Genomic DNA, 56,150 nt, shown 5'->3' on the forward strand with positions numbered 1-56,150 from the left:
GAGGTCACGGCACCGACGCTCGTCCTGCACGGCACCGAGGACCCGTTCTTCCCCTACGGCCACGGCGTGGCGCTGGCGAAGGAGATCCCGGGCGCGCGGCTGGTCGCGCTGGAGGCCGCCGGGCACGAGGTGCCCCCGAAACACACCTGGGACGTCGTCGTGCCCGCCCTTCTCGAGCAGACCGCCGGTGACCGGTCATGAGCCGCCTGCGGTCGGCGATCTGGCTGCCGCTGTTCGACGACCTCGCTGATCCGCGTGCCGCAGCAGCACTGGCCGCCGACGCCGAGAAGGCGGGGTGGGACGGCTGCTTCGTCTGGGACCACGTGCACTGGCGTGCACCGATCCAGCAGGTCGGCGACTCGTGGATCACGCTGGCGGCGATAGCGTCGGTCACCGAGCGGGTGCGGCTCGGCCCGATGGTGTCGACGCTCGCCCGGCGTCGACCGGTGAAGGTGGCACGGGAGACCGCCGCACTCGACGTGCTCAGCGACGGCCGGCTCACCCTGGGTGTCGGCATCGGCAGCGACCGGTACGCCGGTGAGCTGTCCAGGACCGGCGAGCAGGTCGACGACCGGGAACGCGGGCTGATGCTCGACGAGTCCTTGCAGATCCTGAGCGCCGCGTGGTCGGGCGAGCCGGTCCGGCACCGCGGTGAGCACTACCTCGTCGACGACATCACGTTCCTCCCGCGGCCGGTGCAGCGGCCCGGGGTGCCGGTGTGGGCCGCCGGGTACCCCGGCCGGATCAAGCCGATCCGCCGCGCCGCCCGGCTCGACGGCTACTTCCCCGTCAACCTGGAGCACCCGGACCAGCTCGCCGAGGCCGTCGCCACCATCAGCGAACTGCGAGGCGGCGAGATGGCCTCTTACGACGTCGCCGTCGCGCTGCCGGTCGGCGCCGACCCGGCCCCTTACGCGAAGGCGGGCGCAACGTGGTGGATGCCGGAGATCGACCCCGGCACACCGCTCGACGTCATTCGTGGGGTGATCAGCGACGGCCCCGCCGGGTGAACCTCGGTCGGGGCGGCGAACGGCCCTCTCGGATCCCCCATCTGCGCGATCACGTAACGCCCTGGGGTAGCGACTGCGAGTGACTGAGCGCGGGCGGTTCCGCAGCTCGCTCCGTTGCACGGTCGACGTTCGAGGCTGGAGCCTCTGATGGATCTCGGGTGGTCGCGAGCGACGCGGATCGGGCTCGGCGTGTTCGTCGCACTCGCAATGGTGGCCGGTTTCCTGGTGATGACGGTCGTCGGCCGCAGCAGCGTCGCTGCGGCCGCAGCCCCGATGTACCTGGAAGCGGTCAATCAACCGGGGAACAACCCGTTCGTGCCGGTCGCCGCAAAGGCATCGGCGCCCGCACCCGGAGGCGCCCAGCCGACCGAAGAATCGGCAGACCCAGCAGAGCCGGCGGAATCGGACGACTCGGCGGGATCGGACGAGCTCGGCAAGTGCGACCCCGAGCAGCTCATCGCCTACCTGACAACGCACCAGGATGCCGCGCAGGCCTGGATCGACGCGCTCAACTCGGACCCGAACCTGACGTGGAGCGGCGGCGACGAGGTCACCCTCGAAGACATCCCCGACTACATCGCGCAGCTCACAACGGTGACACTCCCGGAGGATCGGCGGGTCACCAACTACCAGTTCGAGAACGGCACAGCCGTTGCCGTGCAGTCGGTGCTGCAGGCGAACACGGCCGTGCTCGTCGACGCGGCAGGTGTACCGAGGGTGCGCTGTGCGTGCGGCAACCCGTTGACGCCGATGAAGCAGATCACCGCGCCGCCGACGTACCTCGGAACGCCGTGGTCGGGGTTCACCCCGGTCGTCGTGATCGTCGTGGTCGAACGCGATCCGCAGTGTGACGACGACGAGTACTACGACGGCGACCGCTGCCGGCCCTACGTCGAATGCCCGCCTCCGCAGTACCTCGGCATGGACGGCCGCTGCTACTACGAGGTCGACGACTGCCCGGACGGGTGGCTGCGCGACGACGACGGCCACTGCTACGACCCCTACCCGGACTACTGCCCCGGCGGCTACGCGAAGCGGCCGGGCGTTGACTGTGTCGAACCGCCGGTATGCCCGGACGGTTCGCCGCGGGACCGCGGGGACCCGTGCGAACCACCGGACGTCTGCCCGGACGGCTCGATGAAGCACTCCGGCGAGGAGTGCCCGAAGCCGCCCGTGTGTCCGGAAGGGTCGGATGCGTCCACCGGGGACCGCGGGGAATGCCCGAAGCCGCCTGTCTGCCCGGACGGATCGGAGCAGGAACGGGGCAAGCCGTGCACCCCCGATCCGTCCTGTGACGAGCAGTTCCGGCCGGGCTGCCCCCCGAAGGACACCTGTCCCGACGGCTCGGTCCGCAAGCAGGGGGAGGAATGTTCCGAACCTCCGTCGCCTCCGTCGTGCCAGGACGGGTCGCCGCGGTCGGACAGCGAGGATTGCGCGGTCGTGCAGCCGCCGCAGTTGCCGCAGCCGAAGACGTGCGAGGACGGGTCCGCTGTGCCGGAGAGCGGCGAATGCGCGGTGGTGCCGTCGCCGCTGCCGAAGACGTGCCTGGACGGATCCCAGGCACCTGAGGGCGGGGACTGTCCGGGGGTGCAGCCGCCGCTGCAGAAGACGTGCCTCGACGGGTCCGCGGCTCCCGAGGGTGCCGAATGTCCGGTGGCGCCGCCGCAGCAGCAGCCCAAGACGTGCCCGGACGGATCTGCGGCGCCGGCGAGCGGCGACTGCCCGGTGAAGGCGCTGCCTTCGCGCAAGCCGTGTCCGGACGGGTCCGCGGCTCCGGAAAGTGGGAAGTGTCCGGTGAAGAAGACGCCGACGTCGACGGCGTGTCCGGACGGCTCCGTCGCGCCTGCGGGCGAAACGTGCCCGGTGAAGACGAAGACTCCTCCGCCGCGGACGTCGTGCCCGCCGGGCATGTTCCTCAGCGACGGGCTGTGCTTCACCTGTCTCGGGCCGTCCCCCGACCGGGTTCCGCCCGAGGGATGCGCCCCGACGGCCAGCGGCCGGCGCGGGTCGCGGACCTCGTCAGGTCGACGGCGGGGCGCCTGAGGCACCGGTTGCTGCCTCTTATGACAGGTCCGACGACGCGGCGGGGTCTCTCCGTCCTCACCTGCCAGCCTTCTCGCACCTTCGATTCGTTCTGTTCTGTTCTGTTTCGTTGCGCGACACAACACAACAGACGTAACGGAACGTTTTGCCGGGAGTCTGACATCCGATAACGTTCGCTTCTCGGAAGTCAGAATGGAGGTGCCGGATGGCTCCGGAGCCCGGTACACACACCGGCAGCCGCGAGGTCGCCGCGACGAAACGAACGGCGCTCACCCACCACGAGCCGCGCGCGGTGGCGGAGGTGGTCGCGCTCCAGGAGCAGGCCCGCTCCTACGCCCACAACTCGCGGGCGCAGTCGACCTGGCGGGCCTACGACAGCGACATGGCCGACTTCCGCCGCTGGTGCGCCGCGCAGCAGCCCCCGCACGCCGCGCTACCGGCAACCGCGGAGACCGTCGCGCTCTACCTGACCGCGCTCGCACCCGTCCGCGCGCCGTCGACCTTGCGGCGCCGGATGGCGGCGATCAGCGTCGCCCACCAGCTCAGCGGCCTGGAGTCACCCACCGCCCACCCCGCCGTGCGGGCGGTCTGGGCCGGTATCCGCCGCACGCACCCCGTCGCACCGCGCAAGGTCCGCGCCGCGCGCACCCCCGACATCGCCGCGCTGATCGCCCCGCTCGTCGCCGACGGTCCTGACGGCTCCACTCTTGCCGATGTGCGGGACCGGGCGCTGCTGCTGCTGGGCTTCGCCGGTGCGCTGCGCCGCAGCGAGCTCGTCGCGCTCGACCTCGCCGACGTCACCGAGGACGACGACGGGCTCCGGCTGGTGATCCGCAAGTCCAAGACCGATCAGGACGGCGAAGGCACACTGATCGGCCTGCCCTACGGCAGCCACCCGGCCACCTGCCCGGTCCGCGCCTGGCGGGCCTGGATCGCACGTTCCGGGCTCGCCGACGGCCCCGCGTTCCGCGCCGTCGACCGCCACGGTCGGCTCGCCACCCGCCGCCTGTCCGACCGCGCCGTCGCCGACATGATCAAACGCCGGGCCGCCGCCGCCGGACTGCAGGGCCGGTTCGGCGGTCACTCGCTGCGCGCGGGATTCGCCACCGAGAGCTACTCCCGCGGCGTCCCCGAACTCGCGGTCATGCGCCACGGTCGGTGGCGCTCCGCCACGGTCATGCGCGGGTACGTCGCGGAGGGGGCGTTGTGGAACGACAACGCCGCCGCTCGCATCGGCCTCTGAGCGCCCTTAGATGGTTGATCCCCGGGTTGTCGCCGCGCCGGGCGAGGTCAGGAAAGCCACTTTCCGGCCCTCCGCAAGCCCGAGTGAACTGCGCGAACGGCACTTTCGAACGATAGGTTGGCCCGAAAGTGCCGTTCGCGCGCTTCCCGGCGCTCGCCGAGCTGGGTGTGCTCGTGAGTTGAGTGTGCTCAGGGCTGCTTCGACTGCCGTCAGTACACTCTCGATCGGACAGCGCCTGGATCCCGGGGTGCCGGTCCACCGCGGTGGCTGCAGCGATTCACCTGACAGCAACTTTCCTGGCACGCCGCCCACCGCCCCTCCCGATCAGCCGCAATTGAGGTCTACCCGCCACCCACTCGGGGCGGGTCGACCAGCGCGATACCGATGGCCACCACGCCCAACGCTTCCCGCTCGGGCGGGTAGATCTGGCGGATGTTGGCAAGCTGTTCGGCACGGGTGGCCAGCGGGTTGACCGAGGCCACAGACTCGTGGTCGAACATCTCCTCGAAGTCGGCATAGCGGGCGACCTTGGTGACGCGGGTGAGGACCTCGTCGCCCTGACAGCGGAACCGGATCAGCGAGCCTTCCTTGATCTTCTTGCGACTGAAGTCGTTGACTCGGATCTCCGTGGTCTTGCGCCCTTGGGCGATCAGGTCGAAGTATCGCCTGTAGATGCGCATCTCGTGAGCGCGCACGGGCGGGGTGACGGGTCGGTCGGTCATCAAGCTTCCCGGTCCCTTGACGGTGAACGAGCGGAAGAAGTGCTTCGGGGACTCGACATCCGGCGACGGTCGACCATCATTCAGAGAACGGCAAGAGCGGCACGCCGAAGGTCTCGTGATCGATCATGCGCGGCTCCGTCGCCGCCCGCATCAGCCCCAGTCCGGTGCCGCGGCTCGATGACCGGAATCAGACGTCGCGGGTCCGGAACACCGTGAAAGCGACGACGAGGACGAGCACGGTCACTGCCCATAGCCAGGTGAGACCGCCCAGCGGGGGTAGCGCGCCGGCGACCCCCCGGGTGGACAGGATCTGCATGCCGGCCGCGCTGGGCCAGAACATCAGCAACGGCTGCCCGATGGAGGGTGGCAGGCTCGGGAGGATCGCCGTGGGCACGAGGAGGGTGGCGGTGAACATGATCGCGATCCCGGCGGCGGTTCCCCGGACGATGGTGCCCACGCCGAGGCCGAGCAGCGCGGTCGCGGTCATCACGAGGCCCACTCCGAGCACCGCCCGCAGCACGTCGGGCTGGTCGAGCGACGCCTGCGGGACGCCGTGCGCCGCGAAGACCGCCTGTCCCGTGAGGAACATGCCGAAGCCGACGGGGACGCCGACCGCGAGGCTGACGGCTGCGAGGACGGTGGCCTTGGCCATGAGCAACCGGCGGCGGTTCGGCACGGCGGCGAGGCTGCTGCGGATCATGCCGGAGGCGTACTCGGAGGTCATGACGATCACCCCCAGCACGACCGTGGCGAGCATCGCGAAGATCAGACCGGTGAAGAGGCTCTCGTGCACAGGGTCGAAGGTCGAACGGCTCTCGGCCGTGCTCGAGCGGTAGGTCTGGGCGGCGTCGGAGCTGATGAGCGCCCCGATGCCCACACCGGCCACCACCGTGCCCACGAGAGCCCACCAGAAGGAGCGGAGGCTCGACAGCTTCTGCCACTCGGATCGCAGTGTATGGAGGAAGGTCGCAGGTCTCACGAGAAGGCTCCGTCCAGGACCCGGAACTCGACGCTGTCGTGGGTCGAGTTCATGAACGCCTCCTCCAGGGAGGCCTCACGAGTGGTCAGCCCGAAGAGGACGACACCGGCGGCCGCGGCGACGCGGCCGACGGCTTCGCAGTCCATGCCGGCCACGTCGAGCTCACCGCTCGGTGCGTGACCGACGGTGGCGCCGGCGTCGGTGAGGAGCCCGGTGAGGGTCTCGGCGTCCGGGGTGCGCACCCGCACCGTGCTGTGGGAGTTGGCGCTGACGAAGCCGGCGACGCTCGTTTGGGCGATCAGCTCGCCGCGGCCGATCACCAGCAGGTCGTCGGCGGTCAGCGCCATTTCGCTCATCAGGTGGCTGGAGATCAGCACCGTGCGCCCTTCGGCGACGAGGTCGCGCATGAGAGTGCGGATCCAGAGGACGCCCTCGGGATCGAGGCCGTTGACAGGTTCGTCGAACACGAGGATCCCCGGATCGCCCAGTAGCGCGGCCGCAATGCCGAGCCGTTGGAACATGCCGAGGGAGAACCTGTTGACCCGTCGCCCGCCCACGTCGTCGAGCCCGACCGTGCCGAGCACGTCGTCCACTCTGCTCCGGGGAATCCCGTTGCTGCGGGCAAGGCAGAGCAGGTGCTGGTACGCGGTGCGACCACCGTGCACCGCGCGGGCATCGAGCAGGGTCCCGACCTCCCGCATCGGAGCCGGAAGGTCGCGAAAGCGGCGACCGTTGACGGTGATCGTTCCACCGGTCGGCCGGACGAGCCCGACGATCATGCTCATCGTCGTGGTCTTGCCTGCGCCGTTCGGGCCGAGGAAGCCGGTCACCCGCCCTGGCCCGATGTCGAACGTCAGGTCGTTCACGGCGCTCGCCGGACCGTAACGCTTGGTGAGGCCACGAGCCGCGATCATCCGATCTCCTTCCGCAGGTTGCCGGCTGCGGCAAGGCTGCGGGTCGCATCGCCGAGGGACGCAGGGCCGAACCACCGGGACAACGCCCGGCCGAGCCGGTCGGCGTCGTGGTTCGCGGCATCATCCGCCCAGGCGACGTACCCGTCGGGGCGCACGAGCAGACCGTCGAGGGACGCACTGCTGGCGGCTCGGACGATCGTGACGCGGTCGGCCCAGGCGGCGGCGTCGGTGGCGAGCCGGCCGTCCGGGGTGGGATCGAGCAGCAGTGGCTGCCCGCCGTGCATCAGTACTGCCAGTCGGGTGGAGCCGCGGTCGGTCGTCAGGGGCAGGTCCGGGGCGAAGCACCCGACCAGCGGGTGCGCGGATGTGTCGTCGAGGTCGTACCGCAGGTCCAGGGCCCAGAGCCGATCGACCACGTAGCGCAGTGCCTGCTCGTGGGCCAGCACGTCGGTCAGCAGGTCCCGCAGGGCGGTCATCTGCTCGCCGGGCGCCAGCAGGAGGCTCTGCGCCCGGGAGAACGACAGCGTGCGCTCGGCCACCGGATGCCGCTCTGCGTGATAAGTGTCCAACAGGCCGGGTGGCGCCCATCCGCGGACCTCCGCAGCGAGCTTCCACCCGAGGTTGGCAGCGTCCTGCAAGCCGGTGGTCATCCCGGGGCCGCCTGCCGGGAACTGGATGTGGGCGGCGTCCCCGGCAAGCAGCGCGCGACCGGCGCGATAGCGGTCGGCCTGGCGGGCCGCGTCGGTGAAGCGCGACAGCCAGCGCGGTTCCCGCATGGCCAGCTCGGCGCCGTGTACCCGGCGCACGCTCGCGTGCAGCTCCTCGAGGGTCATCGGACCGTCGCGGTCGACCTGCCCGCCCCATTCGGCGGAAACCACTCGATGCACCTCGCCGTCCAGCGGGACGACGGTCAACAGGCCCGTCGCCGTGCGCCGCATCCCTATCGGAACGTCGTCGCTGCCGGAGATCTCGACGTCACCGAGGCGGCACACCACCGTCGCCGCAGATCCGGAAAACCCGATGCCGGACCGCGCCCGGACTCGGCTCCGGGCACCGTCGCACCCGACCAGGTAGCGGGCACGCAGCTGATACGGGCCATCCGGGCCGAGGACGTCGATGGTGACGTCCTCGGCGCCCTCGGAGAACCCGACCAGCTCGTGTCCGCGCTGCACCAGCCCGCCCAGCTCGCGGGCCCGGTCCTCCAGCACCCTCTCGACCTCAGCCTGACGTACGGGCAGCGGCGCCGGGAAGTGCCCCGCGGGCGCCGACCCCACCAGGCCGGCGACATCCAGGCCGATGCCGCTGAGATGCGCCCACCGGCCGTAGTCCGCCTCGGGCACGGGAACGCTGTCGAACCGCTCCAGCAAACCGCGGTAGTCCAGTGTCCGCGCCGCGCGCCCGAACAGGCCCAATGCCTTCGACCGGCCCGTCGGCGCAGGCAGCTGCTCCAGCACGACGACATCCACACCGTGAAGCCGCAGCTCGCACGCCACCATGAGCCCCGTCGGTCCGGCGCCGACCACCACCACATCCGGGCTCATCGCTGATCCCCATCAGCGGCGGGGCGCAGGCCGGCGGCGACCTGTTCCAGCGCTCGCCTCAGCATCGGCAGAGCGGGTCCGTCGAACCCGGAACGCTCCTGGTGCTCAGCGGCGATCCGCACGGTTGTCACCACGAGACCGGCAACCAGGTGCGGAAAGATGTCCTGCTCGGCATCCGCGCCGATCCGTTGCGCGATCCCCTCGGCGAGGACGCGTTCGACGACCGGGAAGACCTTGAGCTGCTCGGTCGCCAACGCCGGTGTGGGCCTCACGTTGGCGAGTTGTCGGAGGTCGTCCCCGGTGAAGCCCTCGATCACAGCAGAGATCACCGCGTCCCACAGCGGCTCCCGCGGTGGCCGGGCCAGCAGCGCGGCCTTCACCCGGGCGGCGCGGTGGTGCGCGGTCGCGAGCAGTGCTTCGTCCTTGGTGGCGAAGTAGTTGCTGAACGTCCGCGTTGAGACGCCGGCCTCGGCGGCGATGTCCTCCACCCGCACCTGCTCCCAGCCGCGCTCGACGGCCAGCCGCAGCGCGGCCAGGCGCAGCGCCTCGCGGGTCGTCTGCTTCTTGCGCTCGCGCAGGGTGATCTCGTCGCTCATGGCATCCACCATGCCCGAACTTGCAGACCCCTGCAAGAATGCCGATGTCTGCAAAAAAGCGTCGCTGCTAGAAGCTGGTGCCGTGGCTGGCGGCGCTTCCCGAATCACCACCCACGCCGTGGCTGCTGTGGTGGGAGGTGCCCCGATGGGTGGTGTGGGGCGAACCGTCGCTGCGTTCTGGAGTCCACTTGGGCTGACGCTCGAACCTGGCGCGCTGTTCGGCCAACCTGCGCTCGATCTCCTCGCGAACCGGCCGGTACGCGGCCTCCGCCTCGTCGAAGCGTGCCAGGAATGCCCGCTGCGCGGTGTGCGACCGCCGCGTGAGGCGCCGCCGCCGACCCGGCAGCGGGAACGGGCGCGGCACGTGCCGATGGCTCCAGGTGCGGCGACGCAGGTCGACGTGCCCGTAGACGGGCCACCCGCCGTGGTCGAGGTAGAGCTCGCGCAACGCGGCCGACAGCGCGTCGAGGTACTCCTCGGCGGCGCGCTGCCACTCCTCGGCCTCCGCCTCGGTGGCCGGGACCGTCCCCCAGCCCGACGACCGGCACTCGTAGACCGAGACCTCATCGGGCACAGGGCGGTCCGGGAGCGGCACGAACCGCGGCGCGCACAGCTCGGCCACACCGAGCCGCAGCTCGCGGTGATCCATCCGACCAAACATCCGACGACCTCCTGACCTGTTCTCCCGCGGCACACCGGAGGTTCCGTGATCGATCAGGCACCCGACGTGGGATCGTCGGCGCATGCACGCCGACGAGGACCGGTCCCCCACCGATCGACCCGACGGGCAGGCCCTGCCGTGCGGCTTCCCCGGCGGTTGCCCCAACACTGTGGCCTACACCGGCACCGGCCGCCGACCGAAATACTGCGGCCAGCTCGTCGGCGGGGTCGTGCACATCCGCAGCAACGCGCACCGCGCGAGCAAAGGCCAGCTCACCGTCCTCCACGCACCACCGACCGTTGACGAGCCGACGGCTACCGAGTCTGCTTCCCGACCGGTCTCCACGGCCCGCACCACGCTGGAGGCCCTGCACCGTGAGCTGCTGACCACGGCCACCACCCACCAGAACGCCCTCACCGGCCTCGTCGGACGGATCGAGGCCGCGGTGGCGGCGGTCTCCGACGCCGACGCCGTCGCCACCGAGATCGCCGCCGTGCACCGCGACGCCCGACGCCGCATCGACGACGCCGAGGCCGCCACCGACGCGGCCAACAACCGCGCCCGCGCCGCGGAGACCGCGACCGGCGCAGCGCAGGCCGAACGCGACTCCGCGATTGCCCGGGCCGAGCAGGCGCAACGCGACACCGAAGCCGCCCACGAGCTCACCCGCGCCGCCACCGCGGCCCGCGACGACGCCGTCGCCGCCACCGAACGCCTCACCGGCGATCTCACCGCGCTGACCACCGCCTACGAGACGACGACCACCCGGCTCGACACCGCCCTCGACGAGCGCGACGAGCTGCAACGCCGCCTCACCGCGGCGCAGGGCGACCTCGAACGCATCGACGCCCAGCTCGCGACCGCAACCGACCAGGTGGCCACGCTCACCGACACCCAGCAGCAGCTCCGTGCGCAGCTCGCCGGCCACCGCGACGAGATCGTCGTCGAGCGCCACCGCGCCGAGCTCGCCGAGCAGCAACGCGGCCACGCCGAGCAGGCCGCCGAAGCCGCCCGTCAAGAGCTGGCGCGCCAGCTGCAGCGCGACGAGACCGAACGGCAACGCTTGACCGCGGAACGCGACACCGCCCGCGCGGAAGCCATCGCAGCCGCCACCGCCACCGAGCAGAGCCGACGCGAGGCCGGTGCGGAGATCGCCGAACTCCGCGCCCAACTCGACGGCGCCCGCACGTCGCTGGCCGACCACGTCGCACACGCCGAACAACGCCTCGCCGACCAGCGCGCGGCCTACGAAGCCCACATCCGTTCGCTGCTGACGACCCGCCCCGTCGACCCCCAGCCCGACCCCCAGCCCGGCTCTCAGCCAACTCCCAGCACGACCTCGCCCGCGCAGTGACGCACAGCGACCGCCCTGGCACCATGTTGACCATGCACGAAAGCGCTGTCGACGATGCCGTCGCACGCGTTCAGAAGTGGTGCGCCGAGCGCGTACCCGAGCGCGTCCGCGACCACGTCCGGATCGAATGCGAGCCGGAAACCAACCAGATCACCATCGTCGAGCGGCGGCGCGCACCCGACGCCACCACCGACTGGACCCGCCAGCCCATCGTGCAGCTGCACCACACGCCGCAGACCACGCTCTGGGCGCTGTACTGGCACGACGACGAGGGCCGCTTCCACGCCTACGAGCTGCTCGAACCCACCGACAGCGTCGAACGGCTGCTCACCGAGATCGAGGACGACCCCGCGGGAGTCTTCTGGGGCTGAGTCTCACCCCAGGTACGCCGCCGCGACCGACTTCGGCACGACCATCCGCCATGCATCGAGCACCAGCTCGCGCATCTCGTCCTCGTCGATCGCGGCCATCCGCACGTGCACCCACCTGAAGCGCTCGTCGGACCGCGACGGCATCTCGAACTTCTCCGGGGCGCTCGCGACCAGGGCCGCGCGTTCCTCCTTCGGGAACGCGAAACCCATCACCGTCTCGTCGCGCGAGAACGCCACGTACACGATCTGCCCCACCCGGAACTTCACGCAATCGCGCACCAGTACCTCGTACGACCGCGGCAAGGGCTTCACCACAGCACGGACCTGATCCACCGTGACCATGCAGGCACGATAGCCGCCAGGACCGACAAGATGGACCCGTGACAGATGAGACCGGGCAGCAGCTCACCCCTGTCGGAGCGGTCGCGCAGCGGTTCAAGCTGGCCGTCTCGACGCTGCACTACTGGGAACGCCGCGGCCTCATCCGCCCCGCCGCCCGCACGGGCGGCCGCCGCTGGTACGACGCCGACGGCGTGCACCGCGTCGCCGCGATCGCCACGCTCCGCTCGGCCGGCATGCTCAGCCTCGACGACATCGCCCACGTGCTCGACCGGCCCGCCGACGACCCCGGCTGGCGCGGCGCCGTCGAGGCCCGCGTCGACGCCTTCCGCACCCAGGTCAAGGAGCTGGAAAGCGCGCAGGGCTACCTGGAGCACCTCCTGACGTGCCCCAGTCACGACCCTGCGCACCGCTGCCCGTACCTGCAGCAGGAGTTCGAGCGGCGCTACCCGACGACGGAAGATGTTGACCTCAACCCGGATTGAGGCGCCACGCTCGAGCGGGTGCAGAAATGGTGGCCGCTCGTCGCGGTGTCGCTCGGAACGTTCATGCTCATCCTCGACGTCAACATCGTCGTCGTCGCGCTACCCGCAATCGGCGGCGAGCTCGACGCCTCGACCGTCCAGCTGCAATGGGTGGTCGACCTCTACGCCCTCGTCCCCGCGGCGCTGCTGCTCGCAGCCGGCAGCCTCGCCGACCGCTACGGCCACCGCGGCCCCTACCTCGCCGGGTCCGCCGTCTTCGGCCTCGCCTCACTCGCCTGCACACTCGCCCCGAACGCCGACGTGCTCGTCGCCGCCCGCGGGGTGCAGGCCCTCGGCAGCACGGCGATGCTGGCCACCGCCGCGGCCCTGATCAGCCTCATCTACAGCGGGCCCGCCCGCGCCACGGCGTTCGGGGTGTGGGCGGCCGCCGCCAGCCTCGGGTCCGCCCTCGGCCCGGTCATCGGCGGCGTGCTCACCCAGCTGCTGGGCTGGCGCTGGATCTTCGCCGTCAACGTGCCCGTCGTCGCCCTGATCGTGATCGTCACCGCACTCGCCGTACCGCGAGTCGCAGGACGCGGCACAGGCCGCTTCGACGTCATCGGCGTCGCCGCGTTCTGCGTGGCAGCCACCGGGATCGTGTTCGGCCTCAACCACAGCGTCGAGGACGGCTGGACCGCACCGCTCACCTGGACGTCCTTCCTGGTCGCCGCCCTCGCGCTCGCCGGGTTCGCCGCACACGAGCTGCGCACCGACCATCCCGTCCTCGACCTGCGCCTGCTGCGGGCACCGGCATTCACCGCGCTGCTCATCGCCGGTGCCGCCATCAACGCCGCCGCGTTCGGCATGCTCCCGTTCGCGTCCGTCTGGATGCAGTCGGTGCTGCTCGCCGGCCCGCTCGAAGCCGCGTTCATGCTCATGCCGCTCGCCGCCGCCAGCCTCCTCGCCTCCCTCGCGCTGCCCCGCGTCGCACACCGGCTGGGCGCCCGCCCGATGATCGGCGGCGGGCTGCTCCTCATCGCCGTCGGCGCAGCGCTCGCCCTGCTGGTCGAGCCCGGATCGTCGGGATGGGCGCTCACCCCCGCCCTCACGCTCCTCGGGCTCGGCACCGGCGCCGTGCTCCCGAGCCTCGCCGGCACCACGCTCGCCGCGGCACCCGCGGACCGCGTCGGGATGGCCGGCGCCGCCCTGAACACGTCCAGGTCGCTCGGCTACGCGGTCGGGTTCGCGGTGTTCGCCGTCGTCGTCGCCGCACACGTGCACGGCGGCATCGCCGCGGCCGCACCGACGTCGGCAGGGGAGGTCGTCGCGGGCCTGCACGCCGGGTTCGGGGTGGCCGCCGGCATCGCCGCAGCCGGCACGCTCACCATCGCGATCTGCCTGCGCCCGGCCCGACGCCCGGTCACAGTCTGAACGTCAACGGGACGGGCGGACCGGTAGGCGGCAGCAGTCGACGGCGCAGGGCACACCGTTCACCCCGCACCCGGCCGACGGCACGGACCCGAGCCGGCGGGCGGGCGTCCCGTCCGTCAGCTCGGCGACCAGCTCCACCACCATGTCCGCGAACCGCGGATCCGGCCCCGCCGTCGCCGCCCGCGCGAACCCCATACCCAGCTCGGCGGCCCGCTCCCGCGCCTCGGTGTCGAGATCCCAGATCACCTCGACGTGGTCGGACACGAACCCCACCGGCGAGAGCACCACCGCCGGCACACCGCGTTCGTGCAGGGCGTCGAGGTGGTCCAGGATGTCCGGCTCCAGCCACGGCACCTGCGGCGGACCCGACCGCGACTGCCACACCACGTCGTAGTCGTCGACGCCCAGCTCGGCCGCCACCAACCGCGCCGCCTCCGCGATCTGCGACGAGTACCGCCGCTCCTCACCGGGCGGGCCGGAGCTCACATCGGCCGACACCGGCACCGAGTGCGCCGTGAACACCAGCCGCGCCCCGGCAGGCAGCGTCGCCTGTGCCGCGCGGACCGCGTCGGCGTTCGCCGCGACGAACGCCGGGTGATCGAAGAAGTGCCGCAGCTTCACCAGCTCCGGAGCGTCCTCACCCACCGCCTTGCGGGCCCGCGCGACGTCTTCGTGGTACTGCAAGCACGCCGAATACCCGCCGTACGCGCTGGTGGCGAACACCGCCGCCCGCGCCACCCCGGCCCGGGCCATCTCCGCGACCGTGTCCTCGACCATCGGGTGCCAGTTCCGGTTGCCGAAGTACACGGGGAGGTCCGTCCGTGCCTCCACGGCGGCGATCAGCTCGCGGTTGCGCGCGTTGATCGGGCTGACCCCGCCGAAGTGCTGGTAGTGCTCCTCCACCGCGTCCAACCGCTCGGGCGGCACCCCCCGCCCACGGGTCACGTTCTCCAGGAACGGACGGACATCGGCCGGGCCCTCCGGGCCACCGAAGGACAGCACCAGCAACGCGTCGACGTGCACCCCTCGATTACACACCCGCCCCATCCGCACCGACGATCGGCACCAGCGCCGCACCGATCGCCGCCTCCTGCACCGCAGGCGAGTAGCTCTCCGGGTCGAGCGCGGCAAGCGTGTTCATCCCCTCCACCAGCGCGATCAGCGCCGCCGCCGACTGCCGGCACCGCGCGGGCGTCCACCCCGGCCGGCACGCCGACACCAGTCGCTGAACCCGGGCGAGCAGCGAACGGTTGTTGCCGACGTGCTGGCGCGCCAGCTCGGCGTCCGAGAGCGCCTCCGCGATGAAGCTCAGCCAGACGCTCGCCTCCTCCCGCGAGCCCGCATCCAGCGACGCCGCGCTCAGCAGCACCGCACGCAGCACCGCGTCCGGATCGGCGCCCGGCACCTCGATCGCGTCGAGCCGCACCGCGGTGCGCCGGTGCAGCAGCTCCCGCGCGTGCGCGAGCAACGCCTGCTTGTCCGGGAACGTATGCAGCACCAGACCCGTCGTGCAGCCCGCCCGCTCCGCCACCGCACGCAACGTCAACCCGCGCACGCCCCGCTCCGCGAGCACCGACCACGTCGCGGCCGAGAGCCGCTCCTGCTGCCCTGCAAGATCCTTGGTGCGCGGCACGGCGGAACGGTAGCAGCTGTTACGGTAACGCTTGCTACGGAACGAGGAGCGCCGATGACCACCACCGTCCAGATCGCCGCCGAACCATGGGACACCCCCGACGGCAACCACCTGCGCACCGCACAACGCGTCGAGCTGGACGCCCGCTACGGCCGCGACGACCACGAACCCGGCGCCGCACCCTCCGCCGAGGACATCGCCCGCTTCCTCGTCGCCCGCACCGCCGACGGCACTGCCATCGGCTGCGGCGCCCTCCGCCTCCTCGACGACCAGCGCGCCGAAGTCAAACGCATGTACGTCGCCCCCAACGCCCGCGGCACCGGCGTCGCCACCGCCATCCTCACCGCACTCGAGAACGACGCCCGCACCCTCGGCCTCACCGAGCTCGTCCTCGAAACCGGCGACGCCCAACCCGACGCCATCCGCTTCTACGAACGCGAGGGCTACACCCGCATCCCCAACTTCGGCGCCTACATCGGCTCGACGATCTCCGTCTGCTACGCCAAACCACTCACGTAACCGCAACTTCCCCACCGTTTTGGGTGGATGCGCGCCCACAGCGCGCGCAAGTGCCCAAAACGGTGGGGAAGTTGGCGGCTCTACTCGTGCTACTCGGCGGGCTGGACCGGGGCGACGCCGATCGCGTGGAAGCCCCCGTCGGCCCACACCATCGACCCCGTCGTCGCCGGCAACCAGTCCGACAACATCGCGCACACCGTCTTCGCCACCGGCGTCGGGTCGTTCACGTCCCACCCCAGCGGAGCCCGCCCGTCCCACGCGTCCTCGAACGCCGCGAACCCCGGGATCGACTTCGCCGCCATCGTCCGCACCGGACCCGCGGCGCACACGTTCACCCGGATCCCCTTCGGCCCCAGATCACGCGCCAGGTACCGGGTGATCGACTCCAACGTCGACTTCGCCACACCCATCCAGTCGTACGCCGGCCACGCCTGCCGGTTGTCGAAGTCCATCCCGACGACCGACGACCCCGGCCCCAGCAACGGCAGCAACGCCACCGCCAACGACTTGAACGAGTACGCGCTCGCGTGGATCGTCGTCGCGACGTCCTCCCACGGCGCGTTCAGGAACGCCCCATCACCCAAGCATGACGCCGGCGCGAACCCGATCGAGTGCAGCACCCCGTCCAGCCGCGGCTCGTCACCCAGCAACGGCGACACCCGCTCCACCAGGCTGTCCAGCTGCTCCTGGCTCGTCACATCCAGCTCGACCACCGGCGCCTCCTGCGGCAACCGCTGCGCGATCCGCTCCACCAGCCGCATCCGGCCGTAACCGGTCAGCACCACCTGCGCACCCTGCTCCTGCGCAACCTTCGCGACGTGGAAACCGAGCGACGCGTCGGTGATGACTCCGGTGATCAGCAAGCGCTTGCCGTCGAGAAGACCCATGCGCGTCAGGCTAGGGCACGCACCCCGCCAGTGATCCGCGACGTGCGCAGCCCCACCGCGGGGCTCTGCCGCCGCAGCGTCAGTGCCCCATCCCCAGCCCACCGTCAACGGGGATCACCGCACCCGTCACGTACGCGGCACCCTCCGAACCCAGCCACGTCACCGCCGCCGCGATCTCCTCAGGGCTCGCGTACCGCCCCAACGGCACCTGCGCGACGATCTCCTTGCGCCGCTCGTCCGTCAACGCACGCGTCATGTCCGTGTCGACGAACCCCGGCGCCACCACGTTAGCCGTGATCCCACGCGACCCCAGCTCCCGCGCGATCGACCGGGCCAGCCCCACCAGCCCCGCCTTCGACGCCGCGTAGTTCACCTGCCCCGCCGACCCCAGCAGCCCCACCACGGACGACACGAACACCATCCGGCCACCCCTGGCCCGCAACATCCCCCGCGACGCCCGCTTCGCAACCCGGTACGCCGCGGTCAGGTTCGCGTCGACGACCTTCGTGAACGACTCCTCGCTCATCCGCATGAGCAGCCCGTCGTCGGTGATCCCCGCGTTCGACACGAGCACCTGCACCGGGCCGTGCTTGTCCTCCACCTCCGAGAACGCCGCGTCCACCGCGTCGACGTCGGTCACGTCGCACCGCACCGGCAACAGCTCGCCCGGCAGGTCGTCGACCGGCCCGCGATGCGTCACCGCCACCTGGTCGCCCTGAGCCGCGAACGCCTTCGCGATCGCCAGCCCGATCCCCCGGTTGCCACCCGTCACCAGAACACTGCGCGCACCGTCAGCCACCCCGGCACCCTATGCGGACCCGCCGAACCGCCGCGACCCGACTCACACCGGCGGAACCACCGTGAACAGCTCGTAGCTGTTCCCGTCCGGATCACCGACGTAGACCCCGCGCCCACCGCCGAGCGAGTTGGTGCGCCGATCCCACCCGCTCATCGGCGCCGACCCGAACGGGACCTCCGGATCCGCCCGCACCCGACCCAGCACCGCGTCGAACGTGTCGTCGTCGACGAGGAACCCGAAATGCCCGGCCGACGCACCGCGACGGTCGTCGAAGTCGAACGTCAGATCCGCGTTCACCGCCACCGGCACGAACGGGCCCGCCGGCGCACCCACCTCGTGCCCCAACAACCGGGCGAAGAACGCCGCCGCCGCGTGCTTGTCCGAGCACCGGACGATCGTGTGGTTCAGCAAGATCGACATGCCAGTTCCCTCCAATGTGTGCGATACGCACACATTAATGCATGCGATCCGCACACATCAAGGGAAGCGACGGCCCAACAACGTCCCCGCAGCCACGCCGAGCACCAGCAACAACACGCCGCCACCCAGCCACGGCCGACTCACGTCGACCTTCCGCAACTCGTAGCCGATCTGCTCACCGAGCTGGTCGTACACGCCGCGCAGCTCCTCCTCCGTCGCCGCGGTGAAGAACTCACCACCCGACAGCTCCGCGATCCGCCGCAACGACGCATCGTCCACCGCAACCGGCGTCCGCTGCCCCGGGTTGATCTCGATCACCCCGTACTCCGTGCCGAACGAGATCGTCGACACCGGGATCTGCGCGTCCTTCGCCGCCCGCGCCGCAGTGAACGACCCCCGCGGCTCCTCCTCCGGCACCGGACCACTCGGCACCGTCTGCTTCCCGTCGCTCATCAACACGATCCGAGCAGGCGGCGGCCCCTCCGCCGACGCACCCGCGATCGCCTGCGAGAACGTCTCCACCGACTGCATCGCCGCGAAGATCGCCTCACCCGTCGCCGTCGACTCCGACAACTTCAGGTTGTCCACCGCACGCTTCACCGGCTCCCGATCAGCCGTCGGCGACACCAGCACCGCCGCCGTACCCGAGAACGACACCAACCCCAGGTTCACCCCCGGCGTCAACTGGTCGGCGAACGCCTTCGCCGCAGCCTGCGCCGCAGCCAACCGGCTCGGCTCGACGTCCGTCGCCTGCATCGACAACGACACATCGATCACCAGCACCACCGTCGCCCGGTTCCGCGGCACCCGCGCCTCGGCCTCCGGACCCGCCAACGCCACCGTCAACACCGCCAACGCCAGGATCAACGCCGCCGCCGGCACGTGCCGGTACCAGCCAGGACGCTTCGGCGCGATCCGCTCGAGCAGCTCCAGGTTCGTGAACGTCACCGCATCACGGCGCCGACGCCACAGCAGCACCAGGTAGCCGACCACCAGGGCCGCCACCACCAGCAGCAACGCCAGCCACCACGGATTAGAGAACGTCAACGCGACCCACCGGACCACATCCGCTTGCGCGCCAACGCGAACCGCACCACGTCCGCAACCCAGTCCGAATCGGTCCGCAACGTCAAGTGCGCCGCGCCGCACCGCCGCAACGTCGTCGCCACCAGATCCCGGTGCGCCGCGGCCGCCGCCGCGAACTCCCTGCGCAGCAACGGCGTCGTCACCACCTCACGCTGACGCCCCGTCTCCGGATCCGCGAGCACCACCGTCCCGACATCCGGCAGCTCCAGCTCACGCGGATCCAGCACCTCGACGGCCAGCAGCTCGTGCCGCGCCGACAACGCACGCAGCGGCCGCTCCCACTCCGTATCACCCAGGAAGTCCGAGATCACCACGGCCAACCCGCGCCGCCTCGGCGGCCGCCGCAGCTGCTCCACCGCCGCCGCCAGATCACCCCGCGTCCCCTCCGGCGCCCGCGGTGTCTCCGCGACCTTCCGCAACATCCCCCGCGCGTACGCCAAACCGCCCCGCGCCGGGATCCGCACCGTCCGCTCACCCGTCGCCACCAACGCACCGATCCGGTTCCCACCACCGCGGGTCAGGTGCGTCACCGCCGCCAACGCCGCGATCGCCAGGTCACGCTTCTCGCACGACGCCGTCCCGAAATCCAGGCTCGGCGAAAGGTCCAGCACCACCCACGTCTCCAGCTCGCGGTCGGCGACCGTCTGCCGGACGTGCGCCTCCGTCGTGCGCGCCGTCACCGCCCAGTCCATCCGACGCACGTCGTCACCGGGCTGGTAGAGCCGCGCCTCACCCGGCTCACTACCCGGCCCCGGCACCAGACCCAGGTGGTTGCCCTGCAACAGCCCGTCAAGCCGGCCCCGCACCACCAGCTCCAACGACCGCAGCGCCGCCTCCATCCGCCCGTCGCGGAACGACGGCGGCGACGTCGCGGGCCGCCGCCGGGCCGGCGGCGCTGTCGGTGGCGCCTGTCCAGGGACCTGACCCTCCTGGACGTCGGGCGATGTCACGCCGGCGCGCCCGCCGAGCTGAACGGCTGCGGACCCGCCTGCGGCCGCGCGCTCACCTGCGGCAACGGCACCGTCGCAAGCACCCGCGAGATGATGTGATCCATCGGCACCGCATCCGCGACCGCGTCGTAGGAGAGCACCAACCGGTGCCGCAGCACGTCGGGCGCCACATCCAGCACGTCCTGCGGCAGCACGTAATCGCGGCCCCTGACCAGCGCCAACGCCCGCGCCGCCGCCACGATCCCCAACGTCGCACGTGGCGACGCCCCGTACGACACCCAGCCTGCGATGTCGGCGAGACCGTGCTCAGCCGGTGTACGGGTCGCCACGACAAGCCGCACCACGTAGTCGACCAGCGCGTGGTGCACGAACACCCGCGACGCCACGCCCTGGAGCCGGACGAGCTCCTCCGGGTCGATCACCTGCTGCGCGACGGGCGGCTCCGCGCCCATCCGGTAGACGATCTCCCGTTCCTCCTCGACGTTCGGGTACTCCACGATGATCTTGAAGAGGAACCGGTCGCGCTGCGCCTCCGGCAGCGGGTACACACCCTCGTTCTCGATCGGGTTCTGCGTCGCGAGCACCAGGAACGGCTCCGGCATCGGGAACGTCTTCCCACCGATCGACAGGTGCCGCTCCGCCATCACCTCGAGCATCGCCGACTGCACCTTCGCCGGCGCCCGGTTGATCTCGTCGGCGAGCACGAAGTTCGCCACCACCGGACCCAGCTCGACGTCGAACTCCTCACGCCCCTGCCGGTAGATCCGCGTACCCAGGATGTCGGCCGGCACCAGGTCGGGCGTGAACTGCAACCGGGCGAACGACCCGCCCACCACTTTCGCCACCGTCTCGACAGCGAGGGTCTTCGCCACCCCGGGCACACCCTCCAGCAGCAGGTGACCCTTCGCCAGCAGCCCGACGAGCATCCGCTCGACAAGACGATCCTGGCCGACGATCACCCGCTTGATCTCGAACACGACGCGCTCGAGGCGCTCACCCTCACGGGCCGGACTGGGGACGGACTCCTGCGAGCTCACCCCGCCATCTCACCCGCTACCCCGTGAGACGGAAGTGAGCTACCGCTCCGGACGGCGGCTACTCCCCCGTCCGGGCCTCCGCCGCCGGCGGAGGTCAATCTGTGATTGGCCAAAAGAAGGCGTCAATGATTCATTGACCAGTGAAGGAGTGTAACTTCCCCACCGTTTTGCCTACTTACAGACCTCGGAGCCCGTGCAGGTTGGCAAAACGGTGGGGAAGTTCGTGGGTTCCACCCCGAAGTTCCCCACCGTTTTGGGTGGATGCGCGCTGTCAGAGCGCGCATGTGCACAAAACGGTAGGGAACTTCGGGTCAGAGCACGCGGGTGGCCTGCGGCAGCAGGCCCTTGGTGCGCAGCGGCGTCACGCGCACGCTCGCGCCGGTGTACGGCGCCTCGATCATCTTCCCGCCACCGATGAACATCGCGACGTGGTGGATGGGGGCGCCGCCGTTCTTGTAGAAGACCATGTCGCCCGGACGCAGGTCGGAGATCGGCACCTTCTGCCCCGCGTCGAACTGGTTGCGGCTCACCCGCGGCAACGACACGCCGGCCCCGCCGAACGCGTAGAGCATCAGCCCCGAGCAGTCGAAGCCCACCCGGTTCAGGGGCGACCCCAGCCCGTCCGGGATGCCCGTGGTGGGCCCGCGGCCCGTCCCGCCGCCCCACACGTACTGCACCCCCAGCTGCGACATCGCCCGGTCGATCACCCGCTGCACCGAGCCGCTGCCGCGCCCCACCGTCGCGCTGCCGCTCGCCGAGACCCGCTTCGCCGCGGCCTCCCGCTCGGCCCGCTCCCGCGCAGCCTGCTCGGCCGCCATCCGCTTCTGCCACTCGGTGAACGCCGCCCGCTGCTGGCGCAACCCGGCATCCGTCGACGCCGCGGCGTCCAGCGCACGCTGCACGCCCACCCGCTCCGACGCCAGCTCAGCCAGCTCAGCGGTGTGCTGTCGCGCGGCCTGGTCGGCAACGGCCACGGCGGCATCGGCCGTCGCCTTCGCCGACTGCGCCACACCCTCGCGCCGCTGTGCCTCCTCCACAGCGGCCCGCGCCGCCGCATCGGCGTTCGCCTTGTCGACCCGCGCCCGCTCCAACCCGTCCTGCGCCGCCAGCTGGCTGCGCGCGATCAGGTCGTTCATCTCCGCGCGCGCGATCAGGTCCTCGGGGCTCGTCGCACCCGTCAGCAGACCGAGCGGGCCCGTGTCCATCCCCTGCTGGTACGTCGCGGTGACGAACGCGTCCAGCCGCGCCCGCGCGTGGTCGATCGCCACCGTCGCGGCGTCGGTCTCGACCCGCGCCGCGGCCGCCTGCTCCTTCGCCAGCGCCGCCGCCGACCGCGCCGACTGCAGGTCGACGAGCGCGGCCTCGGCCGACTCCCGCTGCGCCGCCAGCGCCGCCTGCACGTCGTCGGTGCGGCTGTCGAGGTCCGCCAGCTGAGTCGTCAACCGCGCGACCTCGTCGGCCTGCCTGCTCACCCCCTGCTGCGAGCGCTGCAGCTCGTCGTCGCTGGGGTTGGGCGGCGGGGTCGGCTGCGCCGCCGCAGCGGGCGCCAGCAGCGCGGCGGCCAGCAACCCGACCACCGTCAGGCCGATGACGCGCCCGGACCGCCGCACGACCCCTCCCAGCATGATCGTTGTGAGCGATCGAACTGTGCCATTCGGGTCGCCGCAGATCCGGCGGCACACGCCCGTCCCCGATCAACATCCACCACATGGGGGAACGCGCACGCCCCAACCGACCCTATTTGCCCAGGTCCAATGCGTACTTCCACGGACGATTCGCGCCTCTGTCTCGCTGACACTCGAAACCTGCCCGCAGCGGGCGACGGCCGAGGAGGCATCCATGACGAACTACGGACCACCAGGAGGGCCACCGCCGCCCCATCAGCCCTACCAGGGACAGCGACCCGACGACCCCACAACATCCGTGTTGCCGGCAGGCGGCTACCGAACACCGCCCGGCGCGTTCCCACCCCGCCCCACGCAGCACTACCCACAGCAGTACCCGCAGGAGCAGTACGCGCCGCAGCAGTACCAAACGGTCCCCACGCAGCGGCAACCCGTAGACGCCCCGCCGCCGGCCTGGCAACCGCAGGGTCCGAGCTGGGGCGGCCCTCCCCCGCCACCGCCGGGCGGCACCACGCCGGCGCCGCGGCGCAAGCGCGGCCTCGTCATCACCGCGATCCTCACGGTCCTGCTGCTCGGCGCAGGAACGTTCTTCGCGTTCATCTACTTCGGCCCCCGTGACGGCGGCACCAGCACGCCCGGCGAGGCCGTCACCCTGCTCGCCTCCGACCTGGCCGAGGGCAGGCCGCTCGACGCCTACAGCCGGTTCCACCCCGCCGAGGTCCGCGCGGCCACCGACATCACCGACGCCGTCACCACGGAGCTCAAGCGCCTCGAAGTGCTGCGCCCCGACGCCGACCCCACCGCCTCGTACAGCTCGCTGAGCGTCACCGACCTGCGCTTCGACGACGCCGCGGCCGAGAAGGTCCGGGACAACGTAGTGATCAACAAGCTGGTCGCCGGCAAGATCACGTTCGCCTCCGACCCCGCGAAGCTCCCGTTCACCGACTCCTTCCGCGAGGCCGCCTTCCCCGACGGCATCCCGATGAGCGAGACGACCCCGCTGGACATCACCGAGATCGTCCGCGCGCAGGGTGAGCCCATCCGCGTCGCGACCGTGCAGGTCAACGGCAAGTGGTACGTCAGCGCCCTCTACACCGCGGCCGACTACGCCCTGCGCGCCGCCGGCAAGCCGTGGCCGACCACCACCATCGCCGCCCGCGGCGCAGCCGACCCGGAATCCGCGCTGCGCGAGACCGTGCAGGCCGCACTCGACCTCGACGTGCGCCGCCTCATCGAGCTCGCCCCGCCGGAGGAGCTGCAGGTGCTGCACGACGTCGGCGACGCCATCGCCACCGGTCCCGCGCAACCGAGCGGCCTGAAGATCGTCGAGCTCGAGACCACCTCGACGGCGGTCACGGGCGGCACGGCCCTGCGCCCCACCTCCGCCGTCGTCGAGACCCCGACCGGTGACCGCATCGCGTTCCAGCGCGACGGCGACTGCTTCACCATCACGGTCCCCGACAGCCCGCCCCGGCGCACGTGCCAGGACGAGCTGCTCAACTCGGCCGGGCTGGGATCCCCGGGTCCGCGTTCCAAAGGCTCCACGGGTCTGGGCTCCGCAGGTCTGGGCTCCACAGGTTTGGGCGGTCCCTCGTCGACCGTCACACCGAAGATCGCCAAGGCACTGCTCGACCTCAAGGTCGTCACGGTCGAGAACGGCGGCACGCACTTCGTCAGCCCGCTCCGCACGGTCGGCACCCTCTATGTCGACGTGCTCAAGGCGCTCACCCCGGAGGACGTGCGGGAGTTGGTCAAGGCCAGCCGGTAGGTCACCGGCATTCGAGGGGTGGCATCGGCAGCGGCTTTCAGGGAGCACCGCTGCCGATGCCACCCCGTTCCTCTGCTCACCCCGACTCGACGAGCAAACAGGACAAGCGTACTGTTTGCGGTGACGGGGTCCACGCAGCCGCCCAGGCGTCGGTGCGCAAGACTCCGGACAACCGAGTCTCTAGCGCCCACCACCGCCAGGAGGAACGTCATCGTGGCCAGCACCGACAGCTTCGGAGCCAAAGGGACCCTGCAGGCAGGTGGGGCCGAGCACGAGATCTTCCGGCTCTCCGCCGTCGAGGGTGCCGAACGATTGCCGTTCAGCCTGAAGGTGCTGCTGGAGAACCTCCTGCGCACCGAGGACGGGGCCAACGTCACCGCCGAGCACGTCCGCGCGCTCGCCGGCTGGGACCCCGAGGCCGAGCCCGACACGGAGATCCAGTTCTCCCCCGGCCGCGTCGTCATGCAGGACTTCACCGGCGTCCCGTGCGTCGTCGACCTCGCCACCATGCGCGAGGCCGTCACCGAGCTCGGCGGCGACCCCGGCAAGGTCAACCCGCTCGCGCCGGCCGAGCTGGTCATCGACCACTCGGTGATCATCGACGTCTTCGGCCGCGCCGACGCGTTCGAGCGCAACGTCGACTTCGAGTACCAGCGCAACAAGGAGCGCTACCAGTTCCTGCGCTGGGGCCAGGGCGCGTTCGACGAGTTCAAGGTCGTCCCGCCCGGCACCGGCATCGTGCACCAGGTCAACATCGAGCACCTCGCCCGCGTCGTCATGACCCGCAACGGCCAGGCGTACCCGGACACGCTGGTCGGCACCGACTCGCACACCACCATGGTCAACGGCCTCGGCGTGCTCGGCTGGGGCGTCGGTGGCATCGAGGCCGAGGCCGCGATGCTCGGCCAGCCCGTCTCGATGCTCATCCCCCGTGTCGTCGGCTTCAAGCTCACCGGCGAGATTCCCGCGGGCGCCACCGCCACCGACGTCGTGCTGACGATCACCGAGATGCTGCGCCGCCACGGCGTGGTCGGGAAGTTCGTCGAGTTCTACGGCGAGGGTGTCGGCGCCGTGCCGCTCGCCAACCGCGCCACCATCGGCAACATGAGCCCCGAGTTCGGCTCCACCGCCGCGATCTTCCCGATCGACGAGGAGACCATCCGCTACCTCACGCTGACGGGCCGCTCGAAGGAGCAGATCGAGCTGGTCGAGGCCTACGCCAAGGAGCAGGGCCTCTGGCACGACCCGTCGCGCGAGCCGGTGTTCTCCGAGACCCTCGAGCTCGACCTCTCCACGGTCGTGCCGTCGATCGCCGGCCCGAAGCGCCCGCAGGACCGCATCGAGCTCATCGATGCCAAGTCGGCGTTCCGCAAGTCGATCCACGACTACACCGACGACGCCCCCGCTGCCGCGCAGGCGCACAACCACATCGACGAGGCCGGCCGCGAGTCGTTCCCGGCCAGCGACGCCCCCGCGCTCGGGTTCGCCGACGACGACGCCGAGCCCGTCGTGATCTCCGCGGCCAACGGCGGCGAGGGCCGCCCGTCGAAGCCCACCACGGTCCGCTCGGAGTCCCGCGGCGAGTTCGTCCTCGACCACGGCGCCGTCGTGATCGCCTCGATCACCTCCTGCACCAACACGTCCAACCCCTCGGTCATGCTCGGCGCCGCGCTCCTCGCGAAGAACGCCGTCGAGAAGGGCCTCACCGTCAAGCCGTGGGTCAAGACGTCGATGGCGCCCGGCTCGAAGGTCGTCACCGACTACTACGAGAAGGCCGGCCTCTGGCCCTACCTGGAGAAGCTGGGCTACCACCTCGTCGGGTACGGCTGCACCACCTGCATCGGCAACTCCGGCCCGCTCTCGGAGGAGATCTCGGCGGCGGTCAACGAGGCCGACCTGACGGTCGTCTCGGTGCTCTCGGGCAACCGCAACTTCGAAGGCCGCATCAACCCCGACGTCAAGATGAACTACCTGGCCTCACCGCCGCTGGTCATCGCGTACGCGCTCGCCGGGACGATGGACTTCGACTTCGAGAACCAGCCGCTGGGCACCGACTCCGATGGCAACGACGTCTTCCTCCGCGACATCTGGCCGACCGCTCAGGACGTCCAGACCACGATCGACTCGGCGATCAGCCAGGAGATGTTCACCAAGGACTACGCCGACGTCTTCGCCGGCGACGAGCGCTGGCGCTCGCTGCCCACCCCGGAGGGCGACACCTTCGAGTGGGACCCGGAGTCGACCTACGTCCGCAAGCCCCCGTACTTCGAGGGCATGCAGACCGAGCCGTCCCCGGTCGAGGACATCTCCGGCGCCCGCGTTCTCGCGCGCCTCGGCGACTCGGTCACCACCGACCACATCTCCCCCGCCGGCTCCATCAAGGAGGACACCCCGGCCGGGCAGTACCTGCGGTCGCACGGCGTCGAGAAGCGCGACTTCAACTCCTACGGCTCCCGCCGCGGCAACCACGAGGTGATGATCCGCGGCACCTTCGCGAACATCCGGCTGCGCAACGAGCTGCTCGACAACGTCAGCGGCGGCTACACCCGCGACTTCACCCAGGACGGCGCCCCGCAGGCGTTCATCTACGACGCCGCGCAGAACTACGCCGAGCAGGGCATCCCGCTCGTAGTGCTCGGCGGCAAGGAGTACGGCTCCGGCTCGTCGCGCGACTGGGCCGCGAAGGGCACCGCACTGCTCGGGGTCAAGGCCGTGATCGTCGAGAGCTACGAGCGCATCCACCGCTCCAACCTGATCGGCATGGGCGTGCTGCCGCTGCAGTTCCCCGCGGGCGCGTCGGCGTCGTCGCTGCACCTCGACGGCACGGAGACGTTCGACATCTCCGGGGTCACCGCCCTCAACGACGGCTCCACCCCGCGCACCGTGCAGGTCACCGCCACCAAGGACGGCGGCGAGACCGTCGAGTTCGACGCGGTCGTCCGCATCGACACCCCCGGCGAGGCCGACTACTACCGCAACGGCGGGATCATGCAGTACGTGCTGCGCGGCATGCTGCGCAGCTGACCCACTCCCCCGCTCCGCCGGCGGCGGGCAGCCTTCGGGCTGCCCGCCGCTCGTCGTTCCCGGCCGACCCTCGGGTCGCCGAATGGTTGTCGGAACGATGGCGTCAATGTTTGATTGACAGATGATATTGCTTTTAACAGAGCAGACGTCGCCGGTTAGCGTGGCCGGGTGGTCATTGCTCTCGCCGGTGTTGTCGTCACGCTCGGGGCCCTCGTGCAGGGCTCCGTCGGTTTCGGGCTCGCCCTCGTGGCGGCACCGCTGATGGCGTTGCTCGACCCCACGCTCGTCCCGGTGCCCCTCCTGCTGCTCACCTCCGTGCACGCCGTGCTGACCCTGTCGCGCGAGCACACCGACACCCACTGGGCTGGCGTCGGTTGGGCCCTGCTCGGCCGGGTGCCTGGCGTCGCGATCGGCGCGATGGCGGTGGCGTTGCTGCCGGTCAGGCTGTTCATCGCGGTCGTCGCGATCATCGTGCTGGCCTGCGCGGGCCTGTCCGCCCTGCGGTGGAGCCCACGGCCCACCGTCCCCGCGCTCCTGGTCGCCGGGGTCGTCTCCGGGGCCGGCGGCACGGCGGCGTCGATCGGCGGGCCGCCGGTCGCACTGCTCTACCAGGCTGAACACGGCGCGAGGGTGCGCGCGACGATGGCCGCGTACTTCACGGCCGGCTCGGTGCTCTCCGTCGGCGGCCTCGCCCTCGCCGGCGCCGTCACCGCAGAAGCCACCAGCACAGCCGCGCTGCTGCTGCCGTTCATGATCGTCGGCTTCCTGCTCTCCGGGCCGGCCCGCCGGTTCCTCGACCGCGGCTGGGTCCGCCCCGCCGTCCTCACCGTCGCCGGAGGCGGCGCGATCGCGTTGCTGGTCGCCGCCGCGATCGGTTGACGTCCACCACAGCGATCCCGCCTTGAACGCTCCGACGTGCACAATCGATCTATGGTGATCCGTTCGACGGTGCCGGCACCACCCGCGGCCGCGTTGCGTGCCGGGACCGGCGAGCCCGTGCTCCTGCTGCACCCCTACTCGCTCTCGCACCACGTCTGGCGCGACGTGGCCGCCGATCTCGCCTCGACGTACGACGTCTACGCGCCGACGCTGCCCGGACACTGGGGCGGCCCCCCGCTGCACGCCCGCGACGTCGACATCACGCACCTCACCGACGGCGTCGAGCGGCTCCTCGACGAGGCCGGCTGGGACACCTGCCACGTCGTCGGCAACTCCCTCGGCGGCTGGCTCGCCTTCGAGCTCGCCCGGCGCGGCCGCGCCCGCAGCGTCACAGGAATCGCACCGGCCGGGGGGTGGGCCAGCCCGTCGCTCGCCCAGCTCGCGATCGGCGGCCGCTTCCTCGCCGCCTACCCCGGCATCGTCGCGCTCACCCCGCGCGCCACCCGCGATGTCGTGCTGCGCCGCACGTTCCTCCAACGGGCGTTCATGCGCACGTTGAGCTACGACGCCTCCGCGGTCGCACCCACCGACGTCGACCGGCTCGTCGAGTCGGTCGTCGGGTGCCGCGGCTACCTGCCGCTGCTCTGGTCGGTGCTGCGCAACGGCGCGGCCGTCCGGCTGGACGGCGTGCACTGCCCGGCCCACCTGGTGCTGTGCGACGAGGACACGCTCATCCCGCCGCGCCGCTACTCCGCGCTCTTCCTCGACCAGCTCCACGACGCCCGGGTCACCCGCCTACCCGGGGTCGGGCACGTCCCGATGCTGGAGAACCCGCAGCTCGTCGCCACCACCATCCGGGCCTTCTTGACGACAGTCATCACCTGAGCCTGCGCACCGCCGCTTCCATCCCGTCGAGCAGGTAGACCATGCCGCTCTCGACCAGCGCGTCGAGCTCGACGTCCATCTCCTTGGCGAGCATGCGGTGCATCGTCGGGTGTTGACCGTTCGTGACGATCTCCAGCACCTTCCCGAAGCGTTGGTCCATCCACTTGTCCTTGTCGATGCCGGTCGCCGCCTCCGCCTCGACCTCGGCCTCGAGGTTGATCGCGGCGCCACGCAGGAAGTTGAACAGCGTCAGGTGCATGAAGAACGCCCGCGTGATGTCGACGCCGGTGTCCACGAAGGCGCTGAGGACGAACTCCGTGTACGCGATGCCGCCCGCGACCGGCTCGGGGCGGGTCAGGGACAGCTGAGCGGCGAACCACGGGTGGCGGCGCATCGCCGCCCACATCGCCGTGGCCGCCAGCTCGACCCGCGGCCGCCACCCCGTCGGCGGGGCGGCCGGCAGGTCGATCTCGTGGAGCACGGCGTCGGTCATCCGGACGACCAGGTCGTCCTTGTCGGCGACGTGCCGGTACAGCGACATCGTGGCCACCCCGATGTCGGCCGCGACCCGACGCATCGACAGCGCGGCCACCCCCTCCGCGTCGGCGATCGCGATCGCCGCGGCCACAATCTGCTCAGCACCCAGCCCGAGCTCGGACCGCGGCCGCGCCGGAGCCGCCCGGCGGTTCACGCCCTCCACCACCGTGCCGACCCCGGGGACCGGCCGCACCAGGCCTTCCTGGCGGAGCGTGGTGAGCGCCTTCGTCGCCGTCGCCATCGCGACGTCCCACTCGCGCATCAGCTCGCGCGTCGACGGCACCCGCTCCCCCGCGGCCAGCTCACCCGAGGTGATGCGGCGACGCAGCTCGGCGGCGATCCGCGCATACGGCGCGTCCATAGGCCCTCCCCGTACTAGTGCACCGGTCGCCTCGCGAGCGTACCGGCGCGTCAACCTCGTACTGGCGAAACCTGGTGCACTAGGGCACAGCCTGACACCCTAAAGCCCAGGTCAAATGCTTGCACATCGGTGTATGTACATCGTACGCTACCGCCCATGGACATCTTGATTTCCGGTGCTGGCATCGCAGGCCCGACACTTGCGTACTGGCTACACCAGCGCGGGTTCCGCTGCACCGTCGTCGAGCGCGCCGCCACTCCACGCCGCGGCGGGCAGGCCGTCGACCTGCGCGGCACCGGACGCCAGGTCGTCGAGCGCATGGGCCTCATGGAGCGGGTGCGCGCGGTGGCCGTCCACCAGCACGGCGTGGCGGTCGTCGACCGGCGCGGCAAGGCGATCGTGCGCATGGGCACCGACGCGTTCGGCGGTGAGGGCATCGTCTCCGAGATCGAGGTGCTGCGCGGCGACCTCGCCGAGGTCATGTACGAGGCGACGCTGCCGGACGTCGAGTACCTGTGGGACGACACCATCACCGCGCTCGACGAGGACGCCGACGGCGTCACCGTGACGTTCGAGAAGGCGCCCAGCCGGCGGTTCGCGCTGGTCGTCGGCGCCGACGGGCTGCACTCCGTCGTGCGAAAGCTCGCGTTCGGCCCCGAGAGCAAGTACGTGCGGCCGCTCGGCTGCTACACCGCGTGGTTCACCGCACCGGCCGCGCCCGACCTCGACGGCTGGCTCGCCATGCACAACGAGGTCGGCGGGCGGGTCGTGTCGCTGCGCCCCGGCCGGCTGCCGGACGAGACGAAGGCTGGGCTGAGCTTCCGCTCGGAGCCGCTCGACCTCGACCGCCGCGACGCCGCCGCCGTGCACGCCGCCTTCGCGGAACGGTTCCGCGACGTCGGCTGGAAGGCCGGCTGGCTGGTCGACGCCATGCGCAACGCACCGGACGTCGCCTTCGACTACATGGGCCAGGTGCACATGGACCGCTGGCACACCGGCCGGGTCGTGGTGCTCGGCGACGCCGGCTTCAGCCCGAGCCCGCTCACCGGCCTGGGCACCAGCCTCGCGCTGGTCGGCGCGTACGTGCTGGCCGGGGAGCTCGCGGCAGCCAACGGCGACCACACCGTCGCGTTCCCGCGCTACGAGGAGGTCATGCGACCCTACGTCACCAGCGGGCAGGAGCTGCCGCCCATGGGCATCGACGGCTTCGCGCCGCGCACGCGCCTCGCGCTCGCGATGAGCCGCACCTCGATGAAGTGGATGATGCGCTGGCCGCTGCGCCTGCTCGCGGAGAAGTTCTTCGCCAAGGCGAGCGAGATCACGCTGCCCGACTACTCGCGGTCACCGCACCAGGTGTCCGACCGGTGATCAGGCCGGGTGGGTCGGGTCGATCCAGCGGACGTGCTCGGGGTCGGCCACGCCGTCGATGTCGAGGTTCACGACGATCGGTTCCTGGCCGCTGCGCGTGAGCACGCACTCCAGGGGCTCGTCGTCGAGCGCGTTGATCTCCTGGTGCGGCACGAACGGCGGCACGTAGATGAACCCGCCCGGGCCGGCCTCCGCTGTGAACTCGAGGTGCTCGCCCCAGCGCATCCGCGCCCGCCCGCGCACGACGTAGATCACGCTCTCCAGCTCGCCGTGGTGGTGCGCGCCCGTGCGCGCGCCGGGGTGGATGGTCACCGTGCCGGCCCACAGCTTCTGTGCACCCACCCGTGCACCGGTGACCGCGGCGGCCCGGTGCATGCCCGGGGTCTGCGCGGTGTTCGTGTCGAGCGCGTCGCCGGGGATCACCCGCACGCCGTCGGAGCGCCAGTCCGTGCCCATGGTTCACCGCCAGCTGGAGTCGTCGAGTGAGCGAGGTGTTCACCGGAATCTACCTGTTCGCGGGCAAGGTTCGATCGTCGTTGCGAAGCAACCGGAGAACACCGCTCCGAAGGGCGAACATGACAACCGCGAACGCGACGATGTACACCGCGGCTCGCAGGTCGCCGCGAGCGCTGGTGCTCAGCCCTGCGATGACGACGGCCAACGTCCCTGTTGCTCCCGCGCAGTTGGCCAGTACGCGGTGGGCCGTCGGTGAGCCCATGGCGATTCGAATCGCCTGCACGACCGACACGAGTGCGATGGGGCCGAGGACGGTCACGCCCGTGATCGCGATCAGCCACATGAACGCCCTGTCCGACGACGTGCCCGCCGATCCCATTGCCTTCACCAAGGCCGGCGCGATCAGGAAGAACGCAGCCAGGACGTTGACCAGCACGACCACGGTGGCGAGGAAGCCGCCGACGAGCCGGCTCGGGCCGCTGTGAACTCGGGTGGTGGGCACAGATGCTCCTCTGGATCGAGAGTGTCGAGCACGATGACCACCGAGGTACCGCCCTGGTTGGGGCACGCAGCAAAATTCGCCCGACGCTCAGCTCGCCGTCGCCAGCGTCAACGCGAACCGCTCCTCCGGGTCGCTCCAGGTGCGGGTGACGGCGAACCCGGCCCTCTCCAGGATCGTGTGCACGCCCTCGACGTGGAACTTCGCGGAGATCTCGGTCAGCAGCTCCTCGCCTTCGGCGAACTCGACCTCCATGTCGAGCTCGGCGATGCGCACCCGCATCGCCCGCTCGGCGCGCAGCCGCATCTCGATCCACTCGTCGACCCGGTCCCACACCGCGACGTGCGCGAACGACTCGACGTCGAAGTCGGCGCCGAGCTCACGGTTGATCACGTGCAGCACGTTGCGGTTGAACTCCGCGGTGATGCCTGCGGCGTCGTCGTAGGCGCTGACCAGCGGCTCCTCGTCGATCACCAGCCCGGTGCCGAGCAGCAGCTGCTCCCCTGGTGCCAGCACCGACCGCACGTCGGCGAGGAACTCGGCCTGCTCGGCCGGCACCAGGTTGCCGATGGTGCCGCCGAGGAACGCGACCATCCGCCGGCCGCCGCCGGGCAGCAGGTGCAGGTGGCGGGTGAAGTCGCCGACCACACCGTGCAGCTCGACCTGCGGGTACTCGGCGGCCAATGCGTCCATGGCCTGCCGCAGCGCCGACTCGCTGACGTCCTGCGGCACGTACCGGCGCAGGGTGCCGGCCGTCACGAACGCGTCGAGCAGGAGGCGGGTCTTCGCCGACGAGCCGGAGCCCAGCTCGACGATCGTGTCGGCGCCGGAGAGCGCGGCGATCTCGGCGACGCTGCGCTCCAGCAACGCCCGCTCGGTGCGGGTCGGGTAGTACTCCGGCAGCTCGGTGATCATCTCGAACAGCGCGCTGCCGCGGGCGTCGTAGAACCACTTCGGCGGGAGCTGCTTGGGGGTCGCGCCCAGGCCGCGGCGGACGTCGGCCCGCAGCGCCTTCTCGGCGTCGTCGTCGGTGAGGTGGATGTCGATCCGAGCGGTGCTCATGAAGCCCCTGTCGGTTGGATCGGGTGGACGGTGGCGCCGGCCGCGCCGGCGACCAGCAGGTGCCGCTCGGGCACCGGCCGCCACGAAGGATCGGTGTCGGTGGGTTCGGAGGCGACGAGCGTCGAGCCCTCGCCGCAGCGCACCGAGAGGGCGTGCTCCCAGGTGGTCGCCCAGATGCCGCTGCCGTCGGTGAGGAGGAGGTTGAGCCGGGAGCCCGGCGCGGCCGCCGCGACGTCGGCGACCACGCCCGCGAGCGCTGCGCCCGGCTCGACACCGGCCCGCAGCCGGTGGCGCACCAGCGCCCACAGCAAGGCGGCGTCGGTGGGCGCGTCGAGCGTGACCAGGTCGGTCACCGGGAGCGCGGCAGCGAGCGGCGCGATCGAGCCGGGCCAGCCCCGCACGACGCCGTTGTGGCTGAACAGCCACCGCCCCTCACCGAACGGCGCCGCCGCCGACGTCGTGACGGGCATGCCGACGGTGGCGGAGCGGACGGCGGCGAGCACCGCGCCGCTGCGCACCGTCGCGGCCAGCGCGGTGAACGACGGATCACCCCAGATGGGCGCCCCGCTGCGGTAGCGGGCGGCGTCGCGCCCGGGCTCGGGGTACCAGCCGGCGCCGAACCCGTCGGCGTTGATCGTCCCGCCGCCGCGCATGTCGGCCGGCGCGTACGACTGGTGCAGCAACCCGTGGGGCGGCTCCAGCACCAGCGCCGACAGCGTGACGGGCGGCCCGACGTAGGCCAGGTGTCGGCACACCCGCTACGCCACCCCGCGCGCGTCGAGCTCAGCGGGTGTCGCGTCGCGCGCCAGCCGCAGGCCGGCGAAGATCTGCCGGCGGATCGGGACGTCCCAGTTGCGGAACGTGCCGCGGATCGCGGCGGCGTCGGTGCCGAACGAGCCACCACGCAGGACGCGGTAGTCGCCGCCGAAGAACACCTCCGAGTACTCCGCGTACGGGAACACCTGGAAGCCGGGGTGCGGGTGCCAGCCCGACGACGTCCACTCCCAGACGTCGCCGATCAGCTGCTCGACCCCCAGCGGCGACGCGCCGGCCGGGTAGGCACCGACGGGGGCCGGCTGCAGGTGCCGCTGGCCGAGGTTCGCGCGCACCGGTGTCGGGTCGTCGTCGCCCCACGGGTAGCGCAGCGACCGCCCGCTCGCGGGGTCGTGGCGCGCCGCCTTCTCCCACTCCGCCTCGCTCGGCAGCCGCTTGCCGGCCCACTTGGCGTAGGCGTCGGCCTCATGGGCGCAGACGTGCACCACCGGCTCGTCGAGGCGCAGCGGGGCGACGACGCCGAACCGGCGCCGGTGCCAGTCGCCCGTGCCGTCGCGCCGCCAGAACTGGGGCGCGACCAGCCCGGCCGCGACGCGGTGCTTCCACCCGGCCTCGCTCCACCAGCGCTCATCGGTGTAGCCGCCGGCCTCGACGAACTCCAGGTACCCGCCGTTGGTGACGGGCGCGGTGTCGATCCAGAACGCGTCGACCTGGCGGCTGTGCGCCGGCCGCTCGTTGTCGAGCGCCCACGGCTCGGTCGACGTGCCCATGACGAACGGGCCACCGGGCACGAGCACCTCACGAGCGGGCAGCGGACGGCCCGGCGGCGGCTCCGGCGCGTGCAGCACCGGCGCGCCTTTGCGCAGCTGGTGGGTGGCGAGCATGGTCTCGTCGTGCTGCTGCTCGTGCTGCACGATCATCCCGAACGCGAACCCGCGCTCCTCGAGCGGCCGGCCCGTCAGCGGGCTGGAGGAGAGCACGTCGAGCGCCTTCTCCCGCACCTGCGCGACGTACGCCCGGGTCTCGGACGGCGTGAGCAGCGGCAGCTCCACCCGGCTGGCCCGGGAGTGCTGGAACGCGTCGTACATGCCGTCGATCTCCGGGCGCAGCGGCTCCCGCCCGCCCACGTCGCGGACCAGCCAGAGCTCCTCCTGGCTGCCGATGTGCGCGAGGTCCCAGACCAGCGGGGACATCAACGGGGAATGCTGCGCGACGAGGTCGGTCTCGTCGACGGCATCGGTGAGCACGGTGCTGCGGGCCCGCGACGCCGCCAGCTGCTCGGCGACCTTCGTCCGCAGCTGCTCGGCCGCGGTGGTGTCGAGCGGCTGTGTTTTCTCCGGCGCTGTCTTCTCCGGCGCTGTCATGGGATCACATCCAGATCGGGGGCGGGGTCGTCGGCCGGACATCGGCCGCGGACCACCTGGTGTTCGGTCATCTCGACGAGGTCGTCGACCAGCCACTGCGGCGCACCGAGCGCCGGGAGCCGCTCGCAGGCCAGCTCGAAGACGGTGGCGGCCGCGGTGGCCAGGACGGAATCGGCGAGGCCGTGGCGAGCGCCGGAGACCCAGCGCCCCGCGGCCGGCTCGCACGCCTCGCGGGCCCGGTCGGTCAGCTCCGGCTCGGACAGCAGCGCGAGAAGCACCGCCGTCGGCAGCGCCCACCGCCGCCCCTGCTGGGCGTCGACGTAACGGATCTCCACGTGCCCATGCGGCCGGACCGGCGGGAACAGCGTGGAGACGTGGTAGAGCAGGTCGTCGACCGTCGGCGGGCCGGGCAGCGCGCCACGCACCCAGTCGGCGAAGGTGACGCCGCACGGGACCTGCCACTCGCCCTCGCCGCGGACGCACAGCACGGGGCTGTTCAGGACGCGCTGCGCCCACTCGTGCGCGGGATCGGCGGTGTCGGACGGGACCGGCGGTGCCGTCCGGGCCGGGTCGGCGTGGAGCCAGCTCGCGAACCGCGACGACTTCCAGCCGGTCTGCCGACCGTGCAGCGTGGGTGAGTTGGCGAACGCCGCGAGCAGGACGGGCCCGAGCGCGTGCACCGCGGCCCAGCGGCGGGCGACGTCGGCGCCTTCCCCGGCGTCGACGCACACCTGTACCGCGGCCGTGGAGCACATCCCGCTGCGGCCGGAGGGGCCGAGCCGGTCGAACGCCTGCTCCATCGCGCGGTACCGCGGCAGCTCCAGCACCCGCAGTGCTGGGCGGAGCGGATCGGTCGCCCGCGGCTGCGGGCGGAGGCGGTGCTCGGCGAGGAGGCCGTGCAGGACATCGGTGTCGGCACGGACGGTGCTCAGCAACCCCGAGAGATCGGGGAGCGGCGGGCTGGCGAGCTCGATCTGGCCACCGGGTTCGACGGTGACGGTGGAGCCGCCGGGAAGGGGTTGTGCGGGAGAGGACGGATCGAGGGTGGTCGGTGCGTGCGGGCCGAGCGCTGCGACGAGCGTTGCGACGTCGACCGGGGCCTCCGGCGCGTCGATGTCGTGGAGCAGCCATTCGAGCTCGACCCCGGTGAGCCGTGGAGGGCCGTGCTTGAAGCACACCGACGCGACGTAGGCCTCCGCGTCCGCGCAATCGCGCAAGACGGTCGGGCCCGCGTCGGGCGCGGGTTCCTCGAGCAGCGTGACCTGCGAGGCCAGTGCTCGTAACGGGTCAGGTGTCACGTCCAGCGACGCTACCCCCGCCCACCGACACTCGCAGGTGTGATCGAGCAGACGTTCGAATCCGATAACCTCTTGTTCGCCCTGCGCGACGCGCCGAGCCGCCTTTACCAAGCCGTACGTACGGCACGGGAGGGCTACGATCGTGCCCGTGCCGCGCGTCAGCACCGACCAGCTGGCCGCCCGCCGCCAGCAGATACTCGACGGCGCGCGGGCGTGTTTCGCCCGCTACGGCTACGAGGGCGCCACGGTGCGCCGGCTCGAGCAGGTCACCGGCTTGTCCCGCGGCGCGATCTTCCACCACTACCGCGACAAGGACGCGCTGTTCCTCGCGCTCGCCGAGCAGGACGCGCGCCGGATGGCCGACGTCGTCGCCGACCAGGGCCTCGTGCAGGTCATGCGCGAGCTGCTGGCCGACCCCGGCTCCGCCGACGAACGCAGCTGGCTCGGCACCCGACTGGAGGTCTCGCGGCGGCTGCGCACCGACCCCGAGTTCCGCGCGCGTTGGAGCTCGCACTCCGCGGCCCTCACCCGCGCCACCCGCGAACGGCTCGAACGCCAGCGCCGTGCCGGCACGCTGCGCGACGACGTACCCGTCCCCGTCCTCGCGCAGTACCTCGAACTGGTGCTGGAAGGTCTCGTGTCGCACCTGGCCATGGGGCTGCCGGCGGACGACCTCGACGGCGTGCTGGACCTGGTCGAAGGGGCAGTCCGGCGGCGCACGGGGTGAGGCGGGGCCGCCCGCTCCGGTCCCACCCGCTCCGGTCCCGGGGAGGGCAGGAAAGCCACTTTCCTGCCCTGTGAGGGCCTGAAAGTGGCTTTCCTGCCCTCGCGTGCGGAACGCACGCGTCCTGGCCTCGGCGCGCCGCGGAGTCTGCGATGCACGTGGCCGGCGGCACGTGTGGTGCCTGGAAAGTGGCTTTCCAGGCACACCCTAGGCTTGCCGTCATGACGCGCCGGGGGGATCGCGGGATCGACACGACCGTTGCGCACAACGCACGGGTCTGGAACTACTGGCTCGGCGGCAAGGACAACTACAGCGCCGATCGCGCGGCCGGTGACGTCGTGCACGGGCTGTTCCCGCTGATCGTCGACGTCGCCAGGGCCGACCGCGCGTTCCTCGGCCGGGCTGTGCACTTCCTCGCCGCCGAGGCCGGGATCCGGCAGTTCCTCGACATCGGCACCGGCCTGCCCACCGCGGCCAACACCCACGAGGTGGCGCAGACGCTCGCGCCGGAGAGCCGGATCGTCTACGTCGACAACGACCCGCTCGTCCTCGCGCACGCCCGCGCGCTGCTGACCAGCACCCCGCAGGGCCGCACCGCCTACGTCGACGCCGACGCGCACGACCCGGCCGCGATCCTGGATGCCGCGCAGGGGACGCTCGACCTCGACCGCCCGGTCGCGGTGATGATGCTCGGCATCCTCAACTTCGTCCTCGACGACGCCGACGCCCGCGGCGTCGTCTCGACGATCATGGGTGCGGTGCCGCCGGGCAGCTTCCTCGCGATCACCCACCCGACCACCGAGCTGGGCGGGGAGGGCAACGTCGCGGCGATGGAGTTCTGGAACAAGAACGCCACCCCGCCGATCCGGGCGCGCAGCAGCGCCGAGTTCGCCGCCTTCCTCGACGGGCTGGAACCGGTGGAGCCGGGGATCGTGTCCTGCGCACGGTGGCGAACGGAAGCACCCACCGTGCCCCAGTTCGGTGCCGTGGCCCGCAAGCCCTGACGGGCAGGTTGCACATCGAGGTCGGCCTCCGGATCGTGGTACTGGCCGGCCGGGATGTATGCGTTCCGCACGCGAGGGCAGGAAAGCCACTTTCCTGCCCTGTGGGGGCCGGAAAGTGGCTTTCCTGCCCTGTCCAGCCCGGGTGAGCTGCCCCGAGACAGTCCCGAGCCCGCCCACTCCCCCTGCGCACCCGGGGTGGGTCGGGGCGCCGGGAAAGCCACCTTCCCGGCCTGTGGCGCTGGGAAAGTGGCGCTGGGAAAGTGGCTTTCCCGGCAACACATGCGTCCCCACCCAGCCACCCGCAGCGCGGGACCGGAACTCGAACGACCTACGCCAGCGCCGGCACCCCCACCACCGGGTCGGGCCGCTCGCACGTCGTCGTCAGTGTGATCGACGTCCGGGCCTCCGCGGCCTGCAGCACGGACTCCATGATCTCCAGCACGTGCAGCGCGATGTCGCCGTTGGCCCGGTGCGCCCGGTCCTCCGCGAGGCCGCGCGCGAGGTCGGCGAGTCCGTAGCCGCGGCCGGCGCCGGCGAAGCCCGCGAGCACGCCGACGTCGGTCCAGCGGTCGTCGCCGGCCGCCGGGTACAGCTCCACCGTGCCGTCGAAGTTGTTCGGGTCGGGCACCGAGAGCGAGCCCGCCGTGCCGTACACCTCGATCCGCGGCAGCCGCGCCGCCCAGGTGTCGAAGCTCATGACCAGCGTCGAGAGCGCCCCGGACGCGTGCTCCAGGATCGCGGTGACGTGCGTGTCGACCGTGACGTCGAACGTCGTGCCCGCGCGCGGACCCTGCCCGATCGTGCGGGTGCCCGACGGCCGCGACGACGAGCCGACGACCCGCGCGACCGGCCCCAGCAGGTGGATCAGGGCGCTCAGGTAGTACGGCCCCATGTCCAGCAGCGGCCCGCCGCCGCGCCGGTAGTAGAACTCGGGGTCGTGGTGCCAGCGCTCGTGGCCGGGCGTCGTCATGAAGGCCGTCGCCGAGTGCGGCGTCCCGATCCGCCCGGCGTCGACGACCGCCCGCGCGGTCTGCAGGCCGGTGCCGAGCACGGTGTCGGGCGCGCAACCCAGCCGCAGCCCCGCCGCCGCCGCGGCCTTGACCACCTCGCGGCCCTCCGCCACCGAGAGCGCGAGCGGCTTCTCGACGTACACGTGCTTGCCCGCCGCCAGCGCGTCCAGCGCGACCTCGCTGTGCGTCGCCGGCAGGGTCAGCACCAGCACGGCGTCGACGTCGTCCGCGGCGAGCAGCTCGGGCAGCGAGATCACCCGCGCGCCGTGCTGCGCCGCCAGCGCCGCCGCCCGTTCCGGCACGAGGTCGCACACGGCCGTGACCTGCGTCTGGGGCAACCGCGCGAGCGACTCCGAGTATTGCCCGGAGATCGAGCCGGCGCCGATGATCCCGACCTTCAGCGGCTCGCCCACAGCATCCCCCGCTCGATGATCGTCGTGACGTTCCGGTCGCGGACGACGTCCATGTCGTGGCCCGGCGTGCAGACGAACACCCGCCCCCGCCCCCATTGCCGGGTCCAGATCGCCGGCGAGGTGACCGGCCGGTGCCAGGGGTCCCATTCGCGCACGGCCTGCGTCGTGGTGGCCAGCACGTCGACGTAGTCGTCGGCCAGCACCCAGTACTGCTCGGTGACCAGGTCGAAGTCGCCGATCCCCTGCGTGATCGGGTGCTCCGCCGCGGCCGGCAGCATCTCCACGCGGTAGGGCACGAAGTTGTCGGCCTGCTCGCCCTTCCGCTCGGCGGGCGCCTTGCCGGGGTGGCAGGCGAACTGCCCGCCGATGAGGTGCAGGTAGTCGCTGGAGCTGCGGTAGGAGTCGGCGATCCCACCGTGCCACCCGGCGAGGCCGGTCCCGTTCTCGACGGCCGCGATGAGCCCGGCCAGCTCGTCCCGTTCGATCGTGCTCATCGTGACGCACTGGACGATGAGATCGACGGTCTCCATGTATGCGCCGTCGGCGTAGACGGCGGGCGAGTCCTCGATCCGGATCGTGTAGCCGTGCTCCTTCAGGTGCGGGACGAACTCGTCGGTCGCCTCGACGGGGTGGTGGCCCTCCCAACCTCCGCGCACGACCAAGGCTTGCCGTTCTGTCACTGGCTGCGTTCCTTCCGAACGTCGGATGAGCTCACTTCGAGAACCCGGCGGTGAGGCCGGAAAGCAGCTGGCGGCGGCCGAGCACGTAGAGCGCGAGGATCGGCAACGTCGTGAGCACGACCGACGCGAGCACCGCCGGGATGTTGATGCTGTACTGCCCTTGGAACGTCCAGAGCGCGAGCGGCAGCACCCGCAGCTCGGGGCTCTGCGTGAGCACCAGCGGCAGCAGGAACATGTTCCAGACGTGCAGCGCCTGGTAGACGGTCACCGTGACCAGCGCGGGCCGGGTCAGCGGGAACGCGAGGCGCCACATCGTGCCCCACTCGCTGGCGCCGTCGAGCCGCATCGACTCGAACAGCTCCTTCGGCACGTCCCGCACGAAGTTGGAGAGCACCAGCACCGAGAGCGGGATCGCGAAGGCGATCGAGGGCAGGATCAGCGCGAGCAGGCTGTCGTAGAGGTGCAGCCGGATGATGATCAGGTAGACGGGGATGATCGTCGCCTGCAGCGGGATGGCGAGCCCCATCAGGAAGATGGCGTTGACCCCACGCAGGAACCGGCCGGTGCCGCGCACGATCGCGAACGCCGCCATGAACGAGATCAGCACGGCGGGCACGGTCGCCCCGACAGTCACGATCACCGAGTTCGTGAAGTAGCGGATGAAGTCCGCCTCGATGACCATCTGGTAGTTCTCGAGCGTCGGCTCGGTCGGCAGCGCGAGCGGGTTGGCCGAGAAGTAGCTGCTCTGGCTCTTGAAGCTGGTGATGAGGATCCAGTAGATCGGCACCACGGTGACGGCCAGCCAGATCCAGCCGGCGAAGCCCGCGAGGAAGTTGGGGCGGCGGACCGACCGGGACGTCGAGCTGCGGGTGGCCCGTTCCTGGCGCGGTGGCGCGGGCGGGGCCGCGGTACCGGTGGTCATCTCAGGCCCCTTCCAGCTGGCTGGCGTTCGGATCGGTGCCACCGATCCGGCGCAGCGCGAGCGCGATCACCAGCCCGACGACCACGAGGATCACCGCGATCATGCTGGCGGGCCCCATGAGGTTGCCGCGGAACCCGCGCAGGTACATGTCGAGCGCCAGCACCCTGGTCGCGTCGCTCGGCCCGCCCGCCGTCAGCACGAAGATCAGGTCGAAGAACGTCAGCGAGCCCGCCGCCATCAGCGTCGACGACGTGATGATCGTGTACTTCAGCTGCGGCAGCGTGATCGAGAAGAACTGCCGCACGCGCCCGGCACCGTCGATCGTCGCGGCCTCGAACAGCGAGACCGGGATCTGCCGCACCGCGCCCTGGTAGATCAGCGAGTGGAACGGGATGAACTGCCAGGACACCACGAACACCACCACACCCACCGCGAGCCCCGGCTCGCCCAGCCAGTTCTGGGCGAGCAACTGCAGGCCCAGGCCCGCGCCGAGCCCGAAGTTCGGGTCGAGCAGCGCCTTGTAGGCGATCGCGATCGCAGCCGAGCTGAGCAGCAGCGGCACGAAGTAGAGAACGGCGAGCACCCCGCGGTAGCGCTGCTGACCGGAGATGAAGACCCCGATCAGGATGCTCAGCGGGGTCTGGACCAGCCAACACAACACCATGATCAAGAAGGTGACGCCCAGTGCGTGCGGCAGCTGCGGATCGGACAGGAGCGTGGCCCAGTTGGCGAACCCGGCAGGCGTGATCGTGCCGATCCCGTCCCACGTCGTGAAGCTCAGCACCACCACGCCGATGAGCGGGATGATGCCGAACGCCGTGAAGGCCACCAGTGCCGGCAGCACCAGCAACGCCACCGCGCCACTGGACCCAGCGCCGCCGGATCCGGTGCCGCCGGAGCGGCGGCGGGCCGTCGGTGGGACCACGCCTGCCGCCACGCTCACGACTTCGGTACCGCGTTCATCGTGTCGGCGAACTGCTGCGGGCTGATGGTCAGGCCGAACAGCTTCTCGATGCTGTTGAGCAGCACCTCGGCGGCCGCCGGGCTCAGCGCCTGGTCCCACGACTGCTGGAAGACCGGCGCCTTGGAGGCCAGGTCATAGACGAACTGCAGCCACGTGGGGTCGGAGCCGGTCGAGAACTTCTTGTCGGCGCCGTTCACGATGGGGACCGTGCCGGCCTTGGTGATCCACGTGTCCACCTCGGTGTCGGTCAGCAGGCCCTTCGCGAAGTAGTTCTGCGCGATCGCCTTCTGCTCGGGGCTCGCCGCCGAGGAGATCGCGAGGTAGGAGGCCGGGTTGCCGACGGTGTTGCCGGGATCGCCCTTCCCGCCCTCGACGGTCGGGAAGGCCGAGTACCCGAGGTGCCCGCCGGTGACGAAGTCGCCACCGGCCGAGCGCATGTTCCCGTAGGTCCAGGTGCCGTGCAGCATCATCGCGGCCTTGCCCGTGTAGAGCACGGCCTGGTCGGCGTTCGAGTCCGCCGTGATCGACTGGAACCCGGTGACGAACCCGCCGGCCTTCACCAGCTCCTGGATCTTCGTGAGCGCGTCGATCGCCGCGGGATGCGACCACGCGTTCGGCGTCGTGCCGGCCGCGATCGTCGTGAAGACCTCGGGCCCGCCGATCCGGTCGAACAGGTACTCGAGCCACATCATGTTCGTCCACCGCGACTGGCCGCCGAGCGAGATCGGTGCGATGCCGGCCTTAGTGAACACCGGGACGAGCGCCATCAGCTCGCCCCACGTCTTCGGCGGCTGCGCGCCGACCTGCTCGAACACCTTCTTGTTGTAGAAGAGCACGATCGGCGAGACGGTCTCGCACGGGATCGCGTAGATCCGCCCGTCGACGGTCGCCGCGCCGAACGCCGAGCTGAAGAGCCGGTCCTTGACCGCGGGGTTGCTGGCGAACCAGTCGGTGAGGTCGTCGACCTGCTTGGCCTTGACGTAGTCGCGCAGACCGCCGCCGCCCCACGTCCAGATGATCGTCGGGGCTTGTCCCGCGCCGACGGCCGTGCGGATCTTGGTCTTGTAGGCGTCGTTCTGGAAGAAGGTCGAGGCGAGCTTGCCGTTGGGGTTCGCGGCGTTGAACGCCTCGATGCCCGCAAGCCGGATGCTCTCCTGAGGCTGTCCCGTCAGGTACCAGATCCCCGCTTCGCCCGCCCCGGCCTGCCCGGGACCGGCGGTCCCGCAGGCGCTCAGCGCTGCGCCGAGCGGCACGGCCGCAGCCGTGCCGAGGACGCCGGCGAGGAAGTTCCGTCGGGAGACACGGTTCAGATCCACGTCGATCTCCGATGCACCGGGCCGCAACAACGCGGCGTGGCTGTCTCGATACTTTTTCGAAAGTCTTGCGCGCCGCTGACCGTAAGATGCTGGCGTATGGCCGTCAAGGGCGGATTGACTGCGAATCGGCTTCGAAAACTTTTCGAGATGGGCGGCTCGGGCTATGCTCCGCGCATGCCCGTCCGCGGACCCAAGAGGCCGACGCTCGCCACGATCGCGGCGTCAGCAGGCGTCTCGGTCGCGACCGTCTCGAAGGTCGTGAACCGCAGGGACGACGTCGCGCCCGACACCAGGGCGCAGATCGAGGAGTTGCTGCGCCAGCACGACTACCTCCCGCCCTCGGTGCGCAGGGCGCACGGCGCGACCACGACGGTGGAGCTGCTCATTCACGGCCGGTTCGGCGCGTACACGACGCAGGTACTCGAAGGGATCGTCGAGGCGGGCATCGAGGCCGGCACCGCGATCGTCGTCGGCAGGCTCGACGACCAGCACGTCCCGGGGACGACGCCGCACGCATGGGCCCGCGGGCTGCTTGCCGCCGGGCGGGCCGGGACGATCGTCGTCACCGGCGCGCTCTCCACCGCCCACGTCGACGCGCTCGCACAGGTCGGCATGCCGCTCGTGGTGATCGACCCGCTCAACCTGCCGCGCGCCGACGTCACGAGCGTCGGTTCGACCAACTTCGCGGGCGGCATGACCGCGACCCGCCACCTCCTGGGGCTCGGCCATCGGGAGATCGCCTACATCGGCGGACCGCCGAGCTCGGGCTGCAACCAGGCCCGCCTGCACGGCTACCGGGCTGCGCTGGAGGGCGCAGGCGTGGCCCACCGGCCGGAGCTGGTGATCAACGACGAGTTCCACTACGAGGTGGGTCGCGTCGCCGGGGCGAAGCTGATCGACCTCCCGGACCGGCCCACCGCGATCGTCGGCGGGAGCGACACGATCGCCCTGGGTGTCATGGAGGCCGCGCGGGCCCGTGGCCTGCGGGTGCCCGACGAGCTCAGCGTCACCGGCTTCGACGACACCGAGCTCGCCACGATGGCCGCCCCGCAGCTGACGGTGATCCGCCAGCCGCTGCGCGAGATGGGACACGTCGCGCTGAGGACGGTGCTGCGGATGGGCGCGGGCGAGACGCTCGACTCGCACCACGTCGAGCTGGCGACGGAGCTGGTCGTGCGTGGCACGACCGCTCCGCCGCCGTTCAGTTAGCGCCGCCGTTCAGTTAGCGCCGCCGTTCAGTTAGCGCCGCCGATCGGTTGGCCCGACTCAGTCCTCGTCGCCGGTAGAGATGCCGCGAGCCGCCATCTCCTCGGAGCCGTTCACGACCTGGACCTGGTCGTTGATCTGCAGGGTCTCGAACCACACCTTGGAGTCCTCGATCGCGAGCCGCACGCAGCCGCTGGAGTTGGTATCGGTGTTGCCTGCGTGGAAGGCGATGCCGCCGTCCTGGAAGAAGACCGAGTTGGGCATGGGAGCCGGTTGCCCGTTCTCGTCCTTGAACTCGCCGCTGACGTGGTCCTTCTCCTTGCGGTACACCCGCAGCGAGTACCCGACCGGTGTCGGCGTCGCGGGGTCGCCGACCGCCACCTGCACCGGGCCTCGCTCGACCACGCCGTCCTTGATGAGCCACGCCTCGCGCGCCTCGAGGTCGACGCACGCCCTCGCCGTCACAGAGCACGGGGTGCCCTCGACGAGCGCCTGCGCGCGCATGGCCTGCTGCGCTTGTGAGCCGTTGCCGTCAGCGGTCGGTGCGGCCGCTGCCTGCCCGGACATCACGACGATGCTTGTCGCGAGCACCGTCCCTACTCCTACGGCGGCCATCACCTTGTGCCGGCCGGACCGTCCCATCGTCACCTGTTCCTGCTCCTTGCCTAAGTCCCGCTGTGGACGCCGTCGTCCCCCCACAGCATTGGACGTGCAGGATGGAAGCAGGTTGCTCTGTCTTTACCATCACTTTGGGCATCTCGCAGGGCCGAATGGCCCTACCGCAGAAACCCCTGGTAGTTGTGTTGCCCGAGCTGGCTCTCCAGCTGCTTCACCGTCTCGAGCGCGACCCCGACCATGATCAGGACGCTGACACCGGCCAGCGGGAGCGACTGGGACTGGCCGAACAGCAGCTGCGGCGGCACCGCCACGGCGACGAGGTAGGCAGCTCCGGGCGGCGTCAACCGGTTGAGCACGAAGCCGAGGTACTCGCGCGTCGGGCGGCCCGGTCTGATGCCGGGCACGAACCCGCCGAACTGCTGCAGCTCGGCGGCCCGTTCGGCGGGGTCGAACAGGATCCCGATCGAGAAGTACGCGAAGCCGACGATCATGGCGGCGTGGAGGGCGGTGTGCAGCCAGCCCGACGGCGGCAGCAGCGGGGCACCGCCCGAGAGCGGCGCGACCACCGCGGGCAGCGAGAGCACGGAACCCGCGAAGATCACCGGCATCACCCCGGCCTGGTTGACCTTGAGCGGCAGGTAGGTCGAGGAGCCGCCGTACAGGCGCCGCCCCACCATGCGTTTCGTGTACTGGACGGGCACGCGGCGCTGCGCCTGCTCGACCATGACCACACCCGCCACGAGCACGATCCCGATCGCCAGCACGCCGATCAGCGTGAGCACCCCGAAGCCGTCGGCGACGGCCCGCAGGTCGGCCGGCACCCGGTGCGCGATCGACACGAAGATCAGCAGCGAGATACCGTTGCCGACGCCCTTCTCGGTGACCTGCTCTCCGAGCCACATCATCGCCGCGGCGCCGGCCACCATCACCACGACCATCACCGCGAGCGTCATGGTGTCGGTGCGTGGGACGACCGGCACCGAGCAACCGGCGAACAGCGCGCCGCTCGCGGCGAGCGTCGTGACGCTGGCCGCCTGCAGGGTCGCGAGCGCGATCGTCAGGTAACGGCCGTACTGGTTGAGCGTGTTCTGGCCGGCGCGGCCCTCCTTCTTGAGCCGCGCGAACCGCGGGATCACGACGGTCAGCAGCTGGACGATGATCGTCGCGCTGATGTACGGGAGGACGCCCACCGCGAAGATCGAGAGCTGCAGCAGCGCTCCGCCGCTGAACAGGTCGAACAGCGTGGAGAGGCCGTTGCCCTTGTCGATCTCCCTCGTGCATTGCTGGATGTTGGGGAACGACACACCAGGGGCCGGGACGGCGGAACCGAGCCGGGCCACGACGACGACGCCCAGGGTGAAGAGGATCTTCTTGCGGATGTCGGGCACGGTCAGAACGGCCCGAATGGTCGAAAGCACTGCGGGACCACCTTTGCGAGGCATGGCTGAGGTCCGGCCGGGGGCCGGTTGACGGAGCGGGTTCTCAGCCGTGCAGCGGTGGGGCGCGGGCCAGCAGGACCGACCGGACGTCGATCGGTGCAGGCCCATGACCGGCGACGGGCCGGCGCAGGAGGTGCGCGGGCCGGTCGGGCGTCGCGGCGACGTCCGGACCGGTGGAGGCGATCGACCCGCCGATCGACCCGGCGGCCGACGGCCACGCGTGGACGGGGTCGGTCGCCGGCGCCGCCTCGACGTTGCCGGCGGTGCCGCCGGCGGGCGTGAGCGCGTCGGCGCGCGGTGCGGTGAGCGCCAGCGGGACCGTGCGGAGCGACTGGACCCCGGCACCCGAGGAGACGAATACCGCAAGACCCGCGAACGCGACGCAGACCGCGGCCGTCAAGCGGCGCGCGGTGGGCGTGGTCACAAGAGCTGTCTACCAGTACCGGCCCGCGCGCACGTCGCCCGGGACGTCAGGAAAGCCACTCTCATGGCACCCCCGCCACCCCGGGGAGGGCAGGAAAGTGGCTTTCCGGCCCTCACAGGGCAGAAAAGTCGCTTTCCTGCCCTTGCGTGCGGAACGCATGCATCCGCCCGCGCAAGGCGCTAACGTCGCGGCATGATCGGGTCGGGGTGGCGTCGGGTGGTCGTCGTGGTCGGGGTTGCGCTGGCGGTGGGCGGGTGCGGCAGCGGCGCCAGTACCGGCAGTACCGCCAGCACCGGCGCCGCGCCCGAGGCAGTTCCCACGAGCGTGCTGGACGGCGTCGTGCAGCGCGGCGAGGTGAAGGTCTGCAGCACTGGTGACTACCGGCCGTTCACCCACCTCGACCAGGCGACAGGGCGTTGGGAAGGCATCGACGTCGACATGGCCGGCGACCTCGCGCAGCGTCTGGGTGTGCGGCTCACGCTGGTGCCGACGACGTGGGCGACGATGCTCGACGACCTCGGACGCACCTGCGACATCGCCATGGGCGGCATCTCGGTGACGACCGACCGCGCGAAGCGGGCGTTCTTCAGCGACCCGTACCTGACCGACGGCAAGACGCCCATCACGCGCTGCGAGAACGTGGCGCGCTTCCAGACCGTGGAGCAGATCGACCAGCCCGGCGTGCGCGCCGTCGTCAACCCCGGCGGGACCAACGAGAAGTTCGCCGACACCAACCTCGACCAGGCCACCATCGTCCGGCACCCGGACAACAACACGATCTTCGAGGAGATCCTCGCCGGCCGGGCCGACCTGATGATCACCGACGCCACCGAGACCCGCTGGCAGTCCAAGCAGCACCCCGAGCTGTGCGCCGTGCACCCCGACCAGCCGTTCACGTTCTCGGAGAAGGCCTACCTGCTGCCGCGCGGCGACGTCGTGCTGCAGGAGTGGGTGAACCAGTGGCTGCACCTGGCCCGCAACGACGGCACGTACACCAGGTTCGCCCAACCCCACCTCGGCTGACACACGAACTTCCCCACCGTTTTGCCAATTTGCACGGGCTTCCGGGTGTGCAGGTTGGCAAAACGGTGGGGAAGTTCGAGTCCCGTTACGCCGCGACCGGCTGCAGCTGCGGCTGCTCGACGAGCGGCTGCTCGGCCAGGTAGTGGCGCGACAGCTGCCGGTACTGGCGGGTGGTCAGCGCCACGAGCGTCAGCACCAGGCCGAGGATGCCGGTGATCGTGAAGACCAGCGCCAGGCCGCGCTCGGGGCCCGTGCCGAACCACGGGCCGAGCACCTGCGCGCCGAGCCCGGTCGTCATGAACGGGATGAAGACGAACTGCGCGACCGGGCTGATCAGGAAGGCCGTCAGCGGCGACGCGGCCTGCTCGACGCTCTGCGCGAAGCCGAACACCCGGCCCTGCCGCTCGAACGGGACGATCTTCTGCAGGACCGTCTGCTCCGACGCCTCCACGAACGGCACCACCAGCATGTAGATGAACATGCCGACCGCCAGCAGGACGATCGAGGACTGCACCGCGAAGACCGTGCAGATGGCCCAGAGGGCCACGTTCGCGATCAGCAGGGCGCGCAGCGGGTTGCTGCCGAGGCCACGGCGGTTGATGACGAACCCGCCGATGATGATGCCCGTGCTCAGGAAGCCCCAGAGCAGGCCCCACGTCTCCACTGAGACCAGCGAGAGGCCGTACGGGTCCATCAGCGCCATGAACACGCCGCCGAGCAGGTTGTTGATCGTCGAGAACACGATCAGCGCCATCAGCCCCGGCATGCCCTTGACCAGGGCGACGGTGCCGCGCAGATCGATCTTGCCGGACTCACCTTCCGCGCGGACGACCCGGTCCTCCGGGAAGCGCAGCCGGGTCATGTGCGCGACGACGACCGCGGTGGCGCCGATCGCGAAGACCAGCACCGCTGCCATGCCGGACAGGCCGACGAGCAGACCGCTGATCACCGAGGTCACCAGGAACGACACCCCGGACGTCGTGCCGACCAGCCCGTTCGCCTTGTCCCGCTCGCCGTCGGGGAACAGCAGCGACACGACCGTCGAGAGCGCGATGCCGCGCAAGTTGCCGACGATCACCCCGGCCATCAGCAACAGCACGAACACCCACAACATCGGGCTGGTGGCGTCGCGGAACGTCCCGGGGCCCGCCAGCAGGTAGACCACGAGGCTCGCCGCGTAGAACGCGAGCGACGCCGTACTCGAGCCGAGCATGACGGATCTCTTCCGGTGGTGGTCCACGATGCTCCCGAACCAGATGCCCGACAGCGCCGTGAAGCCGAGGAAGATGCCCGCGATCACGCCGGTGGCGAAGACGGAGCGGGTCTCGAGGTAGACCCAGAACGTCACGGCGAACCACACCGTGAAGTTCACGACCGACGCGACGAGGGTGTTCGCGAGCGCGTGACGAAACGTGCGCTTGGCGTCGGTCCGGGAGACGGGGAGCTGGGTGACGGTCATCGGAGGTTCTCCACTCGGGTGTGAATCGCTGCTTGCAAGTGGAGACCCGACCGCGCGCCAGAACTCATCGGTCCGCGTCGAGCATGTTGCCGAGCGTGTTGCCCGGCGTGTTGCCCGGCGTGATGTCGAGCAGGGTTGCAGCGGACTGGCAACTAATCTCAGGCTTGCAACAGAGCAAACCTCTAGCTATCATCGTAGATATCAGCGAGCCACGACCTCAGCTACGGCTCCGCTGACCGCATCGCCGCCTTGTCGATCATGAGAGGAGTGGCCTGCGATGCTGATGCGCACCGACCCCTTCCGTGAGTTGGACCGGCTGACCCAGCAGGTGTTCGGCACCCCGTCCGGAAGCTGGTCCCGCCCCACCGCCATGCCGATGGACGCCTACCGGTCCGGCAGCGAGTTCGTCGTCTGCTTCGACCTCCCCGGCGTCGACCCCGACGCGATCGAGCTGGACGTCGAGCGCAACGTGCTGACGGTGAAGGCGGAACGCCGACCGATGACGACGGAGCACGTCGAGATGCAGGTGGCCGAACGGCCTCTCGGCGCGTTCTCCCGGCAGCTCTTCCTCGGCGACACGCTCGACACCGAGCACATCGCCGCGGCCTACGACGCCGGCGTGCTGACCTTGCGCATCCCGATCGCCGAAAAGGCGAAGCCCCGCAAGATCGCAATCTCGGGAGGTGAGGCACAGCCGAAGCAGATCGACGCATAAACACACCCACGTCTCGACATCTCGCAGCGGGCCGGACGGACACCGTCCGGCCCGCTGTGGCGTCCGCCGGGTCAGCGTCCGCCGGGTCAGCGTCGATCGGCGGGTCAGCGTCGATCGGCGGGTCAGCGTCGATCGGCGAGCTGCGCTTCGAGCTCCGCGATGCGCGCCTGCGCCCTCTCCAGCTCGTCCTGCAACCCGACGATCCGCGCTGCCGCCTCGAGCGTCATGCCCTGGTCGAACAGCGCGCGCATGCGGCCGGCGAGCACGAGCTGCCGGCGGGAGTAGCGGCGGTGCCCGCCGCCGGAGCGCTCCGGGGCGAGCACACCGGCTGCGTCGAGGCTGCGCAGGAACGCCGGCTGGACATCGAGCAGCTCGGCCGCCTGCCCCATCGTGACCGACGGGTAGTCCTGGTCGTCGAGCCGATCCACTCCGTCGGTCACGCCCGTCCCTGCCTTGCCGAGATTGCTGTGTCTGCAGGAGGGATATTAAAGTCGCAGTTGCAGGTTCTGCAAGGCGTCAGCGCCGCAGCAGCGCGGGCCCCTTCGCCTTGGCGAGGCCACCGAACAGCGAAAGCGCGGGCCTCGGGTCGCGCCACGACAGTGCACCGAAGTCGCGGGTGCCGCGCCAGCTGCGCAGCACCTCGCGCGGCGTGACGTCGCGGGCGCGCAGCCGCGCCGCGGCCGCGGCCAGCTCCTTGTGCGGGAGCATCACCTTCCGGCCGTCCTGCTGCGCGGGCTGCGGGCCGAGCGGCAAGCCGGCGATGGCCGAGTACAGCCGCCACGGGCCGTCGACCCCGCAGGCCGCGGAGAGCCCGAAGCTCGCCGGGACGCGCACGTTGATCTCGATGAGGTAGAGCTCGCCGGTCTCGGCGTGGCGCTTCGTCTCACACGCGGAGATGCCCACGTATCCCGTGTGGTCCATGAGGAGGCGGTTCATCTTCAGCGTCTCGGGCACGTCGCACGATTCCATCAGCGACGCCACGCCGTAGTCCAGCGGCCATTGCCGCAGCTTCCGGCGCCCGTACTCCAGCTGGTAGACCCCGTTCCGGTCGCGGACCGCCACGCTGCCTTCCAGCGATGTCTCGGGGCCGGGCACGAGCTCGGTGACGAGCACGGGGACGTCGAGGTCGATGAGCCTGCCGGCGTGCTCGACGAGCTGGTCGCGCGTGTCGATCCGCACGGTACCCACCCCGACGAGGGCCTTGGCCAGGTGGCCGAGCGTCGGCTTGAGCACGCACGGGTAGGTCAGGTCGTCGATGTGCTGGTCGAGGTCGGCACGCGACGCGATGTGGCGCATCCAGGGTGCGCGCACGCCGGCTTCCTCGGCGGTGCGGTAGAGCACCAGCTTGTCCATGAGGTCGACGTGGACGCGGTCGGCCGACTCGAACGTGAGGAGGTCGTCGGAGAGCCGGTCGCGGTAGCGGGTGAGGAACTCGGTTGCGGCGTCCGAGCCGCTCAGCACAGCACCGGAACCGATCCGATTCAGCGCGGCGAGCCATTCTTCGGGGTCTTTCCGGATGTCCGGCATGACCCGACCGGTGAGCGCTTTGCTGCGCAGCACGTACCGGTACTCCGGGGTGGCGAACGCCGTGACCTGCACTCCGTGCCGATGAACTGCCCTTGCCAGGGTCAGGCAGCCGTCATTAGGGTGCAGCACAATCAATGGCCGCATCAGTTCCTCAGTTCGCTCGCATACGAGAGAACCAAGGCTCTTGTCCGATTTGCGCCGGGTGGAATCCCTAAAATTCGGGATCCGCCGAGAGCGTCACCGACACGGCTGTGCCCTCCCCCGGCGCGGTGGTGAGGGCGAACCGACCACCGGCCTCCGCCACGGCGCGCTCGACGAGCATCAAGCCGATGTGCCCCTCCGGGCGGGCGCCGCTGCGGTCGAACCCGCGCCCGTTGTCCGCGACGGTGAGCACCAGGTCATCGCCCGCAGGGGTGAGGCGCACGTCGATCCGGGTGGCCCGGCTGTGTTGGAAGGCGTTGCGCAACAGCTCACGGGCGACGCGGTGCAGGAGCGTCGCCGTGTCGGCGCGCAGCCCGTGCCGCGTCTCGACGTCGACCGCGACGGCGGTGTCGCGGCTCTGCAGCTGCTGCGCCATCGCGGTGATCGCCGCGCCGAGCCCCTCCGCGTCGACGGTGGACGGCAGCAGGCCCGATGCCAGGTCGCGGAGCTGCCGGATGTCGTCCTCGACCACCCGGTGGGCCTCTTCGAGCAGGCCGCGCTGCAGCGGCGCTGTCGGTCCGTCCTCGGCCCGCCGGATCGCCTCGAGCACCATGCCCGCGCCGGCGAGGTCCTGGATCACGCCGTCGTGCAGCTGCTGGGCGAGCTCGCGGCGTTCGATGTCGGAGGCAGCCAGCCCATAGCGCAGCGCGGCCCGGTGCTCCTCCTGCCCCTGCTCGATGCGGCGGGCGAACGAAACGGTGATCGGGATCGTCGCGATGCCGAGCGCCAGCAGCGCCACCAGCATGATCGGCAGCAGCACACCGACGGTGTGCCACGTGGTCGCCACCGTGTCGACGGGAACGTAGATCTCCAGCCAAAGCGGGTTGCCGGCCGAGTCGTGGAACGCGATGTACACCTCGATCAGCGGCTCGCTCGCGGCGAGCTCGAACCGGTGTTCGTCGTCGTCGGGCAGCCGCAGCGACACGACCTCACCCGCCGCCAGCCGCGCCGCGAGAGCGGGGTCGACCGGGCGGACCTCGCCCTCCAGGCGGGGCTCGTCGGAGAACGCGATGCGGGCCCGATCGCCCTCGACGCTCCACACCTTCACCCGGTGCACGAGGTCGGACCGGATGAAGGGGGTGACGTCGTCCATCAGGTCGGCGCGCAGCGCGGGGTCGATGCGGCGGTAGTCGCTCGACTCCAGCGAGACGATCAGCGCGCTGCCGACCTGCGACGAGACGTGCCGTGCCGACCGGTGGCCCTCGCTGTCGGCGACGACCCAGACCCCGGCGACCATCACCACCGAGAGGCCGAGCGCGACCAGCAGCGTGAGGAGGATGTGGCGCCGCACGGAGCGCTGGACGGCATGCTGCAGCGAGCGCGTGGGCATCAGAACCTCGTGCCGATCTCGATCAGCCCGGCCCGGCCCGCCGTCACCACGGCGTCCAGCTGGGTGCGCACCCCGAGCTTCGCCATGATCGACTTGATGTGGTCGCGGGCGGTGTAGAGCGAGATGCCCAGCTCGTCGGCGACGCCGGCGGCGTCGCGGCCTTCGCCGAGCCGTTCCAGCACCTCCGCCTCGCGCGGGGTCAGCCCGTAGCGCTGCGCCGGGACGCCTTCGAGGCTCGCGGCGACCATCGGGCGCTCCGCGCTCGCGTAGCGGATGGCCTCGGCGACGTCGGTCACGGCGCCGTCCTTCCCGAGGAACGCGACGGCACCCTCGGCCAGCGCCCGCTCGGCCAGCACCGCACGGGGGTGCGCAGTCAGCACGATCACCCTCGCCGCCGGCCGCTCGGCGCGGAGCAACCCGATCGCGGCCATCCCGCCGCCGTCGGGAACGTGCAGGTCGACGATCGCAACGTCGAAATCCACCGTTCGCGCAGCCTCGACTGCCTCGGCGACGGTGTAGGCGACGGCGACGCACCGGATGTCGTCGGTCAGGTCGAGGGTGATCCGCAGCGAGTCGGCGAAGACCGGGTGGTCGTCGAGCAGCAGCACCGAGAAACGGCGGGCAGGGCGCGCGTCATCGGAAACTTGCCCATCGGATTCCGCCGCCACCCCCGCAGTCTACGAAACCCACAGGGGCGACCCTCATGTGACTACTGATCGAAGGCGACCGATCACCGTCCGCGATCAACATCTTGTGGTTTACGTCACACGATGGGACGATCGGCATCCTGGCGTCCACCACCGCCGAACAGAGGGCATCGTCCACATGGCCGAGCTCGAACCGCGCAACTTCCTGCAACCGTGCCTGCTCTTGCTCCTGTGCGAGAAGGCCGACCACGGGTACGAGCTGGTCTCCCGGCTGCGCCCGATGCACGACGGCGACGGCGACGCCGGCGGCATCTACCGGGCGCTGCGCGGCATGGAGCGCCAGGGGCTCGTGAACTCCGTGTGGAGCGCGTCCGGGTCGGGCCCGGCCAAGCGGACGTACTCCATCACGCCCGAGGGGGTCGCCTACCTCCACGAGCTGGCCGCGGGCCTCGAACACACCCATGCGGTGCTGCACGTCTTCCTCGATCGCTACGCCGGGGTGTGCGCGGCTTCCCGCAACGGCCGATCCGAGGGGAGCACCCATGACCGTCGTGCTGACGAGCGCCGACGCCACAACGGCTTTCCGACGCCGCGCCGACCCCACGAGCCTGCTGTCCGCTGAGGCCGACGAGCTGGCCGCGGCCTGCCACGCGATGGCCGGCCGCTTCCACCGGGGCGGACGGTTGCTCGCATTCGGGTCGCCGAGCGATGCCGCCCACATCGTCGTGGAGTTCGTGCACCCGGTGATCATCGGGAAGCGGGCGTTGCCGGCGCAGTCGCTGCCGGGCGACGTCGCGCTGCAGCTGGGGCTGTTCGGACAGCCGGCCGACATCGCGCTCGCGATCACCCCTGACAGTGGCGACGAGCGCCTCGTCGCGGCGCTCGCGACCGCGCGCCGGATGGGAATGCTCACGGTCGCGCTGCTCGGCGCGGGGGCGGCGGCGGACGCCGACCACGTGATCGCCGACCACGTGATCACTGTTGCGTCCGACGACGAGCGGGTGGTCCGCGAGGTCCAGGTGACGGCGTACCACGTGCTGTGGGAGCTGGTGCACGTGTTCCTCGACGCGCCGGAGGTGCTCGCGTGAACCCCTACTCGCTCCCGCCCGACGAGCACCCCGGCGAGGTCTGCATCACGTGCTCCGACGTCGCCGTGCCGGTGACCGTCACCGAGCTGCTCGGTGACGACCTCGCGCTGGTCGACACCGGCGCGGGCACGGTTGAGGAGGTCAGCGTCGCGCTGGTCGAGGCTGCGGTCGGCGACACCGTGCTCGTGCACGCCGGTGAGGCGATCGCGCGGGTGCAACCGTGAGCACCGACTCGCTCTACCCGTTCCTGCGCGCGGGTACGGTCGACCCCGAATCGCTGCTGGCCGATGTCGCCCGCTCCACGCGGGAGAAGATCGCGGAGATCGGGCGGCTGCGCGCGGACGTCGTCGAGGCCGAGGCCGGCGAGCTCGTGGCCTGCGCCACCGCGATGGCCGGCCGGTTCGCGCGTGGTGGGCGGCTGTTCGCGTTCGGCAACGGCGGGTCCAGCACGGACGCCGCCGCCGTCGCCGCGCTGTGCGTCGACCCGGGGCCGGGTTGGCGGCCGCTCCCGGCGGTCGCGCTGGCGGCCGACGTGGCGACG

59 protein-coding genes (2 of these 59 only partly in view) are annotated in these 56,150 nt (G+C 71.1%); 23 read left to right on the plus strand and 36 right to left on the minus strand.

All coding sequences use genetic code 11. The annotated features are described in order from the left end of the window. The 4 genes from LL648_RS21705 to LL648_RS21720 all read left to right on the plus strand — a co-directional run. On the plus strand, window positions 1-201 hold the 3' end of the coding sequence (locus LL648_RS21705; protein WP_232664462.1) for an alpha/beta fold hydrolase. It extends 678 nt beyond the left edge of the window; 201 of the gene's 879 nt are visible here — the last part of the coding sequence; its start codon lies off the left edge, out of view; its stop codon occupies window positions 199-201. After that, window positions 198-1,010, plus strand: coding sequence for an LLM class flavin-dependent oxidoreductase (locus LL648_RS21710; protein WP_232664463.1), 813 nt, complete (start codon window positions 198-200; stop codon window positions 1,008-1,010). The genes LL648_RS21705 and LL648_RS21710 overlap by 4 nt, the downstream gene beginning before the upstream one ends. A 147-nt stretch (window positions 1,011-1,157) precedes the next feature. Then, window positions 1,158-3,053 (plus strand): DUF6777 domain-containing protein, encoded by a 1,896-nt coding sequence (locus LL648_RS21715; protein ID WP_232664464.1) that lies wholly within the window; start codon window positions 1,158-1,160, stop codon window positions 3,051-3,053. Window positions 3,054-3,258: 205 nt separating this feature from the next. Next, window positions 3,259-4,296, plus strand: coding sequence for a site-specific integrase (locus LL648_RS21720; protein ID WP_232664465.1), 1,038 nt, complete (start codon window positions 3,259-3,261; stop codon window positions 4,294-4,296). A gap of 341 nt (window positions 4,297-4,637) precedes the next feature. On the opposite strand, the gene LL648_RS21725 is transcribed toward LL648_RS21720, so the two are convergent. The 6 genes from LL648_RS21725 to LL648_RS21750 all read right to left on the minus strand — a co-directional run bounded on the left by LL648_RS21725 (window position 4,638) and on the right by LL648_RS21750 (window position 9,697). Next, window positions 4,638-5,018, minus strand: a complete 381-nt coding sequence (locus tag LL648_RS21725; RefSeq protein ID WP_232664466.1) for an ASCH domain-containing protein — start codon at window positions 5,016-5,018, stop codon at window positions 4,638-4,640. 187 nt (window positions 5,019-5,205) lie between these two features. Next, window positions 5,206-5,997 carry an ABC transporter permease gene (locus LL648_RS21730; RefSeq protein WP_308190371.1) on the minus strand — a complete coding sequence of 264 codons (792 nt, stop codon included), beginning with the start codon at window positions 5,995-5,997 and terminating at the stop codon, window positions 5,206-5,208. Beyond that, entirely contained in the window at window positions 5,994-6,911 is a 918-nt protein-coding gene (locus LL648_RS21735; RefSeq protein ID WP_232664468.1) for an ABC transporter ATP-binding protein, read from the minus strand. Before LL648_RS21735 ends, LL648_RS21730 begins: the two co-directional genes overlap by 4 nt. Then, window positions 6,908-8,452, minus strand: a complete 1,545-nt coding sequence (locus tag LL648_RS21740) for an FAD-dependent monooxygenase (protein WP_232664469.1) — start codon at window positions 8,450-8,452, stop codon at window positions 6,908-6,910. The genes LL648_RS21735 and LL648_RS21740 overlap by 4 nt, the downstream gene beginning before the upstream one ends. Beyond that, window positions 8,449-9,048, minus strand: a complete 600-nt coding sequence (locus LL648_RS21745; RefSeq protein ID WP_232664470.1) for a TetR/AcrR family transcriptional regulator — start codon at window positions 9,046-9,048, stop codon at window positions 8,449-8,451. Before LL648_RS21745 ends, LL648_RS21740 begins: the two co-directional genes overlap by 4 nt. A gap of 67 nt (window positions 9,049-9,115) precedes the next feature. Continuing rightward, entirely contained in the window at window positions 9,116-9,697 is a 582-nt protein-coding gene (locus LL648_RS21750) for a hypothetical protein (RefSeq protein WP_232664471.1), read from the minus strand. A gap of 94 nt (window positions 9,698-9,791) precedes the next feature. Between LL648_RS21750 and LL648_RS21755 the strand changes: the two genes are divergently transcribed. After that, window positions 9,792-11,063: a hypothetical protein gene (locus tag LL648_RS21755; protein ID WP_232664472.1), complete on the plus strand. Its 1,272-nt coding sequence runs from the start codon at window positions 9,792-9,794 to the stop codon at window positions 11,061-11,063. Between the two features lie 32 nt (window positions 11,064-11,095). Further along, complete coding sequence (locus LL648_RS21760; protein ID WP_232664473.1) at window positions 11,096-11,434, plus strand: DUF3024 domain-containing protein; 339 nt, start codon at window positions 11,096-11,098, stop codon at window positions 11,432-11,434. A 3-nt stretch (window positions 11,435-11,437) separates the two neighbouring features. Here LL648_RS21760 and LL648_RS21765 read toward each other — a convergent pair whose 3' ends face one another. After that, on the minus strand, window positions 11,438-11,776 hold the full coding sequence (locus LL648_RS21765) for an MmcQ/YjbR family DNA-binding protein (protein ID WP_232664474.1): 339 nt from the start codon (window positions 11,774-11,776) through the stop codon (window positions 11,438-11,440). 38 nt (window positions 11,777-11,814) lie between these two features. Between LL648_RS21765 and LL648_RS21770 the strand changes: the two genes are divergently transcribed. Together LL648_RS21770 and LL648_RS21775 are read left to right on the plus strand one after the other, a co-directional pair. Then, a complete protein-coding gene (locus tag LL648_RS21770; protein WP_232664475.1) occupies window positions 11,815-12,258 on the plus strand; it encodes a MerR family transcriptional regulator in 444 nt (147 codons plus the stop codon). A gap of 18 nt (window positions 12,259-12,276) precedes the next feature. Then, window positions 12,277-13,668, plus strand: a complete 1,392-nt coding sequence (locus LL648_RS21775) for an MFS transporter (RefSeq protein ID WP_232664476.1) — start codon at window positions 12,277-12,279, stop codon at window positions 13,666-13,668. 3 nt (window positions 13,669-13,671) lie between these two features. On the opposite strand, the gene LL648_RS21780 is transcribed toward LL648_RS21775, so the two are convergent. Together LL648_RS21780 and LL648_RS21785 are read right to left on the minus strand one after the other, a co-directional pair. Beyond that, the gene (locus LL648_RS21780; RefSeq protein WP_232664477.1) at window positions 13,672-14,691 is read right to left on the minus strand and encodes a ferrochelatase; all 1,020 of its coding nucleotides are present in this window, start codon (window positions 14,689-14,691) and stop codon (window positions 13,672-13,674) included. A gap of 7 nt (window positions 14,692-14,698) precedes the next feature. Then, complete coding sequence (locus LL648_RS21785; protein ID WP_232664478.1) at window positions 14,699-15,301, minus strand: TetR/AcrR family transcriptional regulator; 603 nt, start codon at window positions 15,299-15,301, stop codon at window positions 14,699-14,701. A 54-nt stretch (window positions 15,302-15,355) separates the two neighbouring features. Between LL648_RS21785 and LL648_RS21790 the strand changes: the two genes are divergently transcribed. Further along, window positions 15,356-15,820, plus strand: a complete 465-nt coding sequence (locus LL648_RS21790) for a GNAT family N-acetyltransferase (protein WP_232664479.1) — start codon at window positions 15,356-15,358, stop codon at window positions 15,818-15,820. Between the two features lie 89 nt (window positions 15,821-15,909). Here the strand turns inward: LL648_RS21790 and fabI are convergent, their stop codons facing one another. From fabI to LL648_RS45305, 7 genes are all read right to left on the minus strand, one after another. Next, the gene (gene fabI / locus LL648_RS21795) at window positions 15,910-16,707 is read right to left on the minus strand and encodes an enoyl-ACP reductase FabI (RefSeq protein WP_232664480.1); all 798 of its coding nucleotides are present in this window, start codon (window positions 16,705-16,707) and stop codon (window positions 15,910-15,912) included. A 79-nt stretch (window positions 16,708-16,786) separates the two neighbouring features. Next, window positions 16,787-17,506, minus strand: a complete 720-nt coding sequence (gene fabG, locus LL648_RS21800) for a beta-ketoacyl-ACP reductase (protein ID WP_232664481.1) — start codon at window positions 17,504-17,506, stop codon at window positions 16,787-16,789. A 42-nt stretch (window positions 17,507-17,548) separates the two neighbouring features. Continuing rightward, on the minus strand, window positions 17,549-17,926 hold the full coding sequence (locus LL648_RS21805) for a VOC family protein (RefSeq protein ID WP_232664482.1): 378 nt from the start codon (window positions 17,924-17,926) through the stop codon (window positions 17,549-17,551). A gap of 57 nt (window positions 17,927-17,983) precedes the next feature. Then, a complete protein-coding gene (locus LL648_RS21810) occupies window positions 17,984-18,991 on the minus strand; it encodes a VWA domain-containing protein (RefSeq protein ID WP_232664483.1) in 1,008 nt (335 codons plus the stop codon). After that, window positions 18,970-19,851, minus strand: a complete 882-nt coding sequence (locus LL648_RS21815) for a DUF58 domain-containing protein (protein WP_232664607.1) — start codon at window positions 19,849-19,851, stop codon at window positions 18,970-18,972. Before LL648_RS21815 ends, LL648_RS21810 begins: the two co-directional genes overlap by 22 nt. A gap of 107 nt (window positions 19,852-19,958) precedes the next feature. Next, on the minus strand, window positions 19,959-20,999 hold the full coding sequence (locus tag LL648_RS21820; RefSeq protein ID WP_232664484.1) for an AAA family ATPase: 1,041 nt from the start codon (window positions 20,997-20,999) through the stop codon (window positions 19,959-19,961). Between the two features lie 311 nt (window positions 21,000-21,310). Beyond that, complete coding sequence (locus LL648_RS45305; RefSeq protein WP_232664485.1) at window positions 21,311-22,609, minus strand: C40 family peptidase; 1,299 nt, start codon at window positions 22,607-22,609, stop codon at window positions 21,311-21,313. Window positions 22,610-22,838: 229 nt separating this feature from the next. Here LL648_RS45305 and LL648_RS21830 point away from each other — a divergent pair, with 229 nt between their 5' ends. The 4 genes from LL648_RS21830 (at window position 22,839) to LL648_RS21845 (ending at window position 29,180) form a co-directional block, all read left to right on the plus strand. Then, the gene (locus LL648_RS21830; protein ID WP_232664486.1) at window positions 22,839-24,392 is read left to right on the plus strand and encodes a hypothetical protein; all 1,554 of its coding nucleotides are present in this window, start codon (window positions 22,839-22,841) and stop codon (window positions 24,390-24,392) included. 213 nt (window positions 24,393-24,605) lie between these two features. Continuing rightward, a complete protein-coding gene (locus tag LL648_RS21835) occupies window positions 24,606-27,416 on the plus strand; it encodes an aconitate hydratase (RefSeq protein WP_308190373.1) in 2,811 nt (936 codons plus the stop codon). Between the two features lie 168 nt (window positions 27,417-27,584). Beyond that, the gene (locus LL648_RS21840) at window positions 27,585-28,295 is read left to right on the plus strand and encodes a sulfite exporter TauE/SafE family protein (protein ID WP_232664487.1); all 711 of its coding nucleotides are present in this window, start codon (window positions 27,585-27,587) and stop codon (window positions 28,293-28,295) included. Between the two features lie 51 nt (window positions 28,296-28,346). Further along, window positions 28,347-29,180, plus strand: a complete 834-nt coding sequence (locus LL648_RS21845; RefSeq protein WP_232664488.1) for an alpha/beta fold hydrolase — start codon at window positions 28,347-28,349, stop codon at window positions 29,178-29,180. Here LL648_RS21845 and LL648_RS21850 read toward each other — a convergent pair. Then, window positions 29,173-30,078, minus strand: coding sequence for a GntR family transcriptional regulator (locus LL648_RS21850; RefSeq protein WP_232664489.1), 906 nt, complete (start codon window positions 30,076-30,078; stop codon window positions 29,173-29,175). The genes LL648_RS21845 and LL648_RS21850 overlap by 8 nt on opposite strands. Before the next feature lie 156 nt (window positions 30,079-30,234). On the opposite strand from LL648_RS21850, the gene LL648_RS21855 reads away from it, so the two are divergent. Next, the gene (locus LL648_RS21855; protein WP_232664490.1) at window positions 30,235-31,446 is read left to right on the plus strand and encodes an FAD-dependent monooxygenase; all 1,212 of its coding nucleotides are present in this window, start codon (window positions 30,235-30,237) and stop codon (window positions 31,444-31,446) included. Here the strand turns inward: LL648_RS21855 and LL648_RS21860 are convergent, their stop codons facing one another. The 6 genes from LL648_RS21860 to egtA form a co-directional block, all read right to left on the minus strand. After that, window positions 31,447-31,902, minus strand: coding sequence for a cupin domain-containing protein (locus LL648_RS21860; protein WP_232664491.1), 456 nt, complete (start codon window positions 31,900-31,902; stop codon window positions 31,447-31,449). It abuts the gene before it with no gap. A 49-nt stretch (window positions 31,903-31,951) separates the two neighbouring features. Beyond that, window positions 31,952-32,344 carry a hypothetical protein gene (locus LL648_RS21865; RefSeq protein WP_232664492.1) on the minus strand — a complete coding sequence of 131 codons (393 nt, stop codon included), beginning with the start codon at window positions 32,342-32,344 and terminating at the stop codon, window positions 31,952-31,954. Window positions 32,345-32,491: 147 nt separating this feature from the next. Then, window positions 32,492-33,463 carry an L-histidine N(alpha)-methyltransferase gene (gene egtD / locus LL648_RS21870; RefSeq protein WP_232664493.1) on the minus strand — a complete coding sequence of 324 codons (972 nt, stop codon included), beginning with the start codon at window positions 33,461-33,463 and terminating at the stop codon, window positions 32,492-32,494. Further along, window positions 33,460-34,218 carry an ergothioneine biosynthesis protein EgtC gene (gene egtC, locus LL648_RS21875; protein ID WP_232664494.1) on the minus strand — a complete coding sequence of 253 codons (759 nt, stop codon included), beginning with the start codon at window positions 34,216-34,218 and terminating at the stop codon, window positions 33,460-33,462. Before egtC ends, egtD begins: the two co-directional genes overlap by 4 nt. A gap of 3 nt (window positions 34,219-34,221) precedes the next feature. Further along, window positions 34,222-35,601, minus strand: a complete 1,380-nt coding sequence (gene egtB / locus LL648_RS21880) for an ergothioneine biosynthesis protein EgtB (protein ID WP_232664495.1) — start codon at window positions 35,599-35,601, stop codon at window positions 34,222-34,224. After that, window positions 35,598-36,899, minus strand: coding sequence for an ergothioneine biosynthesis glutamate--cysteine ligase EgtA (gene egtA, locus LL648_RS21885; protein WP_232664496.1), 1,302 nt, complete (start codon window positions 36,897-36,899; stop codon window positions 35,598-35,600). Before egtA ends, egtB begins: the two co-directional genes overlap by 4 nt. A gap of 148 nt (window positions 36,900-37,047) precedes the next feature. On the opposite strand from egtA, the gene LL648_RS21890 reads away from it, so the two are divergent. After that, the gene (locus tag LL648_RS21890) at window positions 37,048-37,626 is read left to right on the plus strand and encodes a TetR/AcrR family transcriptional regulator (protein WP_232664497.1); all 579 of its coding nucleotides are present in this window, start codon (window positions 37,048-37,050) and stop codon (window positions 37,624-37,626) included. Between the two features lie 218 nt (window positions 37,627-37,844). Continuing rightward, window positions 37,845-38,627, plus strand: coding sequence for an SAM-dependent methyltransferase (locus LL648_RS21895; RefSeq protein ID WP_232664498.1), 783 nt, complete (start codon window positions 37,845-37,847; stop codon window positions 38,625-38,627). 328 nt (window positions 38,628-38,955) lie between these two features. On the opposite strand, the gene LL648_RS21900 is transcribed toward LL648_RS21895, so the two are convergent. Genes LL648_RS21900 through LL648_RS21920 form a run of 5 tightly spaced genes read right to left on the minus strand, consistent with a single transcriptional unit; the run spans window position 38,956 to window position 43,932 of the window. Beyond that, the gene (locus LL648_RS21900; RefSeq protein WP_232664499.1) at window positions 38,956-40,050 is read right to left on the minus strand and encodes a Gfo/Idh/MocA family protein; all 1,095 of its coding nucleotides are present in this window, start codon (window positions 40,048-40,050) and stop codon (window positions 38,956-38,958) included. Continuing rightward, window positions 40,035-40,730, minus strand: a complete 696-nt coding sequence (locus LL648_RS21905; RefSeq protein WP_232664500.1) for a ThuA domain-containing protein — start codon at window positions 40,728-40,730, stop codon at window positions 40,035-40,037. Before LL648_RS21905 ends, LL648_RS21900 begins: the two co-directional genes overlap by 16 nt. Window positions 40,731-40,761: 31 nt before the next feature. Then, a complete protein-coding gene (locus tag LL648_RS21910; RefSeq protein ID WP_232664501.1) occupies window positions 40,762-41,652 on the minus strand; it encodes a carbohydrate ABC transporter permease in 891 nt (296 codons plus the stop codon). Window position 41,653: 1 nt separating this feature from the next. Next, window positions 41,654-42,589 (minus strand): carbohydrate ABC transporter permease, encoded by a 936-nt coding sequence (locus LL648_RS21915; protein ID WP_374112087.1) that lies wholly within the window; start codon window positions 42,587-42,589, stop codon window positions 41,654-41,656. A gap of 2 nt (window positions 42,590-42,591) precedes the next feature. After that, window positions 42,592-43,932, minus strand: a complete 1,341-nt coding sequence (locus tag LL648_RS21920) for an extracellular solute-binding protein (protein ID WP_232664502.1) — start codon at window positions 43,930-43,932, stop codon at window positions 42,592-42,594. 174 nt (window positions 43,933-44,106) lie between these two features. On the opposite strand from LL648_RS21920, the gene LL648_RS21925 reads away from it, so the two are divergent. After that, a complete protein-coding gene (locus LL648_RS21925) occupies window positions 44,107-45,141 on the plus strand; it encodes a LacI family DNA-binding transcriptional regulator (protein WP_232664503.1) in 1,035 nt (344 codons plus the stop codon). Window positions 45,142-45,198: 57 nt separating this feature from the next. Here LL648_RS21925 and LL648_RS21930 read toward each other — a convergent pair whose 3' ends face one another. The 3 genes from LL648_RS21930 to LL648_RS21940 all read right to left on the minus strand — a co-directional run bounded on the left by LL648_RS21930 (window position 45,199) and on the right by LL648_RS21940 (window position 47,619). Then, complete coding sequence (locus LL648_RS21930; protein WP_232664610.1) at window positions 45,199-45,780, minus strand: L,D-transpeptidase; 582 nt, start codon at window positions 45,778-45,780, stop codon at window positions 45,199-45,201. Between the two features lie 134 nt (window positions 45,781-45,914). Then, a complete protein-coding gene (secY, locus tag LL648_RS21935; protein ID WP_232664504.1) occupies window positions 45,915-47,174 on the minus strand; it encodes a preprotein translocase subunit SecY in 1,260 nt (419 codons plus the stop codon). A gap of 64 nt (window positions 47,175-47,238) precedes the next feature. Continuing rightward, window positions 47,239-47,619: a hypothetical protein gene (locus LL648_RS21940; protein ID WP_232664505.1), complete on the minus strand. Its 381-nt coding sequence runs from the start codon at window positions 47,617-47,619 to the stop codon at window positions 47,239-47,241. A 192-nt stretch (window positions 47,620-47,811) separates the two neighbouring features. Between LL648_RS21940 and LL648_RS21945 the strand changes: the two genes are divergently transcribed. Next, entirely contained in the window at window positions 47,812-48,642 is an 831-nt protein-coding gene (locus LL648_RS21945) for a transporter substrate-binding domain-containing protein (RefSeq protein ID WP_232664506.1), read from the plus strand. A gap of 85 nt (window positions 48,643-48,727) precedes the next feature. On the opposite strand, the gene LL648_RS21950 is transcribed toward LL648_RS21945, so the two are convergent. Then, entirely contained in the window at window positions 48,728-50,101 is a 1,374-nt protein-coding gene (locus LL648_RS21950) for an MFS transporter (protein WP_232664507.1), read from the minus strand. Between the two features lie 277 nt (window positions 50,102-50,378). Here LL648_RS21950 and LL648_RS21955 point away from each other — a divergent pair, with 277 nt between their 5' ends. After that, window positions 50,379-50,816, plus strand: a complete 438-nt coding sequence (locus LL648_RS21955; RefSeq protein WP_232664508.1) for an Hsp20/alpha crystallin family protein — start codon at window positions 50,379-50,381, stop codon at window positions 50,814-50,816. A gap of 122 nt (window positions 50,817-50,938) precedes the next feature. Here LL648_RS21955 and LL648_RS21960 read toward each other — a convergent pair whose 3' ends face one another. From LL648_RS21960 to LL648_RS21975, 4 genes are all read right to left on the minus strand, one after another. After that, entirely contained in the window at window positions 50,939-51,205 is a 267-nt protein-coding gene (locus LL648_RS21960) for a helix-turn-helix domain-containing protein (protein WP_232664611.1), read from the minus strand. A 127-nt stretch (window positions 51,206-51,332) separates the two neighbouring features. Next, window positions 51,333-52,415 (minus strand): carboxylate--amine ligase, encoded by a 1,083-nt coding sequence (locus tag LL648_RS21965; protein ID WP_232664509.1) that lies wholly within the window; start codon window positions 52,413-52,415, stop codon window positions 51,333-51,335. Window positions 52,416-52,554: 139 nt separating this feature from the next. Beyond that, the gene (locus tag LL648_RS21970; protein WP_232664510.1) at window positions 52,555-53,874 is read right to left on the minus strand and encodes a sensor histidine kinase; all 1,320 of its coding nucleotides are present in this window, start codon (window positions 53,872-53,874) and stop codon (window positions 52,555-52,557) included. Beyond that, window positions 53,874-54,482, minus strand: coding sequence for a response regulator transcription factor (locus LL648_RS21975; protein ID WP_232664511.1), 609 nt, complete (start codon window positions 54,480-54,482; stop codon window positions 53,874-53,876). Before LL648_RS21975 ends, LL648_RS21970 begins: the two co-directional genes overlap by 1 nt. A gap of 217 nt (window positions 54,483-54,699) precedes the next feature. Between LL648_RS21975 and LL648_RS21980 the strand changes: the two genes are divergently transcribed. The 4 genes in view from LL648_RS21980 to LL648_RS21995 are tightly spaced (each overlapping or abutting the next) and all read left to right on the plus strand, a layout consistent with a single transcriptional unit that may run on beyond the window. Continuing rightward, entirely contained in the window at window positions 54,700-55,143 is a 444-nt protein-coding gene (locus tag LL648_RS21980) for a PadR family transcriptional regulator (protein ID WP_232664512.1), read from the plus strand. Next, a complete protein-coding gene (locus LL648_RS21985) occupies window positions 55,064-55,609 on the plus strand; it encodes a phosphoheptose isomerase (RefSeq protein WP_232664513.1) in 546 nt (181 codons plus the stop codon). Before LL648_RS21980 ends, LL648_RS21985 begins: the two co-directional genes overlap by 80 nt. Next, on the plus strand, window positions 55,606-55,833 hold the full coding sequence (locus tag LL648_RS21990; RefSeq protein WP_232664514.1) for a HypC/HybG/HupF family hydrogenase formation chaperone: 228 nt from the start codon (window positions 55,606-55,608) through the stop codon (window positions 55,831-55,833). The genes LL648_RS21985 and LL648_RS21990 overlap by 4 nt, the downstream gene beginning before the upstream one ends. Next, on the plus strand, window positions 55,830-56,150 hold the 5' end (the start) of the coding sequence (locus LL648_RS21995) for a D-sedoheptulose-7-phosphate isomerase (RefSeq protein ID WP_232664516.1). It continues 333 nt past the right edge of the window; only the first 321 of its 654 coding nucleotides appear in the window; it begins with the start codon at window positions 55,830-55,832; the stop codon falls past the right edge of the window. Before LL648_RS21990 ends, LL648_RS21995 begins: the two co-directional genes overlap by 4 nt.

The sequence above is a fragment of the Pseudonocardia sp. TRM90224 genome (assembly GCF_021245725.1).
GTDB lineage: Bacteria > Actinomycetota > Actinomycetes > Mycobacteriales > Pseudonocardiaceae > Pseudonocardia.

Bases quoted from the DNA above. Each gene is read 5' to 3' on its own strand.
- LL648_RS21710 (WP_232664463.1), top strand. From the start codon at position 198: ATGAGCCGCCTGCGGTCGGCGATCTGGCTGCCGCTGTTCGACGACCTC.
- LL648_RS21715 (WP_232664464.1), top strand. From the start codon at position 1,158: ATGGATCTCGGGTGGTCGCGAGCGACGCGGATCGGGCTCGGCGTGTTC.
- LL648_RS21720 (WP_232664465.1), top strand. From the start codon at position 3,259: ATGGCTCCGGAGCCCGGTACACACACCGGCAGCCGCGAGGTCGCCGCG.
- LL648_RS21725 (WP_232664466.1), bottom strand. From the start codon at position 5,018: ATGACCGACCGACCCGTCACCCCGCCCGTGCGCGCTCACGAGATGCGC.
- LL648_RS21735 (WP_232664468.1), bottom strand. From the start codon at position 6,911: ATGATCGCGGCTCGTGGCCTCACCAAGCGTTACGGTCCGGCGAGCGCC.
- LL648_RS21740 (WP_232664469.1), bottom strand. From the start codon at position 8,452: ATGAGCCCGGATGTGGTGGTGGTCGGCGCCGGACCGACGGGGCTCATG.
- LL648_RS21745 (WP_232664470.1), bottom strand. From the start codon at position 9,048: ATGAGCGACGAGATCACCCTGCGCGAGCGCAAGAAGCAGACGACCCGC.
- LL648_RS21750 (WP_232664471.1), bottom strand. From the start codon at position 9,697: ATGGATCACCGCGAGCTGCGGCTCGGTGTGGCCGAGCTGTGCGCGCCG.
- LL648_RS21755 (WP_232664472.1), top strand. From the start codon at position 9,792: ATGCACGCCGACGAGGACCGGTCCCCCACCGATCGACCCGACGGGCAG.
- LL648_RS21760 (WP_232664473.1), top strand. From the start codon at position 11,096: ATGCACGAAAGCGCTGTCGACGATGCCGTCGCACGCGTTCAGAAGTGG.
- LL648_RS21765 (WP_232664474.1), bottom strand. From the start codon at position 11,776: ATGGTCACGGTGGATCAGGTCCGTGCTGTGGTGAAGCCCTTGCCGCGG.
- LL648_RS21790 (WP_232664479.1), top strand. From the start codon at position 15,356: ATGACCACCACCGTCCAGATCGCCGCCGAACCATGGGACACCCCCGAC.
- fabI (WP_232664480.1), bottom strand. From the start codon at position 16,707: ATGGGTCTTCTCGACGGCAAGCGCTTGCTGATCACCGGAGTCATCACC.
- LL648_RS21805 (WP_232664482.1), bottom strand. From the start codon at position 17,926: ATGTCGATCTTGCTGAACCACACGATCGTCCGGTGCTCGGACAAGCAC.
- LL648_RS21815 (WP_232664607.1), bottom strand. From the start codon at position 19,851: ATGGAGGCGGCGCTGCGGTCGTTGGAGCTGGTGGTGCGGGGCCGGCTT.
- LL648_RS21830 (WP_232664486.1), top strand. From the start codon at position 22,839: ATGACGAACTACGGACCACCAGGAGGGCCACCGCCGCCCCATCAGCCC.
- LL648_RS21845 (WP_232664488.1), top strand. From the start codon at position 28,347: ATGGTGATCCGTTCGACGGTGCCGGCACCACCCGCGGCCGCGTTGCGT.
- LL648_RS21850 (WP_232664489.1), bottom strand. From the start codon at position 30,078: ATGGACGCGCCGTATGCGCGGATCGCCGCCGAGCTGCGTCGCCGCATC.
- LL648_RS21855 (WP_232664490.1), top strand. From the start codon at position 30,235: ATGGACATCTTGATTTCCGGTGCTGGCATCGCAGGCCCGACACTTGCG.
- LL648_RS21860 (WP_232664491.1), bottom strand. From the start codon at position 31,902: ATGGGCACGGACTGGCGCTCCGACGGCGTGCGGGTGATCCCCGGCGAC.
- egtD (WP_232664493.1), bottom strand. From the start codon at position 33,463: ATGAGCACCGCTCGGATCGACATCCACCTCACCGACGACGACGCCGAG.
- egtB (WP_232664495.1), bottom strand. From the start codon at position 35,601: ATGACAGCGCCGGAGAAGACAGCGCCGGAGAAAACACAGCCGCTCGAC.
- LL648_RS21895 (WP_232664498.1), top strand. From the start codon at position 37,845: ATGACGCGCCGGGGGGATCGCGGGATCGACACGACCGTTGCGCACAAC.
- LL648_RS21910 (WP_232664501.1), bottom strand. From the start codon at position 41,652: ATGACCACCGGTACCGCGGCCCCGCCCGCGCCACCGCGCCAGGAACGG.
- LL648_RS21925 (WP_232664503.1), top strand. From the start codon at position 44,107: ATGCCCGTCCGCGGACCCAAGAGGCCGACGCTCGCCACGATCGCGGCG.
- LL648_RS21930 (WP_232664610.1), bottom strand. From the start codon at position 45,780: ATGGGACGGTCCGGCCGGCACAAGGTGATGGCCGCCGTAGGAGTAGGG.
- LL648_RS21945 (WP_232664506.1), top strand. From the start codon at position 47,812: ATGATCGGGTCGGGGTGGCGTCGGGTGGTCGTCGTGGTCGGGGTTGCG.
- LL648_RS21950 (WP_232664507.1), bottom strand. From the start codon at position 50,101: ATGACCGTCACCCAGCTCCCCGTCTCCCGGACCGACGCCAAGCGCACG.
- LL648_RS21955 (WP_232664508.1), top strand. From the start codon at position 50,379: ATGCTGATGCGCACCGACCCCTTCCGTGAGTTGGACCGGCTGACCCAG.
- LL648_RS21960 (WP_232664611.1), bottom strand. From the start codon at position 51,205: ATGGGGCAGGCGGCCGAGCTGCTCGATGTCCAGCCGGCGTTCCTGCGC.
- LL648_RS21970 (WP_232664510.1), bottom strand. From the start codon at position 53,874: ATGCCCACGCGCTCGCTGCAGCATGCCGTCCAGCGCTCCGTGCGGCGC.
- LL648_RS21980 (WP_232664512.1), top strand. From the start codon at position 54,700: ATGGCCGAGCTCGAACCGCGCAACTTCCTGCAACCGTGCCTGCTCTTG.
- LL648_RS21985 (WP_232664513.1), top strand. From the start codon at position 55,064: ATGACCGTCGTGCTGACGAGCGCCGACGCCACAACGGCTTTCCGACGC.